Source organism: Streptococcus sp. A11 (genome assembly GCF_043674225.1).
In the GTDB taxonomy this organism is placed as follows: Bacteria; Bacillota; Bacilli; order Lactobacillales; family Streptococcaceae; genus Streptococcus; species Streptococcus suis_V.
The window spans coordinates 1-57671 of sequence record NZ_JBIMJS010000006.1; the positions used below are offsets into that span (position 1 = coordinate 1).

48 protein-coding genes and 1 pseudogene (1 of these 49 running past the window's edge) are annotated in these 57671 nt (G+C 43.8%); 9 read left to right on the top strand and 40 right to left on the bottom strand.

Annotated features, from left to right (window positions below; all coding sequences use genetic code 11):
* Window positions 1-124: 124 nt before the first annotated feature.
* The 26 genes and pseudogenes from ACHBIF_RS04735 to ACHBIF_RS04860 all read right to left on the bottom strand — a co-directional run.
* Window positions 125-1849 (bottom strand): glycoside hydrolase family 3 protein, encoded by a 1725-nt coding sequence (locus ACHBIF_RS04735; RefSeq protein WP_105111694.1) that lies wholly within the window; start codon window positions 1847-1849, stop codon window positions 125-127.
* 10 nt (window positions 1850-1859) lie between these two features.
* A complete protein-coding gene (locus ACHBIF_RS04740; protein ID WP_172009140.1) occupies window positions 1860-3650 on the bottom strand; it encodes a glycoside hydrolase family 3 protein in 1791 nt (596 codons plus the stop codon).
* Between the two features lie 48 nt (window positions 3651-3698).
* Window positions 3699-4499 (bottom strand): HAD family hydrolase, encoded by an 801-nt coding sequence (locus ACHBIF_RS04745; RefSeq protein ID WP_172009139.1) that lies wholly within the window; start codon window positions 4497-4499, stop codon window positions 3699-3701.
* Window positions 4499-5338: an SDR family oxidoreductase gene (locus ACHBIF_RS04750; RefSeq protein WP_024400735.1), complete on the bottom strand. Its 840-nt coding sequence runs from the start codon at window positions 5336-5338 to the stop codon at window positions 4499-4501. Before ACHBIF_RS04750 ends, ACHBIF_RS04745 begins: the two co-directional genes overlap by 1 nt.
* A gap of 1 nt (window position 5339) precedes the next feature.
* Entirely contained in the window at window positions 5340-6440 is a 1101-nt protein-coding gene (locus ACHBIF_RS04755; RefSeq protein WP_172009138.1) for a mannonate dehydratase, read from the bottom strand.
* 13 nt (window positions 6441-6453) lie between these two features.
* Window positions 6454-7854: a glucuronate isomerase gene (uxaC, locus tag ACHBIF_RS04760; RefSeq protein ID WP_172009137.1), complete on the bottom strand. Its 1401-nt coding sequence runs from the start codon at window positions 7852-7854 to the stop codon at window positions 6454-6456.
* Between the two features lies 1 nt (window position 7855).
* Complete coding sequence (locus ACHBIF_RS04765) at window positions 7856-8476, bottom strand: bifunctional 4-hydroxy-2-oxoglutarate aldolase/2-dehydro-3-deoxy-phosphogluconate aldolase (RefSeq protein WP_105111689.1); 621 nt, start codon at window positions 8474-8476, stop codon at window positions 7856-7858.
* Between the two features lie 123 nt (window positions 8477-8599).
* Window positions 8600-9316: a FadR/GntR family transcriptional regulator gene (locus ACHBIF_RS04770; protein WP_105111688.1), complete on the bottom strand. Its 717-nt coding sequence runs from the start codon at window positions 9314-9316 to the stop codon at window positions 8600-8602.
* A 45-nt stretch (window positions 9317-9361) separates the two neighbouring features.
* A complete protein-coding gene (gene uidA / locus ACHBIF_RS04775) occupies window positions 9362-11161 on the bottom strand; it encodes a beta-glucuronidase (protein ID WP_105111687.1) in 1800 nt (599 codons plus the stop codon).
* Between the two features lie 15 nt (window positions 11162-11176).
* A complete protein-coding gene (locus ACHBIF_RS04780) occupies window positions 11177-12205 on the bottom strand; it encodes a sugar kinase (protein ID WP_105111686.1) in 1029 nt (342 codons plus the stop codon).
* A gap of 55 nt (window positions 12206-12260) precedes the next feature.
* Window positions 12261-13814, bottom strand: a complete 1554-nt coding sequence (locus ACHBIF_RS04785) for an MFS transporter (protein WP_105111685.1) — start codon at window positions 13812-13814, stop codon at window positions 12261-12263.
* A gap of 187 nt (window positions 13815-14001) precedes the next feature.
* Window positions 14002-14835, bottom strand: a complete 834-nt coding sequence (locus tag ACHBIF_RS04790) for a DNA/RNA non-specific endonuclease (RefSeq protein WP_105111684.1) — start codon at window positions 14833-14835, stop codon at window positions 14002-14004.
* 28 nt (window positions 14836-14863) lie between these two features.
* Complete coding sequence (locus ACHBIF_RS04795; RefSeq protein WP_105111683.1) at window positions 14864-15055, bottom strand: DNA-directed RNA polymerase subunit beta; 192 nt, start codon at window positions 15053-15055, stop codon at window positions 14864-14866.
* Window positions 15048-16331 carry a UDP-N-acetylglucosamine 1-carboxyvinyltransferase gene (gene murA / locus ACHBIF_RS04800; protein WP_105122207.1) on the bottom strand — a complete coding sequence of 428 codons (1284 nt, stop codon included), beginning with the start codon at window positions 16329-16331 and terminating at the stop codon, window positions 15048-15050. The genes ACHBIF_RS04795 and murA overlap by 8 nt, the downstream gene beginning before the upstream one ends.
* A gap of 14 nt (window positions 16332-16345) precedes the next feature.
* A complete protein-coding gene (locus tag ACHBIF_RS04805) occupies window positions 16346-16576 on the bottom strand; it encodes a DUF1146 family protein (protein ID WP_105111681.1) in 231 nt (76 codons plus the stop codon).
* Window positions 16577-16638: 62 nt separating this feature from the next.
* Window positions 16639-17055: a F0F1 ATP synthase subunit epsilon gene (locus ACHBIF_RS04810; protein WP_105111680.1), complete on the bottom strand. Its 417-nt coding sequence runs from the start codon at window positions 17053-17055 to the stop codon at window positions 16639-16641.
* A gap of 9 nt (window positions 17056-17064) precedes the next feature.
* Window positions 17065-18471 carry a F0F1 ATP synthase subunit beta gene (gene atpD, locus ACHBIF_RS04815; protein ID WP_105111679.1) on the bottom strand — a complete coding sequence of 469 codons (1407 nt, stop codon included), beginning with the start codon at window positions 18469-18471 and terminating at the stop codon, window positions 17065-17067.
* A gap of 98 nt (window positions 18472-18569) precedes the next feature.
* Window positions 18570-19445, bottom strand: coding sequence for a F0F1 ATP synthase subunit gamma (locus ACHBIF_RS04820; RefSeq protein ID WP_105111678.1), 876 nt, complete (start codon window positions 19443-19445; stop codon window positions 18570-18572).
* An 11-nt stretch (window positions 19446-19456) separates the two neighbouring features.
* Window positions 19457-20962 (bottom strand): F0F1 ATP synthase subunit alpha, encoded by a 1506-nt coding sequence (atpA, locus tag ACHBIF_RS04825; RefSeq protein WP_394719020.1) that lies wholly within the window; start codon window positions 20960-20962, stop codon window positions 19457-19459.
* 21 nt (window positions 20963-20983) lie between these two features.
* Window positions 20984-21517, bottom strand: a complete 534-nt coding sequence (locus ACHBIF_RS04830; protein ID WP_105111676.1) for a F0F1 ATP synthase subunit delta — start codon at window positions 21515-21517, stop codon at window positions 20984-20986.
* Complete coding sequence (gene atpF, locus ACHBIF_RS04835; RefSeq protein WP_105111675.1) at window positions 21518-22024, bottom strand: F0F1 ATP synthase subunit B; 507 nt, start codon at window positions 22022-22024, stop codon at window positions 21518-21520.
* Between the two features lie 18 nt (window positions 22025-22042).
* On the bottom strand, window positions 22043-22759 hold the full coding sequence (gene atpB / locus ACHBIF_RS04840) for a F0F1 ATP synthase subunit A (protein WP_105160070.1): 717 nt from the start codon (window positions 22757-22759) through the stop codon (window positions 22043-22045).
* 36 nt (window positions 22760-22795) lie between these two features.
* Entirely contained in the window at window positions 22796-22996 is a 201-nt protein-coding gene (locus tag ACHBIF_RS04845) for a F0F1 ATP synthase subunit C (RefSeq protein WP_105109681.1), read from the bottom strand.
* A gap of 137 nt (window positions 22997-23133) precedes the next feature.
* Window positions 23134-24177 carry a diacylglycerol kinase family lipid kinase gene (locus ACHBIF_RS04850; RefSeq protein WP_105111673.1) on the bottom strand — a complete coding sequence of 348 codons (1044 nt, stop codon included), beginning with the start codon at window positions 24175-24177 and terminating at the stop codon, window positions 23134-23136.
* A 7-nt stretch (window positions 24178-24184) separates the two neighbouring features.
* Window positions 24185-26143 carry an NAD-dependent DNA ligase LigA gene (ligA, locus tag ACHBIF_RS04855; RefSeq protein WP_394719024.1) on the bottom strand — a complete coding sequence of 653 codons (1959 nt, stop codon included), beginning with the start codon at window positions 26141-26143 and terminating at the stop codon, window positions 24185-24187.
* 73 nt (window positions 26144-26216) lie between these two features.
* Window positions 26217-26453, bottom strand: a pseudogene (locus ACHBIF_RS04860) (aldo/keto reductase); the annotation flags it as partial.
* A gap of 115 nt (window positions 26454-26568) precedes the next feature.
* Here ACHBIF_RS04860 and ACHBIF_RS04865 point away from each other — a divergent pair.
* From ACHBIF_RS04865 to ACHBIF_RS04885, 5 genes are all read left to right on the top strand, one after another.
* Window positions 26569-26835, top strand: coding sequence for a hypothetical protein (locus ACHBIF_RS04865; protein WP_394719026.1), 267 nt, complete (start codon window positions 26569-26571; stop codon window positions 26833-26835).
* Window positions 26836-27066: 231 nt separating this feature from the next.
* Window positions 27067-27201: an SPJ_0845 family protein gene (locus ACHBIF_RS04870; protein WP_318830488.1), complete on the top strand. Its 135-nt coding sequence runs from the start codon at window positions 27067-27069 to the stop codon at window positions 27199-27201.
* A gap of 57 nt (window positions 27202-27258) precedes the next feature.
* A complete protein-coding gene (gene zwf, locus ACHBIF_RS04875; RefSeq protein ID WP_394719028.1) occupies window positions 27259-28743 on the top strand; it encodes a glucose-6-phosphate dehydrogenase in 1485 nt (494 codons plus the stop codon).
* A 42-nt stretch (window positions 28744-28785) separates the two neighbouring features.
* Entirely contained in the window at window positions 28786-29463 is a 678-nt protein-coding gene (locus ACHBIF_RS04880; RefSeq protein ID WP_394719030.1) for a DNA alkylation repair protein, read from the top strand.
* A gap of 1 nt (window position 29464) precedes the next feature.
* A complete protein-coding gene (locus ACHBIF_RS04885) occupies window positions 29465-30022 on the top strand; it encodes a GNAT family N-acetyltransferase (protein ID WP_105122200.1) in 558 nt (185 codons plus the stop codon).
* A gap of 27 nt (window positions 30023-30049) precedes the next feature.
* Here ACHBIF_RS04885 and ftsY read toward each other — a convergent pair whose 3' ends face one another.
* The 5 genes from ftsY to rnc are packed head-to-tail and all read right to left on the bottom strand — an operon-like array spanning window position 30050 to window position 37159.
* A complete protein-coding gene (ftsY, locus tag ACHBIF_RS04890) occupies window positions 30050-31327 on the bottom strand; it encodes a signal recognition particle-docking protein FtsY (RefSeq protein WP_394719032.1) in 1278 nt (425 codons plus the stop codon).
* Window position 31328: 1 nt separating this feature from the next.
* Window positions 31329-32141: a Cof-type HAD-IIB family hydrolase gene (locus ACHBIF_RS04895; RefSeq protein WP_394719034.1), complete on the bottom strand. Its 813-nt coding sequence runs from the start codon at window positions 32139-32141 to the stop codon at window positions 31329-31331.
* Window positions 32131-32940 carry a Cof-type HAD-IIB family hydrolase gene (locus ACHBIF_RS04900; protein WP_105111665.1) on the bottom strand — a complete coding sequence of 270 codons (810 nt, stop codon included), beginning with the start codon at window positions 32938-32940 and terminating at the stop codon, window positions 32131-32133. Before ACHBIF_RS04900 ends, ACHBIF_RS04895 begins: the two co-directional genes overlap by 11 nt.
* Window positions 32937-36470, bottom strand: a complete 3534-nt coding sequence (smc, locus tag ACHBIF_RS04905) for a chromosome segregation protein SMC (RefSeq protein WP_394719037.1) — start codon at window positions 36468-36470, stop codon at window positions 32937-32939. Before smc ends, ACHBIF_RS04900 begins: the two co-directional genes overlap by 4 nt.
* A 2-nt stretch (window positions 36471-36472) precedes the next feature.
* Window positions 36473-37159 carry a ribonuclease III gene (gene rnc / locus ACHBIF_RS04910; RefSeq protein WP_394719039.1) on the bottom strand — a complete coding sequence of 229 codons (687 nt, stop codon included), beginning with the start codon at window positions 37157-37159 and terminating at the stop codon, window positions 36473-36475.
* Window positions 37160-37537: 378 nt separating this feature from the next.
* On the opposite strand from rnc, the gene ACHBIF_RS04915 reads away from it, so the two are divergent.
* Complete coding sequence (locus ACHBIF_RS04915; protein WP_269088163.1) at window positions 37538-38227, top strand: IS982 family transposase; 690 nt, start codon at window positions 37538-37540, stop codon at window positions 38225-38227.
* A gap of 22 nt (window positions 38228-38249) precedes the next feature.
* Here the strand turns inward: ACHBIF_RS04915 and ACHBIF_RS04920 are convergent.
* The 4 genes from ACHBIF_RS04920 to ACHBIF_RS04935 all read right to left on the bottom strand — a co-directional run bounded on the left by ACHBIF_RS04920 (window position 38250) and on the right by ACHBIF_RS04935 (window position 48112).
* A protein-coding gene (locus ACHBIF_RS04920) for an IS3 family transposase (protein ID WP_394719041.1) occupies window positions 38250-39595 on the bottom strand; the annotation gives its coding sequence in 2 pieces (ribosomal slippage) (window positions 38250-39154 and window positions 39154-39595; 1347 coding nt in all).
* A gap of 315 nt (window positions 39596-39910) precedes the next feature.
* Window positions 39911-45316 (bottom strand): ZmpA/ZmpB/ZmpC family metallo-endopeptidase, encoded by a 5406-nt coding sequence (locus ACHBIF_RS04925; RefSeq protein WP_105112019.1) that lies wholly within the window; start codon window positions 45314-45316, stop codon window positions 39911-39913.
* A 475-nt stretch (window positions 45317-45791) separates the two neighbouring features.
* The gene (locus ACHBIF_RS04930) at window positions 45792-46832 is read right to left on the bottom strand and encodes an ArsR/SmtB family transcription factor (protein ID WP_394719043.1); all 1041 of its coding nucleotides are present in this window, start codon (window positions 46830-46832) and stop codon (window positions 45792-45794) included.
* A gap of 11 nt (window positions 46833-46843) precedes the next feature.
* The gene (locus ACHBIF_RS04935; RefSeq protein ID WP_394719045.1) at window positions 46844-48112 is read right to left on the bottom strand and encodes an MFS transporter; all 1269 of its coding nucleotides are present in this window, start codon (window positions 48110-48112) and stop codon (window positions 46844-46846) included.
* 271 nt (window positions 48113-48383) lie between these two features.
* On the opposite strand from ACHBIF_RS04935, the gene ACHBIF_RS04940 reads away from it, so the two are divergent.
* The gene (locus ACHBIF_RS04940) at window positions 48384-49871 is read left to right on the top strand and encodes a DUF1846 domain-containing protein (RefSeq protein WP_394719047.1); all 1488 of its coding nucleotides are present in this window, start codon (window positions 48384-48386) and stop codon (window positions 49869-49871) included.
* 86 nt (window positions 49872-49957) lie between these two features.
* Here the strand turns inward: ACHBIF_RS04940 and ptsP are convergent, their stop codons facing one another.
* From ptsP to acnA, 5 genes are all read right to left on the bottom strand, one after another.
* Window positions 49958-51691, bottom strand: coding sequence for a phosphoenolpyruvate--protein phosphotransferase (gene ptsP / locus ACHBIF_RS04945; protein ID WP_394719049.1), 1734 nt, complete (start codon window positions 51689-51691; stop codon window positions 49958-49960).
* A gap of 4 nt (window positions 51692-51695) precedes the next feature.
* Complete coding sequence (locus ACHBIF_RS04950; protein ID WP_002936050.1) at window positions 51696-51959, bottom strand: phosphocarrier protein HPr; 264 nt, start codon at window positions 51957-51959, stop codon at window positions 51696-51698.
* Between the two features lie 155 nt (window positions 51960-52114).
* Window positions 52115-53296 carry an NADP-dependent isocitrate dehydrogenase gene (gene icd / locus ACHBIF_RS04955; RefSeq protein WP_394719053.1) on the bottom strand — a complete coding sequence of 394 codons (1182 nt, stop codon included), beginning with the start codon at window positions 53294-53296 and terminating at the stop codon, window positions 52115-52117.
* Between the two features lie 2 nt (window positions 53297-53298).
* Complete coding sequence (locus ACHBIF_RS04960) at window positions 53299-54417, bottom strand: citrate synthase (protein ID WP_105160054.1); 1119 nt, start codon at window positions 54415-54417, stop codon at window positions 53299-53301.
* The gene (gene acnA / locus ACHBIF_RS04965) at window positions 54414-57179 is read right to left on the bottom strand and encodes an aconitate hydratase AcnA (RefSeq protein WP_394719056.1); all 2766 of its coding nucleotides are present in this window, start codon (window positions 57177-57179) and stop codon (window positions 54414-54416) included. The genes ACHBIF_RS04960 and acnA overlap by 4 nt, the downstream gene beginning before the upstream one ends.
* Before the next feature lie 221 nt (window positions 57180-57400).
* Between acnA and nrdH the strand changes: the two genes are divergently transcribed.
* Window positions 57401-57619 (top strand): glutaredoxin-like protein NrdH, encoded by a 219-nt coding sequence (nrdH, locus tag ACHBIF_RS04970; RefSeq protein ID WP_105101028.1) that lies wholly within the window; start codon window positions 57401-57403, stop codon window positions 57617-57619.
* A gap of 29 nt (window positions 57620-57648) precedes the next feature.
* A protein-coding gene (gene nrdE, locus ACHBIF_RS04975) for a class 1b ribonucleoside-diphosphate reductase subunit alpha (protein WP_394719058.1) crosses the window boundary here: on the top strand, window positions 57649-57671 show its beginning. The gene runs 2137 nt beyond the window's last position; only the first 23 of its 2160 coding nucleotides appear in the window; its start codon is at window positions 57649-57651; its stop codon lies beyond the right edge, outside the window.

Consider the following 57671-nt stretch of genomic DNA (forward strand, 5'->3'; position numbering starts at 1 on the left):
GCTAGCTCCTAGTAAAGCTTAACAAATGGATAACTTCAATTTCACCTTTCTGGTCTCACATCATTGACAAAGGTACATATCCCTAGAAAAACTCCCTCTATCTAGGATAGAAAGGAGTTTAGTTTTATAGTTTTGCTTGCCATTTATTGGCCCAAACATTCTCATTTGGCACACCATAGAAGTCATCTTTTCCTTCTAATTTATCAAGGAGAGATTCAATCGTGTTTTTATTATGATGGTAGGCATTGATAGCAGTTTTGACCATGGTAACATCATGAAGGTGAGTTGTATAGTTTAGTGAAACGAAAATGGTTGGAACTTCATGTACATACCAAGGAACTTCATTGGACATGGCCGTTTTCCACTGGATGCGGTAATTATTCTGCGCTCCATATCCAATGACATTGGCAACAGTCAAGGCTAAATCAACTTCTTCTCGGTATTGCAACGTTTTTCCTTTGATCCGAGTCGTACCATCATTGACAGTCACTTCATAACCACGCGCTTCCAAGGCAGCTTTAAGGTTATCAACCACTTCTGTATTTGCCGCCATAATGCCTTCTTTTTCACCTTCTAGGTAATACAAACGGATTCTGCGATGGGTTTCTGGACTAATTGGAAGATTTTTCTGGGTATCCTTCAACAGCGTAATTGCTTTGTCTGCCGCCTCACGTTGCCAAGCCAAGTGTTCTTCGCAGCGAATAATAGCCAATTCATCGTTTGATTTTAATAAGGTTCCTTCTGCTTGTTTGATATGCAGATTGAGTTTGGCTTTCAGACCTAAAATGCGACGGAGAGCATCATGAAGTCTTTCCTCAGTAATCACTCCCTTGCGGTAGCCATTGAGCATAAATTCAAAATCTTCTTCTAAGTTATTGAAGAATAAGAACATATCACAACCCGCAGCAATGGCTGCAGGTACGTAGTCTTCACGACGCATGGCTGCTGTCATCCCCAACATGTGGCTGGCATCTGTTATAACCAAGCCATTGAATTCCAATTTTTCTTTCAATAAATCTTGAATCAATTCAGGAGCCAGTGTTGCAGGCAAAATATCTTCGTCCATCAAACTTGGATTCAGTTCTTTCTGGTAATATGGCAAGGCTATATGACCTGCCATAATCATCTCAACACCAGCTTCAATATGATGACGATAGACACGACCAAAACTATTGTCCCATTCTTCTGGAGAGAGTTCATTGACACCGAGGACTAGATGCTGATCACGTTCTTCTGTACCATCTCCTGGGAAATGCTTGATACATTGAATAACATCTCTTTCAGCAGTCAATCCTTCTAAATAGGCACTGGTATAGGCAATCACATCATCCGCATTTGTGCCGTAGGCTCTGGTATTGACAATCGTATTGCGCCAGTTCTGTACAATGTCCACGCACGGATCAAAGTTGACATTTACACCTAATGCAGTCTCCTCTCTCGCAGATACGAGACCTGCTAGGTAGGGAATACGAGGATCCCGACTAGCTTCCGATTGAGCACCTGAGGAAATATAGGTTCCGCCTTTCACAGCCCCATCTCCACCTGAGTCACAGTTCGCTGCAACCAAGAGAGGTACTTTTGAATAGCTTTGCAACTCGTTAATCAGTCCTTGTACCTGTTCTGGACTGCCATTCATATAACGAGCACCACCTATGTGATATCGGTTCATCAATTCCTTATTACTCAGATTATTTCCGCTAAAAGCGTCTCCTCCGAAGAAGAATAGATTAACAAACAATTGACCGATTTTTTCTTCATCAGTCAGATGAGCCAAGGTATTTTCTACCCAGGTAAGCTGCTCATCATTCAAACAATAGGGTTTCTTCCGCAAATCAACCAATCTAGGCATTCTTTCCTCCTTATTTTCCGCGCCAAATCTGTGTATCTACCAAGCCACAATAGGCATCTACAGGTGATACTCCTGTAAAGTCTGACTCTCCTGCTAGTTTAGCAACCAAGGCTTCTAATGTGACTGGCAAGCCATCGTAGGCATTGATATAGGTTGCAACCTGTGGCATATCTGCAAGTGCAAATGGGTGCTGAACAGAGACGACAATGGTTGGAATTTCGTGAACATAGAAAGGCTGGTCTGGCGTTCCCTTAGCAGCTGGCCAAATAATCCGCTGAGTTGTCCCTCCTGAGTTGACATCGACTAAATCGATAATCAAATCATAGTTATCTGTGATTTCGGCAATAGGACGCTTGGAAGCATAGACATTCGCAATCGCTGCTGGTCTTTCTTCTTCTGGTAATTTAGCAATCCGTGCCTCCGTATTTTCCCAGATAGATACTTGGTGACCTCGAGCTTCTAATAGTTCTTTCAGCGTATCGGCTGCTCTCTTCTTGCCAGCATTGATCATGGCGCCAAAACCACCCTTATAGCCATCTACTTCTACCAACAAAATCCGTTTGTAGCGTTCTGGATTGACGGGGAAAATTCCTTCTTGTTTGGCTTTTACCAAGGTAATCGCCTTGTCAGCTATTTCTTTTGCAAGCTGTTTCGCCTCATCTCTACCAATCAAAGCCAGTGCTTCTTCTTTTGGCAACATGATTTCCTGACGACGACCTTCAAACTGATGAAGACCGAGTTTAGCTTTCAAGCCCAAGGTACGACGAAGAGCATCATGGAGGCGTTCCTCAGAAAGCAGACCATTTTCCAATCCTTCTTTCATCCATTGCAAATCTTCTTCTGGATCGTTGAAGAAAAGGAAAAGATCACAACCTGCCTCAATAGCTGTAGGCAATAACTCACGACGTGGCATAGAGGCTGTCATACCAATCATGTGACTAGCATCCGTGACAATGGCGCCATTGTAACCTAATTCTCCACGAAGCAATTCATCCAAGAGGGTTTTATTCAGCGAAGCTGGCAACATATCATCCAATTCACGTTCTGGATGCATTTCTTTCTCAACATTTGGCAAATGAATATGCCCCGCCATAATACCTGGGAGACCTGCGTCAGCCATCTCACCATAAATCCGTCCAAATGTTTCCATCCATTCAGATTTGGTCATGGGATTCGAAGCAAAAGAGAGATGATGGTCACGTTCATCAATACCATCGCCTGGGAAATGCTTAGCAAACGGCACAATGCCATGCTCCATAATACCTCGCATGTATTCTTTGGATAATTCAATGACTTGGTCTACATTAGCTCCCCATGTTCGGTTTGCAATGATTGGATTGCGCCAATTACGACTGAGGTCCATAATCGGTGCAAAGGAGGCATTGCAGCCTACTGCAGCTGCTTCAAGTCCTGCAACTTTCCCCATTTCATAAGCATAGTGGGGATCGGTTGTCGCAGCAATCTTGATCTCATCCCCAATTTTCGTTCCGTCCGTAACAGCGCCATTCCCACCAGATTCGGTATTGGCTGCAATCAAGAGAGGAATTTTAGACTTGGTCTGCAAAATATAGTTTTGCTCCCAAATATCTACAGCAGGTCCAGGATTGTAACGAACAGCAGCAATCTTATAATCATTTAATACTCCAGTCAGATATTCTTCTGTCCGCTGGCTCCCCATGTTGACAAAGAGGTGACCGATTTTTTCATCCAAGGTCATCTGAGCAATAGTTTCTTCAATCCAAGAAATAGCCTCTTCATCAAGGCTGTAAGGTTTCTTCCGTAAATCTACTAAATGTGTCATGTTTGCCTCCAAAAAAGCTAGAGGGCATAGCGCCTCTAGCCCTTCTCTCTAGTCGTCTAAATTATTCCAAAATGCCTGTGTCAATTCTATTTCTTTCTCATTTGTGAATGCTTGATGAACAAAGTCATCTGCAATCGTTTCTGTCAAATCCGCCCAAGATTGCATCTCTTGTCCTACTAAAATGGGATAGAAGTGAACATTATTGAGTTCCGCCGCCTTCAAATCACCTGGCGAGTCACCAATCATCATAATCTTATCAGGACAATACCCTTCCTCTATTAACAGTTTGATGACATCTTCTTTCTTGCCACGGTCTTGACAGTACAATTCTGTAACAAAGTCCATCAAACCCTGGTCTGTCCACTCTTCTTCTACCGCTTCCTTATTAGCAGAAGAAACTACGTAGACTTTTCCTAACTGGCTCAATTTTTCCAAGCCCTTGTGAACGCCGATGAAGGCTAAAACTGGTCCACTATACTTCTTAATGGCTTGATTGACTTGAGTGGACCATTCTAAAGCTAATTCCAAGTCTTTTGACGGCTGCTCCTCTATCAATCTTTCCAGAGAAGCATTTGACAAAGAATCTGTAGTAACGACCCAATTTTTCAAGTTATCTATACCAGTCACACCTGCAAATTCTAGAGCTTTAACTAAGCCGACAAAACGGTTAATGCCACGTTCTCGTGAGTAGAGATTAACTCGATTCCATTCAGCTAAAAATGGTTCTTTATCTTCAACACCAAAAACTTCCGCAGCCAAGGGACCGAAAAAGAGTTTATGTTTGTAGGTCATGGTGTCCATGGCGCAGCCATCAGAGTCCACACAAAATACGTAATCCGTTTTCATCATCAAACTCCTGAATAGGCTGAGAAGCCACCGTCAATCGGTAAAACAACACCGTTGACAAAACTTGCCAAATTCTCGTCTGCCAAGAAGAAGACTCCGCCGACTAGCTCTTCCGCTTCACCAAAACGCCCCATTGGTGTATTGGTCAAAATCTTGTTGGCACGTGCGGTCGGTTGACCTGACTCGTCAAATAGCAAGCCACGGTTTTGGTTGGTAACCAGAAATCCAGGCGCAATCGCATTACAACGAATACCAACTTTTGAAAAATGGACTGCTAACCATTGGGTAAAATTACTAATAGCAGCCTTGGCACCTGAGTAGGCTGGAATTTTTGTCAAAGGAGTAAAGGCATTCATGCTGGAAATATTGATAATATTTGCTCCCGAGCGACCAATCATATCCTGTGCAAAGACCTGTGTTGGCAATAAGGTTCCCAAATAGTTCAAATTGAATACAAAGTTGATACCTGCCTCATCCAAGTCGAAGAAAGTTTTGGTCTCAGCTGGCAGTCCAATCTCATGGAATTCATTGTCCGTTGTCGCTTTTGGATTATTGCCTCCTGCACCATTGATTAAAATATCTACAGGGCCAAAATCTGCTAGGACTTGCTGGCGAACTTCTTCCAAATTTTCCTTAGAAAGAACGTTAGATTTATATGCTTTCGCAACGCCTCCTGCTGCTGCAATCTCATCAACGAAGACCTGAGCCGCAGCTTCATTTAAGTCCAAAAGCGCAACCTTTGCGCCTGCCTTAGCAAATTCTTTTGCCAAATAGCCACAAAGCACGCCTCCTGCACCTGTAATAACAACAACCTTATCCTTAAACTCAATAACACGTGACATATTAGCTCTCCTTATTTCCAACTGTTTTGACTGTAATTCCAAAATCTGGTGTCTTGCCTGCTGCTCGCATATTGGCTTCATAGAGACCGTTAAAGTAGGTTGCCCCAAGGGCTCGGTCATACAGACCATAACCAGGTGTCTTGGTCTGGTCTCTCCAGATACGACGACCGTGGTCTGGACGCAAGGCACCAGTCCAGTCATAGTCCACCAATAATTTAACAACAGCGTTCATGTCAATGTCACCAGCCTGTGACAAATGTGCAGTTTCTTGGAAGCCCCAAGCACCTGCCGTCACATTGCGCGTATGCATAAAATTGATACGATTGCGTTTGAGAGCATATTCCGTCATGGCAAGGACATCATTTTTCGGATCAGAAGCATAGGATCCTACACACATGGTAATTCCATTGTGTTCTGAATCATAGAGATTCAAAAATCGTTCAACGGCTTCTTGACCAGTAATAATACGTGGCAATCCGAAAATTCCATACGGAGGGTCATCAGGGTGAATAGCCATTTTGACTCCAGCTTCCTCAGCCGTTGGCAGAATCGCTTTGATGAAATACTCCAAATTCGCCCATAAATCTTCTTCAGAGATATTCTGACGATAATTTTCAATAATCGCCTTCATTTCTTCCTTGGAGTAGGACGAATCCCAACCCGGTAAGTTCAAATCATCCGCCACAGGATCAACACCTGCCAAATCAGATTTAAGGAAAGCTAAAGAAGTTGAACCATCTGGAAGTGGGTGGTGCAAGTCTGAACGGGTCCAGTCAAACACAGGCATGAAATTATAGCATACAACTGGAATACCTGCAGCCCCGACATTACGGATGGAAGTTTTATAGTTTTCAATTAACTCATCACGATTTGGCTTCCCTTGTTTGATGTCTTCATGAACAGGAATGGATTCAATAACAGTAATTTCAAGTCCTGCATCTTCGACCATTTTTTTCAGCTCTAGAATGTTTTCAAGGGGCCAAGCTTGACCAACTGGCACATCATAGACAGCTGTTACGATTCCCTGCATACCAGGGATTGCTTTAATCTCTTCCAGTGTCACAGGATCTTTTTTCCCGTACCATCGAAATGACATTTTCATGATTTACTCTCCTTTATTGTTCAAAAAATTCTTTGGCATTGTAATAGGATATGGCTTCTACAAACTGGCCTAAACGCTTGTAATCTTCAGGCACTTCTTCATCAACAATCCATTGACCAACATAGGTCGCTAAAATGCGTCTGAAATAATCATGCCGTTGATAAGATAAAAAGCTACGCGAATCTGTCAACATACCAACAAAATTAGCAAGCATGCCCTGTTCTGCATAGGCATTCATCTGGTCAATCATGCCCAACTTGGTATCATTGAACCACCAACCAGCACCAAATTGTAGCTGACTACGAAGCCCTTCCTCATTGGACTGGAAATTCGCCAAAGTATTGGCCAGAGCAATGTTGTAACTCGGATTGAGATTGTACCAAATCATTTTTGGAAGGGCATTTTCCCTGACCAAGTTATCTAACAAACGATTCAAATTCACTGTCAGACATGTCTGGTCTCCAATCGAATCCACACCTACATCTGCTCCAAGTTTTTCAAATAGTCCGGTATGGTTGTTCCGTAAAGAACCAAAGTGAACTTGTGTCACAAAGCCATGTTTCTTATACAATCGGCACAATTCTCTAAAGATAGCAGTCTGCCATTTATTGATACTGGATTGGCCAGCCTCTTTACCTGCCAGTCTTGCTAGTAAAATTTCATCCAACTCTTCGAGGGTAGCCTCTTCATAGGAAATAGTCGTAAAACTGATGTCACTTGCTCGGCAACCGTGTTGAGCAAAATAGGAAACGCGCTGACCAAGTGCCTCTACAAAACTTGCAAAGTCTCTTACTGCTACCCCTGTGACTTCTTCCAAGCGTTTCATAAATGGATTGAAATTTCGATGTTCTATAAAAGCTTCATCTGGTCGGAAAGTCGGTGCCACTACAGTATCTATGGTCGAGTCCTCAGCCAAGCACTTATGCCATTCTAGTGTATCTAATGGATGGTCAGTAGTCCCAATAAAGGTCACCCTAGCATCCGCAATCAACTTCCGTGGACTAACTTGATGTTCTTGCAAATAAGTATTGAGCTGATGATAGAGTCGCTCTGCATTTTCTGCGGTCAACAATTCCTCAACACCGAAAACCTGTCGCAATTCCAAATGACTCCAATGATAAAGAGGATTTCCGAAAGCCCGTTCCAAGGTTCTTGCCCAGGCCTTAAACTTATCTAGTTTACTTGCTGAACCTGTGATTTCTTCTTCTGAGATACCATTAGCCCGCATCAAGCGCCACTTATAATGGTCACCCCCCAGCCACAGATCAACAATATCTTCATAAACCTTATCTTCAAAAATTTCCTTAGGATCCAAGTGGCAATGGAAATCATAGATAGGAAGCTCTGCTATTTTCCCGTAAAGCTCCTTAGCAGGCTCATTTTTTAGCATAAAGTTTTTGTCATTAAAACTCATTTCATCCCTCCAAAGCTGCAACAAAACTGCGAGCAATCGTCGTTACACTTTCATAGCCTTCAGCCTGTACTCGACTTGCCAGAGCCGAACCAACTCCAACAGCACAAGCGCCTGCCTTTTTCCAATCTGCAACATTATCAACTGATACACCACCAGAAGGCATCAGATCCACTTCAGGCACAGGGCCGTGAATATCCTTGATAAATCCAGGCCCCAACACGCCACCAGGGAAAAGCTTGATAATAGGACATCCCGCCTGACTAGCTGTGACAATCTCCGTTGCAGTTGCACAGCCTGGGAAGTAGAATACCTCAGCCTCTTGCGCCAAGTCTTGAATTTCTTTATCAAAATGAGGACTAACCAGAAAACTAGCACCTGCATCAATGGCTGCTTGTGCCAACTTAAGATTCATTACTGTTCCCGCCCCAATGACTACGGAAGAATCATCTGAGAACTCCTCTTGTAATTCTTTGATAACTGTCGCTGCATTTGGAGTCGAAAATGTAATTTCAATATTTCGAATACCTCCCAAAATCGCATGGCGAGCGATTTCTTTCGCATCTTCTTCATCTTTTCCTCGAATCACTGCGAAAAAGTAATTTTCTTTTAATTGCTTTAACATCTTGACCTCCAATTAGAAAGCGTTATCATTTTATAGTTATAGTATATAATTCATCAGATGATTTGTCAAGAAAAATGCAAAAAAATACCCAGAAAATTATTCTGGGCAGTCTATTTCGTATTTCTATTTATGATCGTTGAGACCATGCAAAGTCATATCTTTATCGAACCATTCGCTTAAAACAACCTGTCTTACTGATGTAATATGTGCTAACATGCTATCATATGCTGCAACAGGGTGACGTTGCTTGATAGCCATTAAGATATTCCTGTGGGCCTGTAAACTATCCGATTTCATCTGACGATTTGAATAATTTTCATTGATTAGATGAATAGATTGATTAATGACAGGCATGAGACTAGTCATTGCCAGATTCCCACTCATCTCCGCCAACATACAGTGAAATTGCACATCCAATTCCAGATGCTTCGAATCTCCAGCAGCTACCGCCTCTTCAATAGCAAAGACAATTTCTTCTAGTCGAGCAATGTCTTCATCCGAGGCAAATTGAGCGACACGCTCCGCAATTCTCGGTTCAAGCAAATACCGCACTTCAAACAAATCTGTCGTCAGTTTCACACGGTCTCTGACCAACGAAAAACCTAAAGGATCCTCTGAAACTCCTTTTTTGGAACTGATGTAAGTTCCCGACCCTTGCCGCACCTCCAGAATATTTCGAGTAGCCAAACTTCGAACAGCTTCACGAACAGTCGAACGTCCAACTTCTAAATCTTGGGCCAATTCATACTCATTTGGAAGCTTGTCACCAACTTCATATCCTCTTTCCAAAATCAATTCCAATAAGCGTTCTGATGCTTTTTCTACCAAGGGTTTCGCCATGTGCTTGGTCCTCCATTACAACTTTCTATTTGCTACTATTATAGCTCATTTCCTCTTATAATGGTAGTTTGGAATGGCAGTCCAACGTTTCTTGATTTCTCTTACAATTTGCTTGGGTTGTCTATTTCTTGAGAACAATCCTTTGTGATTTCCTTGAATACGAATGAGTCCAACCGTGGTTTCAAAATCCGCAAAATTCCAGACTTGCTCACCGATTAGATTAGGAATTGAATCAAAGACGCGATGGTTCATATCGTAGTAATCCACCTGAAATTCCTCTGTATAAGGAATATCCCACATTGAATGCAAACCTGGAAGAGTATCTGCACCATATTCCGTAATCAAAATTGGCTTGTCTGGATAAAGCCCTTGCCAGGTCTCTAATTCCTGTCTCAAGCCCTTTTCTGCTGCCTTCAAGTCACCATGTTCAACATACCAACCATAGTAACGATTGAGACAGACAACATCGACCAAATCCATAACCTCATCCTTATCAGGCGTTGCTGTCATAATATTGACCAAGGTCACAGGACGCTTAGAAGGATCTCTGTCCCTCATGCGCTGAATCAGAGGTTCAAAATAAGCACGTGCTCCCTTTTCATGCCCTGCCGGTTCATTGGCAACAACCCACATCACTACAGAAGGATGATTCTTATCACGAGCTATCAATTCATCAATCACCATCTCATGAGCCTCCTTGGTTTGCATAACTTCCCAAGTATTTTTTACTTCTTCAGAATCACCTGCCAAATTCAATGCTGCATTGAAAAGCTGGAACAGGCCAACTGCTGGCACTTCATCAAGGACGACAATCCCCAAACGATCTGCCAGCCGCATCATTTCCTCAGAATAGGGATAATGAGATGTCCTAAAGGAATTTGCTCCAATATCTTTAAGCAAATTCAAATCCATCAGATTGGCTGCTTCATTGAAACCACGACCATTAATAAAGGTATCTTCATGTTTACCAAATCCCTTGAAATAGAAAGGTTTTCCATTGATGAAAAATTGCCCATTTTCAACTGCTACACTACGAATACCAAATTGTTCTGAGTAGGTATCTAGCAAGTTTTCTCCGTCAAATAATTCAACTTTAGCAATATAGAGATAGGCATCCAAAACCTCCCAAAGGCGTGGATGTTCAATGACCATTTGTCCATTTTCAAGAACCCCCACTTCCTGTCCCTCTTGATCTAAAATATGAATACAAATTGAATCATAGTAACCAACTGCCTTCACATCAACATTTACTACCGCCTGAGTCAAATCTTGATTTATCTCTGTCCGAATAACAATATCTTCAATCCTATTTTTTGGACGTTTATAGAGATGAACCGTTCGCTGGATACCAGCATAGTTGAAAAAGTCAAAATTTTCCTTAACAGTCTTCACAATTTGGCCATTCTCATCCACTTCTTCACTATAATTCCCTACTGGGAGGGTTGTATAATTTAGTTCATTATTGGCACAAACCGTCAATCGGAATTGGTCAGCATCGTATAAGTTTGATGGAATCAAGCATTCAAAAGGGGTAAAACCACCCTTATGTTCCCCGATTAACTGACCATCTGCATAAACTTTTGCCTGATGTGTCACCGAACCAAAGCGTACAACTAACTCCTCATCATCAGCTACTACTGGAAGAGCTACCATCAGTTCATACCAATTATCACCGACAAAACGACGCTTTGCTTTATCGACAACAACATCATTGAAAGAACTCGGTACAACCATTACTTCATCTGTATCTAACAGAGTATGAACATCATTGTTCCCTTGTTTAAATTTCCATATTCCATTTAAGGAATAGACTGAGCGTGTTTTTGTTTGTATTGGATACAACATACTTTTTCCTTCTTTCTATCGTTTTATTTCACGTGACCCTTTTTTCAATAGCAAATCAATATCCGATTGACTGATGACATTAATGTCCCCTTCAATGGTATGTTTGAATTGAAAACTAGCCATCCCCAAGTCGACTATTTCTTGTGGCGTTTTTTCCTGCAAATAGCCCAAAATAATTCCTGCTGTAAAGGCATCCCCTGTCCCAACTCGGTCCAAAACTTGAATGGATTCTTTTTCCGTTTCATAAAGAATACCATCTTGATACAAGTATGCCTTCAACAAATATTCATTATTGTAGGTCATTTCCCTCTGGGTAAAAGCAAGACCCTGCAAAGAATAGTTCTCTGCTAAAACTTTAACAACCTTCAGCAAGGTATCCTTATCTTCATAAGGACGCTTCAACCCCAATTCATCCTTCACATCTTTTCCAGATTCATTGAAGAGTTGAATAGGCTCTAGGCCAAAGCAGATATCCGCCAATTGCACAAAGGGAGATAGTTTTTCCCTTGCTTCTTCAAAAGAAGACCACAAACTTTCTCGATAATTCAAGTCAAAGGAAACCTTAACACCCTGCTCCTTTGCCATTTCCATCAAACGAAAGGCCAGTCGATAAATATTTGGATTCAAAGCGACCGTTATACCACTGACATGAAACCAATCGACACCGTCAAACATGCCTTCCAAATCATAATCTTCTTCCTTGGATAAGCTAAAGGCAGAATAATCCCGATCATAGGTCACCTGGCTAGGTCTAAGAGAGAAGCCCTTTTGATAATAATAAAGCCCCAGCCTTCCTTTTTTTCGAATCAGATGCTTCTGTCCAATCTGCCGTGCAAAGAGAAAGTGTTCTGCCATTTTCCCAACTTCATTTTCCGAAAGTGCCGTCACCAACTCAACTGAATGCCCCAGCTGAGCCAAGCTGGCTAAAACATTCAACTCCGAACCACCAAACTGACAATCTAAACCGGTAGCCTGTGTTAAGGTCTGATAATGAGGAGGAGATAGCCGCAACAAAACTTCTCCAAATGCTAAGATTTTTTTCATACCGCCTCCTAGATGAAAGACCCAGCTGGACTCCTCCAGCTAGGTCGTTATTGTATTATTTATCGTCGTATTGGTCAACCTTATATTGAGTTACATCTACATAATCCATATCAGATAATGGAACATTTTTCGCAATTGCACGCACACGTTCCTCATCTTTTGCCGCTTTCATAACATGGATTTTCTCTTGAATACGAGCCATTTCTTCACGGTCTAGTTTGTAGAATTTCATCAAGAACAAGGATACGCTCAATACCGCTGCTGGAATCACTGTCAATAGGACAATCAGTGCCATTCTCAAATCTGTTGAGAATGCTGTTTCAACGGTTGGGTACTCTTTGCCAAAACCGATACCTGCTAATACAAATCCAACAACCATTGGGGCAAATGAAGAAGCAATTGAGTCTGTCAATGAGAAGATAGTCCCAATCATACCTGACAAGTAACGACCAGATACTGAAGTTTCATAGTCTGTAATATCCGCACCCATGGTCAATACCAAACCAGATGGAGCACTAGATGCGTAGCGAGCAATGATATAAACAACAAAGAAGCCGATTGTGTAAAGATTCCAATTTGTCAAATCCAACATACCTGGTTTAGCTAAAAAGAGCATCGCTGCCAAAGTCACAAGACCAGCAATCCCAAGTTGAAGCGCTGTAATATAGGCAAATCGTAAACCTTTACGACGAGCCAATTGCGCAGCACCAACTGTTACAAGAATACCTGGCAAAATCAACAGCATAGACATTTTTCCAGAAAGAGCATAGTCACCGAAGATAATACCATACAGCATAACCCCGATAACGGAATCTCCAAACAGTTGAGCAACAAATTTTACAAAAGCTGCAGAGATTGAAAGAACCTGCAAAGGTTTGTTTCCTTTGATAACTTTCCAGTAGTCTTTCAACTTCGTTTCTTGTGTCTTCTCACCAAGACCAAAGTATTTCTTATTGTCTTTCTCCCAAATACCGATAATAGCAAGAATACCCAGAACAGCTGAAATCACTACTACACCGAGGAACAATTCTTGGAAGAAACTTGGGGTGAAACCACCATGTTTCGGAACCAAGGTTCCTGATACAACAACCTGACTACCAGTCATCAACACAGTTGTCGCAATACCATCAATAATGTTAAAGATCGGACGTTGTTTTGGATCATTGGTAAGCGCAACTTGCCCTGCTTTAGTAATCGTTTGTTGCAACGAATAACCAATTTTATGAATAATTAAAACAACTAGGAACAATGGTAGACGCAAATTTTCGCTAATTCCACTTAAGCCTAACATCATAAAGAGTGAGGAAGCTGTGATAATATTCCCTAAAACCAAAATAGGACGATATTTACCAAACTTTGTATCCGTTTTATCAATGATAACTCCGATTGTAGGATCGATGAAACCATCAAAGATACGAATATAGCCCATCATCTGACTGACAAACAGGGCTGCTAAACCAAGTACCCCTGTCGATAAATAAGTCACAAAAGTGAAGGCAACTAAGTAGATATTGGTCGACGAATTATTCATTGCAAACAATATAATCTGCCATAATTTAGCCTTGTTATAAGTAACGTCTTCGACACGTTGCTCAACATGTTTTTCCATTGGAAATTCCTCCTAAATGTTTTCTACGACAAAGTCGTAAGCGTTTTCTTTAACTATATTCTAATATTCATCAGATGATTTGTCAACTGTTTTTGTAAAAATTTTAAAATTATGCACAAAAAAAGACGATTCTCTACGAAAATCATCTGATATATTTGATTTATCAAGAAGGAATTCATCTGATTATTTACTCATTCACCGTGATCTCACCACTATGGTAGTTGATACTGAGTCCACTCTGGACATTTGGCACAAAGACGTTGAATTCCAGGCTACCGTCTGACGATTTAGCCTCCAGGTGACTTCCTAGAGCAATCAGGTCATCATCATCCGCATAGATCAGTGTGACACGGTAGCGGACACGTTTGTTCTTGTCCAAGGCCCGGCGGACTTTTGTTTCATAGTAGTTTTGCCCAGTAGAATAATCCTCATAAGCCTGATTGGACCAGGCCGTTTGAGTGGCAATATTCTTGGGATTGCTGGTTGAGGCGTCAAATCCATCTAAGCCACCAATCAAGGCATAGCCCAGCAAGTGCCCACGGTCCACCGCATGGTCGTATTCTCCTGGCAAATCATGAACCTGATGCCAACCAGCCGGCGTCCAGGAGGTTCGCCCTTGGCCTGTCTGATCACGGTCCTTGTACTGACGCGTAGATTTAGCCATGAGGGCATTAGCGACAGTTGGAATCTCCTCGCCCTGCACCCGCTTGGTCTTATTATCCGCATAAGGCATACTGGAAACTGACGCATCCAAGTTGGTTTTATTATTATTAATAATGAAGGCACCGGCCCCATTCCATTGGATAGAGCCACCCAGTTGTTTCTTGGCCTCATCCGTCAATACACTGGACGCCAACTCCTTGTCGGGTGTTGATTGACTTGCACTGGACTGATTGACATAGTAGGACAAATCCTGACTTGTAGATGACGGCTGATTAAAAAAGTAACCTCCGCCGACCACCAAAATAGTCACCAGCAGGCTCAGCAAACTAGTCGCCTGTTTTTTCGTTTTATTATTCATCATTTCTCCAAAAAGAAAGTAGGCTACCCTACTTCCCTGTAAATTTATTAATCAATTCCTGCCATTTTTCAGGCGAAAGGACAGACCAAATATTGTCACCATCACCAATGACGCCATAGCCAATCATCAAGCCCACTGCAAACAGAAGGAACATGGCCAAGATGACCAGCAAGACAATCAATAATTGTTTTTTGATATACCCAAACTGTTCTTTATCCATTTTCTACTTCTCCACTCACGCGCTCAATATCTGCTCCCAATCTAGCTAATTTCTCATGGAAACGATAGTAGCCCCTGTCCAGATGACTGAGACGGCCAACAATAGTTTCACCTTCAGCAACAAGTCCAGCTAGAATCAGAGCAGCACTGGCCCGCAAATCAGTCGACATAACTTCAGCACCTTGAATTGGCTGACCACCAGTGATAATCGCTGTATCTCGCAAGATTTCTGAAACAACGTCCATCCGGCGCATTTCTTCCAGGTGCTGGAAACGATTTTCAAAAACAGTCTCAATCATGGTTGACTCACCTTTGGCAACGGCCATCAAAGCCGTAAATTGAGCCTGCATGTCCGTAGGAAATCCTGGATGTGGCATGGTTTTGACCGTCACAGGCTTGAGTTGTTCAATCTGCGAACGCACACGAATACCTGCATCCTCTTCTGTCACTTCCACACCCATTTCAAGCATTTTAGAAATAAGGGGTCGATTGTGCTCCCAGACGGCGTCTTTGACCAGGACATCACCACCAGTCATAGCAGCAGCCACCATAAAGGTACCTGCCTCAATACGGTCCTGAACAACAGGATGCTCTGCACCAGTCAATTCCTCCACACCGTGAATGGTCACCGTTTCCGTACCAGCTCCCTTGACCTTAGCCCCCATCTTATTGAGGAAGTTAGCCAAGTCAACGATTTCTGGCTCTCTCGCAGCATTTTCCAAGACAGTCGTTCCATTGGCTAGAGTAGCAGCCATCATCAGGTTTTGAGTAGCGCCGACACTTGGGAAATCAAGGTAAATCGTTGTCCCCTGCAAACGCTCAGCTGTCGCCTCGATATAACCAGCTCGTTGCTTGATTTTTGCGCCCATGGCCTGCAAACCCTTGAGATGCAAGTCAATCGGCCGGCTACCAATGGTGCAGCCACCAGGCATAGACACCTTAGCATAGCCATTTCGCGCTAAAATTGGGCCCAAAATAACAATCGAAGCCCGCATCTGACTGACGTATTTGTAAGGGGTTTCTGAGCTCAACTTACCGGTCGCATCAATATCGACCGTCTTAGTCTCCTCATCAAACTTAACACGAACACCGAGACCACGAACCACATTATTCATGGTATAAACATCAGACAAAATCGGTACCTGGGTAAAACGAGATTGACCATTTTTTGCTAAAACAGTAGCAGCCAAGAGTGGCAAGACTGCATTTTTAGCCCCTTCGATTTCAACCTGACCCTTGAGAGCAGCTTTCTGACCTCGAACAATAATTTTATCCATGAAATTCCTCTACTTTATGCAAAATTCGTACTGAAAGACCGACCTATGATTACTAACTCCAGGAAGAAGGTCGATACCAGGTAGCCCAGGGCAATTGCAAGAAATAAAATCAGCAAGTTAATTTTTGGCTGATTGTCTCCTGTCACCTTGAGCCAACGTGCCCAATCAACGGTTGTCACCAGAAGATGATGGGCCAAATAGATAAAAAGTATATGACTTAATAATTGTAAAATTGATGTCACCATGTTTCCATTATACCACGAAAAAAGGAAAGAGACCGAACTTAAGTCCAGTCTCCTAGTTATTATTAGTGTTTCCCTACACGGATACGGTTGATAGCCCGTTGGAGGGCAACGGTCGCCCGTTTCTCCAAGTCAGCATTTTGGGTCGTCTGCGCTTCTTGCAATTCACGCTCGGCCCGCAATTTAGCCCGTTCAGCCCGACTAATATCAATGTCCCGCTCCCGCTCAGCAGAATCCGAAACGACCGTAATCTGGTTTTTATTTACCTCGATAATACCACCGTTGACAGCAATCCAGTCAACGTGGTTTTCATCGTCAATACGACGAACCTTGATTTCATCAATTTCCAGTACAGCAATCAGTTCTTCGTGGCCAGGGTAGATACCCATTTCTCCTTCAGGAGTTTTAACCAGAATAAAAGCTGCATGGTGGTCATACTTGATACCATCAGGTGTCACGATTTGAACAGTCATTTGTTCCATAAGCCACCTCTAAAATCTCATTTTAGCAGCCTTGGCAACGACATCTTCAATGGAACCAACATTTCGGAAGGCGTCTTCTGGCAAATGGTCATGTTTACCATCCAAGATTTCCTTGAAGCCCTTGACAGTCTCCTCAACCGGTACATAAGAACCTGGCATACCAGTAAACTGCTCGGCAACGTTGAAGTTTTGTGATAGGAAGAATTGGATACGACGAGCGCGACCAACCAAGGTCTTCTCCTCATCTGACAATTCATCCATACCGAGAATGGCAATGATATCTTGCAATTCCTGGTAACGTTGTAGGACACGTTTGACTTCCATTGCTACCTGATAGTGCTCTTCTCCTACAACTTCAGGAGCCAGGGCACGAGATGACGATGCCAACGGATCAACGGCTGGATAGATACCCAATTGGGTCAATTTACGCTCCAAGTTAGTTGTCGAATCCAAGTGGGCAAAGGCTGTTGCTGGAGCCGGATCCGTATAGTCATCAGCTGGTACGTAAATCGCCTGGATAGAAGTAACCGAACCTTTCTTCGTTGACGTAATCCGTTCCTGCAATTGACCCATTTCTGTCGCCAAAGTTGGTTGGTAACCAACGGCAGACGGCATCCGACCGAGAAGGGCCGAAACTTCTGAACCTGCCTGCGTGAAACGGAAAATGTTGTCGATGAACAAGAGAACATCCTGACCTTCAACATCACGGAAGTATTCCGCAATAGTCAAACCAGTCAGAGCGACACGCATCCGTGCACCAGGTGGCTCATTCATCTGACCAAAGACCATGGCTGTTTTTTCAATAACGCCAGACTCTTTCATTTCCCAGTAAAGGTCATTTCCCTCACGGGTCCGTTCGCCAACTCCGGTAAATACAGAGATACCACCGTGTTCCTGGGCGATGTTGTGAATCAATTCTTGGATAAGAACTGTCTTACCAACCCCGGCACCACCGAAGAGACCGACCTTACCACCTTTCAAATAAGGGGCCAAGAGGTCAATAACCTTGATACCTGTCTCCAAGATTTCATTGGATGTAGACAATTCATCAAAGGTTGGTGCCTTCTTATGAATCGGTTCACGTTCTGCATCTTCTGCAAAAGGCTCATCCAAATCAATGGTATCACCAAGAACGTTGAAAACACGACCCAAGGTTTCCTTACCAACTGGCACAGAAATGGGACGCCCGGTGTCCAAGACTTCCATACCACGAGTCAAACCATCTGTCGACTCCATAGCGATAGTCCGAACAACACCATCCCCCAACTCCAAAGCAACTTCAAGCACAACTTTCTGTTTGGAGTCATCATTTTTATATACAACCAGTGCGTTGTTAATCTCAGGTAGCTTGTCCTCAGCTGCAAACGCAACGTCTACAACGGGTCCGACAACCTGAGTAATTTTGCCTGAACTCATCTTATTTCCTCTATTTCTATTCTTTACCCAAATCAATCAAACACAAACTAGGTTCCTATCTAGTCGTCTACTGAAATTTGATTTGTCCGAGTAAACTACTAAAGGGCTGATGCGCCTGCTACAATCTCTGTAATTTCTTGCGTGATTGCAGCCTGACGAGCCCTGTTGTATTGAATGGTCAAATCATTGATGACATTTTTTGCATTGTCTGTCGCAGTTTGCATAGCTGTCATACCAGCCGCATTCTCAGCCGTCTTAGCATCCAAAATAGCACCATAAATGGTTGATTCTGCATACTGGGTCAAGAGCTGTTCCAAAATCACTTCACGATTTGGCTCTAACTCAAAGGTAGCTGTGTAACCATCTGTTTCATGATAGTCCAAATCTTCTACTGGCAACATCTGCTGCACACGAACCTGACTGGTCAAACTATTGACATGGTGGTTGTAACAAACATACAATTCATCAAACAGTTCATTTTTGTACATTTCAACAGACTTGGAAATGATTTTTTGAACTTCTTCAAAGCTAGGATTATCAGCAATTCCCCGCAATTCAAAGACAGGATTGATACCACGCGCACGGAAAAAATCCGCACCCATACTGCCGATAGCAATAATGGCATACTCATCCGGTGAGTCATGGTCTTGATCAATCATGCCCATAACAGCCTTCAGGATACTAGAATTATAAGATCCTTTGAGGCCGCTATCGGATGTAATGACGATATAGCCTGATTTTTGAATCGGACGGCGGAGCAACATAGGATGGCTAGTATCAGATGCAACCAATTCACCATGCAACAAGTCCGTTGTAATCTGACGAACCTTGCTAGCGTAAATCTGGAAGGATTGGGCTAGTTGCTCTGACTTAGCTAATTTTGAGGCCGAAACCATCTGCATGGCACCTGTGATTTGACTGGTTTTCTTAGTTGATGTAATTTTTGACTTGATTTCATTGAGAGAACCTGCCATATTTCACTCCTTTACTTAAAGACAGACTGGTCTTTGAAGGCTTGAATGGCCGCATTCAACTCATCTGTATCTGGAAGATCCTTGGTTGACCGAATAACTTCCAAGAGGTTATCGTAATGCAAATCAAAATAAGCATACAATTCTTCTTCAAAGGTCAAAATATCATCAATCGGCACTGAATCCAAATAACCATTAGTCAAGGCGTACAAAATCAAGACTTGTTTTTCAACAGGTAATGGTTTGTGCAATGGTTGTTTGAGAACCTCGACTGTACGACGACCACGGTTGAGTTTAGCCTGCGTAGCCGCATCCAAATCTGAACCAAATTGCGTAAAGGCCTCTAATTCACGGTAAGAAGCAAGGTCGATACGGAGAGTACCAGCCACCTTCTTCATCGCCTTGATTTGAGCCGAACCGCCGACACGCGATACAGAAGAACCTGCATCAATGGCCGGACGAATACCTGAGTTGAACAAGTCATCCTTGAGGAAAATTTGTCCATCGGTAATAGAAATCACGTTGGTTGCGATATAGGCTGAAATGTCTCCTGCCTGTGTCTCGATAAATGGCAGAGCTGTAATCGATCCTCCACCCAACTCATCAGATACCTTAGCCGAGCGCTCTAGTAAGCGACTGTGCAAGTAGAATACATCCCCTGGATAGGCCTCACGACCTGGAGGACGACGGAGCAAGAGAGACAATTCACGGTAGGCTACCGCTTGTTTTGACAAATCATCATAGACAATCAAAACGTGCTTGCCTTCGTACATAAATTCTTCCGCCATAGCAACACCTGCATAAGGGGCCAAGAACAAGAGCGGAGAAGGTTGCGATGCAGAAGCTGTTACAACAATTGTGTAGTCCAAAGCACCGTACTGACGAAGGGTTTCTACCTGTGTACGAACCGTTGATTCCTTCTGACCAATGGCCACGTAGATACAAACCATATCTTGGCCTTTTTGGTTGAGAATGGCGTCAATGGCTACAGACGTTTTACCCGTCTGGCGGTCACCGATAATCAACTCCCGCTGGCCACGACCGATTGGTACCAAGGCATCAATGGCTTTCAAACCTGTTTGCAAAGGCTCTGTAACAGATTTACGTTGCATAACACCGGGAGCTGGGTATTCAACTGGACGTGTCTTTGTTGTACGGATTTCTCCTAAGCCATCAACTGGTTGACCGAGCGGATTGATAACCCGACCAATCAAGCCTGAACCAACTGGTACTTCCATGATTTTACCAGTCCGACGGACCACTGAGCCTTCACGGATGTCTGTAAAATCTCCGAGAATGATGATACCAACGTCATTGGTCTCCAAGTTTTGAGCCATACCAATAGTATCGTTTTCAAAAATCAGAAGCTCGCCACTCATGGCATTATCTAGACCCTGAGCACGAGCAATTCCGTCACCGATATAGGTCACTACACCTGTCTCAGTATAGTCAAAATCAGGCTGAAAGCCCTCTATTTGTTGTTTTAGTAAAGCGCTAATTTCTTGTGCATTAATCACCAAAAGAACACCACTTTCTATTTTCTAAAGTTTTTTCTTAACGTCATTCAACTGACTGCGTACACTGGCATCAATGACCTTGTGGTTGACCGTCACAATAAAGCCTCCCATCAAAGTCCTATTCAGCTCTTCAACAATACTACGAACACGAAGAGAAAAACGTGTTTCTATCAGTCGACGAAGACGCTCTTTTTGTTCTTCTGTCAGCGGATAAACTGAAACCACATGGGCCTCAAATTCATTTTTAAACTTACTAATTTGTAGCTGAGCACGTTCCAGTGTTTCCAAGAGCAAATCAGCATGCCCATCTCGAATCACATCTTCGATAAGGTCATTGATTTGCCAAAAACTGGACTGACGCACAGTCCGAACAAATTCAGCCTTCTCTTCTTTAGAAACAGTCGCTGACAACAAGAGACGATTGAGCTTACTATCATGAATAATGGAAATCAAGGCTGAAATTTGGTCATACATTTCCCAAATCTCTTCATGATCACTAACTTTTTCAGCAAATGATAGAGCATACTTTTGCACCAGGGCATTTTCTCTAGCGTTCATCTACTTGTCTCCTAGTTTATCCAAATAACGATCAATCAATTGACTATGGGCCTGCTGGTCCAAATCTTCCAAGATAATCTTTCCAGCCAAATCAACTGCCAACTCCGCTACCTGTACATGCAGGTTTTCTTGAGCTTCGCGTCTTTCTGCCTCGATTTCAAGCTGAGCCTTTTGTTTCAAACCTTGAATTTCAACATCAGCTTGTTCCAACAAGCGCTTCTTCTCTAATTTTGCACGTTCAACAGCATCTTGAATGATTTTTTGACCTTCGATACGGCCTTGAACCAACTCATCTTCTCTCTGTTGTACAAGCTTAGAAGCCTGCGTTAATTTTTCTTCCGCACTATCAATATCATTGGCAATCTTAGTAGCACGTTCTTCAAAAATTCCAGTAATCTTGTCCCACGCAAATAGGCGAATTAAGACGAGTAGGACAGCAAAAGATGCTGTTACCAGAATAAAGTTCCCCAAAACTGTACTTGATTGCATTGCAATAAGTGTTACCATCTTTTCATATTCCCTTTCTTACTCTGCCTCACCACTAATTTTCTTGTTCAAATACATAGACACCAGCATGACAAATACATAGGATTGCAAGCAGGAGATGAACACAGAAAAAGCTGTCCAAATGACGTTTAAGCCAAATGCGATAGGATAAACGAAGGCGCCTTTTTGAGATAATTGCAAGAGGAGAGAAACCAATACTTCCCCCGCATAGATATTCCCATATAAACGGAGTGCAAGAGAAGCCAGATTGGTCACTTCTTCCAAAATATTCATTGGAGTCATAGCCCATGGCGTTACAAATGCTTTCAAATACTCCTTAAATCCGCGACGACGAATACCTTCGACATGACAAAATACCGTTGCAATGGTAGCAAGACCAAAGTCGTAGGCCATATTGGCTGTTGGAGAGGTCCATAGATTGTGTCCTTGAGCGGTTTCAATCTTTGTCATCAAACCAAGGTTATTGGCAACCAAAAGAAATGTGAAGGCTGTAAAGAAGAAAAGTGCATAGCGTTTTGCATTTTCATCACCCAAATTTCCCTTAGTAAAATTGATAACTAGTTCATACACGTACTCCAAAACATTCTGTTTTCCTTTTGGCTTCAGTTCCATTCGACGACTGGCCCAAAAAACAAGTAAGAAAATAACGGAAATGGTTATAATAGAAACCAATACCATGGTCAGGTCAAAGGTTATGGGACCAAGGGTAAGGGTTGGACTTAAATGTTCTTCCAATGGAGGTTCCCCCCTTTTCTATTTCTCTATTTTCTACTATTTCAAGACAAACATCATAGCCAAGGTTACGAAGAACGTTCCCTCGATAAAGGCAACACCCAAGAATACACCAGCCATTAACTTGCTTTGCATTTCTGGTTGACGTGCAGTCGAACTAAGGTAAGAAGCTACCAACAGTCCCTCACCAATACTTACACCAAGACAGGCTAAACCTAAAGCCAATGCGCCTAAATTCATAACGAATTCTCCTTTTAAAATTTTAATACCATGTAAGGATACTCCTAAAACATCTATTTGTCAAGAAAATACCGTCATTGGAAGCGTTTAATTCGCTTTAATTAATCAAAAAGAAAAGACACTTTTGTCCTTTCTTCCTATTTAATTGACACTTCAAAATGATTTGTTTCCTCAATAAATCGCTGTGCCATTTTTTCACGATTGATTTGTTCAGTATCCAGGGTAATAGCATGGTCTGAAACCAAGTCCGTATCCGCAAAGAATTCGATATGATTGGCCAGATTGTATAAATGGACCGGAGCATCTCCACCAAACTCTCCATCTAGGTTGAGCAAGAGGCGACTGGAATTGTCCAAGTGCTTGATAGATAAGCTCCTGGTCTTGATATACTCGACCAAATTGCTATCTACATGCTTGCCACCGTCCAAGACCTGACGAATCAGATGTAGAATTTCAAAGAGATTGCCTGTTTTCACCATGAGTAGGGTAAAATTGCCGTCATCTAGCTTGGCATCCGGTACAATTTGCTCAAAGCCTCCGATAGAATTGGTCAGGGCCACAAAAATCATGGAGACAGACCCTTCAAAAATCCCCTTGTCATGTTGGACACGAACCGGTGTAAACTGGACCTGCGGCAATAACTCTGCCCCTTTGACCACATAGGCCAGGTAACCAAACATGGTCTTGAGCTGGCTAGGCACACTGTAAGTCAATTCAGTCAAGGTGCCCAGGGCAGCAATATTGATAAAGTAATGCTCCTGGGAATAGCCGTTCTTCACGTTCTTAGCCAGACCAATATCCATTAAAATGGTCTGATTTTTTCCAATCAACTTGGCTGCCTCAACTGGATTCCCCCGTGGAACCTTTAGGGCACGGGCATAGTCATTGGTCGTTCCCGTTGGAATAATCGCCATACGAGGTCGTTTTTCAAGCGGAGCAATGCCATTGACTACTTCGTTAATAGTGCCGTCACCACCAGCAGCAATGACCAAGTCAAATCCAGCCAGGGCTGCCCGTCTAGCCTCGTTTTTAGCTGAATCTTTTTCTGGAGTAGTCTGAAAGGCAGAGGTTTCATAACCAAATCCTTCCAAAACATTCAGCACTTCTGCTACATTTTTCTTCATGATTTCTTGTCCCGAGGTCGGGTTATAAATCAATCTTGCACGTTTTTGTTCTTCCATGATTTCCTTAGAGGCTCTCTAACCAGACCTCGTCTCTTATTTCAATTCCTAATTCTTGGGCCTTGGCCAACTTACTTCCAGCATCTGCGCCAGCGACGACTAGATTGGTTCTCTTGGAAACAGAGCCAGCTACATTAGCACCCAAAGCCTCCAGTTTGGCCTTTGCCTCACTGCGTTTCATCCGCTCCAACTTACCTGTCAAGACAACCGTCATGCCAGATAAAGCTGCATCCGTCGCTACTTGTTGACCTAAATAGGCTAGATTGACACCGGCTTCTTTCAGTTCGCTCAGCAATTTCTGCGCACCTTCGCTAGAGAAATAAGTTACCAGCGATTGGGCGATGACCTGTCCCAAACCTTCTAGGCCAGAAATAGTTTCTAAGTCAGCCTGTGCCAGATTTTCCAAATCACCCAAGGCCGTCAGCAAAATCTTACTAGCCTTGCTACCAACGTGGCGAATACCCAAGCCGAACAGCAAGCGCTCCGCTGAATTGTCTTTCGATGCCTGAATAGCTTGATAGAGTTTTTCAGCTGATTTTTCTTTGAAACCTTCCAAGGTCAGCAAATCTTCAACTGTCAGCTTGTAGATGTCTGCCACATCATGTACCAGACCAGACTGGTAGAGTTTTTCTACAATCGAAGTCCCCAAGCCGGCAATATTCATGGCATCTCGGCTGGCAAAATGCTCTAGCTTGCTCATGAGCTGGCTTGGGCAAAGGGGATTGATACAGCGTAGGGCCACCTCGTCCTCATAATGCTGCAGGTCACCTGAACAGCTTGGACAAGCAGTTGGTATTGGCATCGGTTCTTGGTCATTTCGGTATTTGTCCACGACTTTGAGGACTGCTGGAATGATGTCACCAGCCTTGTAGACGATAACCGTATCGCCGATTCTGATATCTTTTTCAGCAATATAGTCGACATTGTGGAGTGTGGCGCGGCTAACAGTGGTTCCTGCCAATTGAACTGGGCTGAGGTTGGCTGTCGGTGTTACCACACCAGTCCGGCCGACTGTCCAGTCGACAGACAGGATTTCCGCCTCTTTTTCCTCTGCTGGGAACTTATAAGCCACCGCCCATCGGGGCGCTTTGACAGTGAAGCCCAATTCTTCCTGGACAGCTAGTTCATTAACTTTGATAACGATACCGTCTATCTCATAGGGCAAACTGTCTCGCTGCTCTGCCATTTTTTCAATAAAAGCCCAAACAGCGTCCATATCAGCCGCCAACTGATAGTCGTGGTTGGTCACAAAGCCAAGTCTGTCCAGCTTGTCAAGGACCTCCGACTGGCTGGTCGCCTCTGTCGGACTGGCCTCCTGGTAGAGGAAAGTCGCGAGTCTACGCTGGGCAACGACACCTGTATCCAGCTGGCGGAGAGTTCCTGCAGCAGCATTGCGAGGATTGGCAAACTCAGCCTCACCATCCTCCTGCCTCTGGGCATTGACCCGTTCAAAGGAAGTCTTAGGCATGTAGCACTCGCCCCGAACAGTCATGTCGATAGGCTCTGGCAGGGTCAGCGGAATATCCGCCACACGCTTGAGGTTTTCCGTGATATTTTCACCGACACTGCCGTCTCCACGGGTAGCACCGACCACCAGCTGGCCAGCCTCGTAGGTCAGGGAAATGGATAGACCATCAATTTTCAACTCACAAATATAGCTGGCACCTGGAAATTCCTTGCGGACACGCTGGTCAAAGGCGTCCAACTCCTCACGAGAAAAAGCATCCTGCAAGCTAAAAAGGGGATAAACGTGGCTGTATTTTTCAAAACCGTCCAGGATTTTTCCGCCGACACGGTGGGTCGGACTGTCTGGCAAGACCAGTTCTGGGCGGGAACTTTCTAATTCCACCAATTCACGATAAAGCTTGTCATATTCAGCATCGGACACGCTTGGTTTATCAAGTTGATAATATTCTTTGGCATACTGATTGAGTAGACCCACTAATTCTGTCATTCTTGTCTTCATAAGACCTATTATACCATGAACTAGGATTTACATTGTAGAAAAAAGGCCGATTTAAACCGACCTCAAGTACTATTTATATCCCTCTGCTTTCGACAAAGTCTTTGAACAATTTTACCGCCTCAACAGTTCTGTGATCCATAAATAAACTTGTATCAGTGTCCATTTCCTGAATGGATGCTATGTCGTCTTCTGTCAAGGCAAAATCGAAAATGGCGAAGTTTTCTGCCATGCGTTCTTTTTTGACAGACTTGCAGTTTGAAGCAATTCCTCTTTGAAATAGCCATCGAAGAATGACCTGAGCAACTGATTTTTGATATTTTTGACCAGTCCCTCTCTGACTTGCCTACTCTGCCGTTTTCTAGAGAGGAGCTAGCCATAGCTGTACCAAAAGTTATGAACTAGCCAAGCGGTCAGCAGTAACTTTCGTGGAGATAAATGGCTACAATTTCCTGCTCAAGACCAATCTGGGCTTTTGGAGACAACTTTGCTATGACAAGATGCCCCAGTCTAAATTTTTCGTCCAGGAAAATGACTTTGCCTTTCAGAAGCTTGTCACCAATTCTTCCCTACCCCACTTCACGACCAACCTGGTGAAAACCGATAAGGAACGGTGGTCATTCCTCTTACTGACGACGAGGCGGGCGTCACCTACCACTTTTATTGCCAAAATCCAGACCTTTACCAGTCATTAAAGTAAGCTCTGAATCAGGATGACTATTCATTATTTTGATATTTTTTGGTAAAAAAAGTATAATGAGGACAAAGTCGTTCAGTTTGCTTTTAGTATTTGCTTCAATAGTCCTGTGAGCTGTACAAGGTTTGAAATAAGACTTGCGACAGCATGTATTATTCGCAGAATACGGCAAGATGACTTAATGACGCAAAAGAAGATAAAATGAGCGACAAAAAGATGGAGGTGCCGTATGGCCATAACATACAAACGACAAGATGATTTGGATAAGATGCTGGAAGAATTTGCATCCTTTGATCAGCTGGAAAAAGTCGAATTCCCAGAGCCTGAAACTGATTCCGAAGAAGAAAATAATAAGAAAAAGTGAATTTTCTGACAATTTATGCTATAATGTACTTTATACTGAACAGATTGGAAATTATCTATGTCATCACACGTATTATTTACTATTTTTGGTGCAAGTGGCGACCTCGCCAAACGCAAACTCTATCCATCACTTTTCCGCCTCTACAAGGCTGGACACTTGGCTGAAAATTTCGCCGTTATCGGCACTGCTCGCCGTCCTTGGACCAAGGAATATTTTGAATCAATTGTCATCGAATCCTTGGAAGATTTACCAGATACACCACGTCAAGCTCACGAATTTGCCAGCCATTTCTACTATCAAAGCCATGATGTCAACGATACGGAGCATTATGTTGCCCTGCGCAAATTGCAGGAAGATTTGGGTCAGCAATACGACACTCAGGATAACAAGGTCTTTTTTCTATCTATGGCGCCAGAATTTTTCGGAACCATTGCTAAACATCTTAAATCTGAGCAAATTATCAACGGTAAAGGTTTTGAGCGCTTGATTATCGAAAAACCATTCGGTACCAGCCTTGAAACAGCAACCAAGCTCAATGAAGAACTGGCTGATGCCTTCGACGAAGACCAGATTTACCGCATCGACCACTATCTAGGCAAGGAAATGGTGCAAAATATCTTTGCCGTGCGCTTTGCCAATATTATTTTTGAGCATGTCTGGAACCGCCGACACATTGACAATGTGCAGATTACTTTTGCAGAATCTATCGGCGTTGAAGACCGTGGGGGCTACTACGACCATTCAGGTGCCTTGAAAGATATGGTTCAAAACCATGTTCTTCAAGTTCTTTCCTTGCTAGCAATGGACAAACCCGCTAGTTTTAAGGAACAAGACGTTCGTACTGAGAAAATCAAGGTTTTCCAAAACTTGCGTCAGCAAACGGACGAAGAACTCAAACGCAACTTCATTCGCGGACAATATACTGCGGGTAGCATCGACGGTAAGGACTACATTTCTTATCTCGACGAGCCAAATATTGCTGAAAACTCGCAAACTGAAACCTTTGCAGGCGGTGTGTTCTTTGTTGATACAGACCGTTTCCGCGACGTGCCATTCTTCTTCCGCACAGGGAAACGCCTGACTGAAAAAGGCACCCGTGTGACCATTACCTTCAAGCATACGGAAGATATTTTCGGCGAGCCATCTGAGGCCAATGTATTGACCATCTACATCCAGCCGACCGAAGGATTTGCCTTAACCATCAATGGTAAGGAAGTTGGCTCAAGCTTTGCGCTTACACCTGCCAAACTCAATTTCCGCCACAATGCGACAGCGCTGGGCAATTCGCCAGAGGCCTACGAAAAACTCTTCTTTGATGTCTTGAATGGCGATTCGACCAACTTCAGCCACTGGAAAGAAGTCAAGGCCAGCTGGACTTTGATTGACCGTGTGGTCGAACTTTGGAAAACCAACCAAGTTCCCCTTCACACCTATTCTGCCGGTTCTATGGGACCTGATGCTGCTTTCGACTTGCTCGACAGCTACAGCAGAAAATGGGTCTGGACACCGGATGTTTGGTATCGTGAGCGTGGCTTGTTGTAAGATAAGAAAAACTGGAGCAATCCAGTTTTTTTAGGAGATGTTATGAACACAATTATTCAAGAAATTTTAGAAAAGTTAGAAGACTCTAGCCACGCTGGGACCCTCAAGCGCTATGCTAAAACTCAGGAAATCCAGCCCTACTACGGCGTTCCCATGGGTGCCATTTCTGGTATTGCTAAGAATTACAAAAATCAACTCGAACTCTTTACTTCCCTCTGGCAGACAAAGGTTTTGGAGGCCCAATATTTAGCCATTCAGATTGCCAAGACTAAGCCAAATCAATTGGAAACAGCAGGGCTTGAAACCTGTTTGGATGCAGCTGTTTCTGTCAATGTACTGGATAAATTGGCCTCTATTATCTTGAGCAAACGGAAAGACAGCGAGGTATGGGAAGAATTATTGTTGAACAAGGAAGAGCCTGTTTTTCAACGTCTAGGCTGGTTTTTACGGGCCAAATATTTTGCAAGTAAGTCAGCTGAAAAAGCTGAAATCGAAGAAACATTGGACTACATTCAAACACATTTGCAAACTGCACCTGAGCTAGTTCAATGGACCATGAATCAGTGTTTGGTGGAAATCGCAGTTGCCTATCCTGATTATCTGAAACAAAGTCTTGCAATCGGTCAGGAATTGGCAGTCTATGCGGATATGAAGGTACCAAAAGGCTGTACTTCTGCCTATGCACCAGACTGGATTGAGGCATTATTGAGGAGGAAATGAGATGCAACATAAAGGAACTCAGGTATTAGAAACCCAACGCCTAGTCTTACGCCCTTTTCAAGCAAGCGATGTTGAGCCTGTTTTCCAAAACTGGACTTCAGATGAAAAGGTTACCACCTATCTGACCTGGCCAACTCATCAGACACTCCAAGATACTGAAGACTACATCCAGTTCTGTATCCAATCCTATTCACAGGAAAAAACATACAGATGGGCTATTGAACACAAAGAAAGTCAGCAACCCATTGGAGATATTTCCGTCGTCAGTCTAGATGAACGAGTACAGGCTGCTGAATTGGGCTGGGTGTTAGGCAGTAAATGGTGGGGACAAAATTATATGCCAGAAGCCCTTGAAGCAGTCACTCGCTTTCTGCTGGAAGAAGTTGGTTGTTTACGGATTACAGCTGTTCACGATAATGAAAATCGTCCTTCTGGTCGTGTCATGGAAAAAGTCGGCATGACCTACGAAGGCACTCTCCGACAAGCCGCTCGAAACAATCGTGGTATTGTGGATATTGCCATTTACTCCCTACTGCATACCGATAGAAAAAGTCGCTAGTTTTTCAACTAACGACTTTTTTCAATATTACACCAATCCTCCTAAGAGTCCACGCATGAACTCTTCAGACTTGAATTCTCCGATGTCATCGATTTTTTCACCGAAACCAATCAATTTCACTGGAATATCTAGTTCCTGACGGATAGCAAGGACCACACCACCTTTGGCTGTTCCGTCCAACTTGGTCAATACTAGACCGGTTAGCGGTGTGATTTTTGAAAACTCCTTGGCTTGACTGAGGGCATTCTGCCCTGTTGAGGCGTCTAGTGCCAAGAGGGTCTCATGCGGTGCATCCGGCAAACTGCGCTTGATAATGCGACCAATTTTTTCCAACTCGGCCATGAGGTTTTCTTTATTTTGCAAGCGACCTGCTGTGTCAATCATGAGAATATCCACGCCTTCTGCCACGGCACGTTTTACCCCATCAAAAACAACGCTGGCTGGGTCTGACTTTTCAGGACCAGTGACCACAGGCACATCCACCCGACGTCCCCATTCGACCAGCTGGGCCACCGCACCCGCACGGAAGGTATCCGCCGCAACCAGCATAACCTTCTTGCCAGCCTGCTTGTACTTGTAGGCCAACTTACCGATAGACGTCGTCTTCCCAACACCGTTGACACCGACAAAGAGCATGACCGTTAGGTCGTCTTGGATGTTGATTTGCTCGCTGAACTGGCCATCTTTTTCGTAAATATCCACCAATTTTTCAATGATGACCCGACGGAGTTCTTCCGTCTTTTTAGCCTTCTGTAGCTTGGCTTCATAGCGGAGCTCCTCTGTCAGTGTAGAAGCAACTTGTACACCTACATCTGACAAAATCAGCATTTCTTCTAACTCTTCGAAAAATTCTTCGTCTACCGAACGGAAATTGGCAAAGAATTCGTTAAGCCTTGCACCAAAGCCTGTACGAGTTTTTTTCAAGGTCCGTTGGTACTTATCCTGCTCACTTTCTTGCTCTACTGGAGCAACTTCCTCAACAGGCTCTTCCTTGGCCTTGGTTTGAATAGCAGGGTCAAAACCTTGTTCCTGCGCTTCCTTAACACGAGCCGCAGCAGCTTTCTTGGCAGCATAATACTGAGCCATCATGTCTAAGGTCCGTTGTTTCTGAGCTGCTTGCTCTGCTGAGAGGTCTGCATTCTCCGCAGGAGCCTCTGCAACAGCAGTTTCTTGTGCAACTGATTCAGTTTCAGATACTTCAGTGTCCTTTTCAGAAACCAACTGCTCTACTTCAAGTTCTTCAACAACTTCTTCTCTAGGCTCCTCTTGTTTTTCTTGTCCAAATAATCGATCAAATAATCCCATACTAGTCCTCATTCAATACATAGTGCTCGATGGCCCAAGCAACGCCATCTTCATCATTGGTTTTTGGTAAAACGACATTTGCTGCTGATTTGATTTCTTCAGTTGCATTTGCCATGGCAACCCCTAAACCAGCCCATTCAATCATAGATAAGTCATTCCCTTCATCACCACAGGCCATGACTTCTGATTGATGAATTCCCAAATGACCAATCAACTTAGCCAAGCCATTTGCCTTGTGAACCCCTTTAGGACTCCACTCAAGTAAGATATCGCGTGATTTGAAAATCTCGAAACAATCGTACAATTCCGCAGGAATTTTTGGAATTTGACCATCTAGAAATGCTGCATCTACTGCCGACACAGCCTTATTGTAAACGAAGTCCTCTGGCAATTCGTCATCAGTCACAGGGATTTTATTCAAAAGTGGATTGGCAGTCAGATAGAGAGATTCATTGGCTGCCGGAAGAGAATAGACATCCCCACCATAGAGAACATCCAAAGGCAGGTCCAACTGATTTGTCACCTGACGAATGGCACGAACATCGTCGATGCTAAAGCCTGTTTTATCCAAAATGCGGCCTGTATTTTCCTGTACCAAACCACCGTTGAAGGTAATGGAGTACTGACCTTCGCCCAGCAAATCCAACTCCTCCAAAAACGTTCCTATGGCTTGCAGGGGGCGCCCTGTTGTCAGAACGACGTACACACCCTTGTCACGCGCTGCTCGCAGGGCTTTTTTATTTACCTCTGAAATCCTCTTATCAGACGTCAACAAGGTTCCGTCTAAATCGAGTGCAACTAACTTAATTGCCATATACTACCTCCTCCAAATAGGTCAAAACTGCATCGTCATTGCAGTGACCGATAATCTTATCTGCGACTGCCTTGACTTCAGGGCGAGCATTCTCCGTCGCAATGGCCAGGCCAGCAAATTCCAGCATTTCCAGGTCATTTTGATTGTCCCCGAAAGCTGTTACATCCTCTGCCGTCAATCTAAGATGCTGACAAAGATGACCGAGACCGACCGCCTTATGCACACCTGATAGGATAATGTCAATAGAGGTAAATCCTGTCGTTACCGCTGAAAGATTGCCAAAATGCTGGTTGATCCAATCCTGGGCCTGCTGGCGTTTTTCCTCCGCAACATAGATGTTGAGCTTGATGACCTCTTCCGTCACCTGTTCAAAAGAAGCTATCAGACGAATATCTTGATAATAGCCCGACAAATCACGCAAAAGATCGTCCTCAACAGCTTCCAGCATATAAGAACCCGACAAACTAGACAGGGTGACATGGTGAGCTTCCACAATGCCACTGGCCACCAGCTCCTCAATCAGCCTCAAATAAACCGAGCTCGGAATGGGATTATCCATAAAAATCAGCTCATCCTGATAGGACACAACCGCCCCATTTTCCGCCACAAAGGCGATACGATGTTCAAATCCTGCAAAAACTTGCTTCAAGCTGGGGTAGGACCGACCGCTAGCAGCCACAAAAAGATAATCCCTATCCTCAAAAGCATCCAATAGCCGGCCAAACCGCTCCTTATCAAAGCTATGGTCCTCTCGCAAAAAAGTCCCATCCATATCACTGGCAAATACTTTCTTTATCATAGTTTCTCCACATCTTTCAATTTGACAGACACAATCTTGGACACGCCCGACTCCTGCATGGTCACACCATACATGGCATCCGCCGCCGCCATGGTCCCCTTACGGTGGGTCACGACGATAAACTGACTCTCCTTATCAAAGCGATTGAGATAATCCCCGAAACGCTTGACATTGGCCTCATCCAAAGCCGCTTCTACCTCGTCCAGAATAACAAACGGGATGGTCTTGACACGGATAATGGAAAATAGCAGAGCGAGAGCCGAGAGGGCCTTTTCGCCACCAGACATAAGGTTGAGCGACTGGATTTTCTTCCCCGGAGGCTGGACAGAAATTTCCACCCCCGCAGTCAAAATATCATTGTCCGTCAGTATCAAATCCGCAGAACCTCCGCCAAACATCTGTCTGAAAGTCTGCTTGAAACTACCGCGAATTGCCTCAAAGGTAGCCTTAAAGCGTTCCTTGACCTCGTCATCCATCTCATGAATGGTCTCCAGCAGTAAATCACGCGCCGACAAAATATCTGCCCGTTGCTCATTAAGGAAAATCAAGCGACTGTTGACTTCATCATACTGCTCAATAGCATCCAGATTGATAGGTCCTAGCGCTCGAATAGCTCGTTCCAAATCCTTGAGCACCTGCTCAGCCAGTGGCAAATCTTCAACAAGTCTTGCCTGAGACTGGGCCGCCTCAAAGGTCAGTTTGAATTGCTCGGTCAGATTGGTCAATAAATGACGCAATCTGTCACCGACTTGCTCCACATCGGCCTCCAACTTGGCCTGCTTGCGAATGAGGTCGTCATTCTTGGTACGCGCCTGTTGCAAACGCCCTTCCAAATCCTCAAATTGCCCCTCAATATCTTCTAATTCAAACTTGAGGCGGATGAGAATCTGATTGGTATCAGTCTGCTTGGTCGTCGCGGCCTGCAATTGTTCCTCCAGAACATCCAGACTGGTATCTTCCAGTGCAACCAATTTTTGGTCAATGACACCCTGCAACATCAGGATTTCCTTTTCAATCGCCACTTGTTCGTCCTGCAAACGGCGGAGATCCGTCTGTTCAAAGCGCAGTTGACTGGTCCATTCCGTCTGTTCCAAGGTCAACTGACTCTTCTGATTGCGCAGGCGCTCCAAACTTTCTTGGATGCTGTCGCGATCGTCCCGCACCTGTTGGATTTGCTCTTCTAATTGTGCTTTTTTCTGGTTTAAACTATCAACCAGTGTAATTTCCTTGTCCGCCTGCTCCTGCAATTCTGAGAGGATTTCTGGACTGACTTGGCTGATTTGCAAGTCATAGCGCGCTCTTACCTGCCCCAAGTGTTGCTCGGCTTGTTCCAGATGAATCTGAGCAGATTGTTGAGCCAGACGCGCCTCCTCACCTTGAGATTTAATTTCTTCAAGCGTTGATCTTGTCTGGTTCAATTCTTCTTTTCGGCTGGCAACCAGGCTTTCCTGCTCCTTCTGCTTACGAGACAGCTCTGCTATTTCGCCCACAAGGGCATCCAATTCCGGCTTGATAAAGGTCGTATTGTTGTTGCGGTTGCTACCTCCGGCAAAGGCACCACCGGGACGGATTTCAGAACCATCCATAGTGACTATCCGCACCTGAAACTTTGTCGCTCGCGCCGCTTGATTGGCTTGGTCAATGGTCTCAAAAATGGCAATGGTGCCCAGTAGATTTTGGAAAATATTTTCCAAATGCGCTTGGTAGGTCACCAAATCACTGGCCATGCCCAAAAAACCGGGTATCGCCTGCAAGATTGCCAACTGCTGATTCGCCAAACTACGAGGCTTAATGGTCGTCAAGGGCAGGAAGGTCGCCCGACCCTGACGCTTGTCTTTCAGATAAGCAATCGCCCGCTTGGCAGTCGACTCATCCGCTACAATGACGTTCTGGCCGGCACCACCCAAGGCGATTTCCAGTGCCGTCTGATAGCGTGTATCAAAGGTCAATTGCTCGCTGACCGCACCAATAATGCCACCGATAGTCGGCGCTGCCTGCAAGACCGCCTTGACACCTGCATAAAAGTTCGTATGATTTTTTAAAATGGCCTCTAAACTTGACTGGCGCGCCTGCTTAGACTTAATTGCATCCAAGAGGTCGAACATAGCCGACTGTTGCTCCTTGTAAGCTTGCTCCGCTTGGCTCACCTGCATTTCTGCCTGACGGTAATCAGTCAAGAGGTCTCGCAAATGCTGTTCTGTCTCGGCTAATCTGGTCTGACCGGCTGCCTGCTCTTTCTCTGCTGTCTCTTTTTCAGCCTGCAAGCGGGTCAATTCCTCCGACTTACTTTCTGATAGGCTGATTTGATTGGCAATGTCCTGCTGCAATTTGGTCAAGCGGTTGGACGCCTCCGCCTCCGCCTGCATGAGGGCTACATATTGCTCCCGCAGATGGTCCAAGACTTGGTCTGGATCTTCTGAATAATAAGAAATTTCCTTGTCCACGGCCGCAATCTCTGCCTTTAAGGCAGACAATTTTTCTTCCAACTCTATCATGGCCGCGGTCTTTTTCGCCACTTCTTCTCTTACCGTAGCCAATTTGTCCTGCATGCTCTGCAGGCGGACTTCTGCCTCTTGGCGACTGATTTCATTCTGGCTGGACTCCAACTTATGGACTTCGATTTTTCGTTCCAAATCACTGATTAACTTGGTTAAGTCCAAGAGGACAGCCTGTTCCCGCTCCATTTGCTGGGTCAAAGCATGACGGTGCGATTTCAGGCGCTGATTTTCCTCTTCCAGCTGGTCGCGCTGTTGGTAATAGGTGGTCAAATCCGCCTTGACCTGTACCAATTCTGCTTCCTTAGCGGTTAATCTTTCCTTGCTCCCTTTGAGCTGGGCCACCAAGACATCCAAATAGAGCTCCTTGCGCTCTGCATCCAATTCCAAAAATTTCTTGGCCGTCTGCGCTTGTTTTTCCAAAGGCTTGACCTGATTGTCCAACTCATAGATAATATCGTCCAAACGATCCAAATTTCCCTGAGCCTGGGCTAACTTGCTCTCGGTTTCTTTCTTTCTGGTCTTGTACTTGAGGACGCCAGCTGCCTCCTCAAAAATAGCTCTGCGTTCTTCCGGCTTGGAATTAAAAATCGCCTCAACCCGACCTTGGGAAATAATCGAAAATGAATCCCGTCCCAGACCAGTATCCATGAAAAGGTCATGCACATCCCGCAGGCGAACTTTTTTCCCGTCAATCAGATACTCGCTGTCGCCCGACCGATAAATCTGGCGCTCCACCTTGATTTCTTTTTCCTTCCCAGCAATAAAGCCAGAAGAATTATCCAGCGTCACCGTCACCGATGCGTAATTGAGCGGCTTCCGATTTTCTGTCCCTGCAAATATGACATCCGGCATCTTGCCACCGCGTAGGCTCTTGGCAGATGACTCACCCAGTGCCCAACGCAGACTTTCTGTAATATTGGACTTGCCTGAGCCATTGGGACCGACAACGGCCGTCACTCCACGGTCAAAAACCACCTTGGTCTTATCCGCAAAGGACTTAAAGCCCTGCATTTCAATTGATTTCAGATACATACTTATCCTCTAGCCTCCACAGCATTTTTTGCGGCGGCTTGTTCAGCTAATTTCTTGGATCGACCAGCACCACGACCGACGACACGACCGTCTGCTGATACTTCGACTTCAAAGGTCTTGTCATGAGCAGGTCCAGACTCCGCAACGACTTGGTAGGAAATCACAATCTCTCCGTTGACCTGCAAGAGTTCTTGCAAGGTTGTCTTGTAGTCTGTCACCCGCTCGAAATTCCCCACTTCTAGGCGCGGTATCATCACCTTGTGCAGAAATTCCTCTACGGTCTTTTCGCCCTTATCCAATAGCAGAGCTCCTAAGAAAGCCTCGAAAGCATCCCCAAGAATGGTGTCACGATTGCGTCCACCAGACTTTTCTTCCCCCTTGCCCAATCGTAGAAATTTATCAAAGCCACAGGCCCGTGAAAATCCTGCCAAAGACTCTTCCCGAACAAAGGTCGAACGCATCTTGGACATCTCGCCCTCCGGACAATCTGGATATTTCTTGTACAAATACTTAGAAATAATGAGTTGAAGAACAGCGTCTCCTAAAAATTCCAGGCGTTCATTGTGTGAAATTTTTAGAAGACGATGCTCATTGGCATAAGATGTGTGGGTAAATGCTGTTTCCAAGAGGCTCAAATCTGAAAAATCAATCTCGTAATCTGCCAGTAATGTTGCGTGTAACTCTCGCATGATGTGCTCCTTTCCGGCCTCCTGACCACAGAAAGCCTATTCTATATTATACCATAGATTCCACATGTAGCGGGAAAGCAACCTTGGAACCAAGGAATAAAAAGACCTTGTACTCTCTCAGTACAAAGTCCTACTAAATACCCGTTGTGCTAGTTAATTCTAGCCAAATAAAAAAACTTTGCGTATCATAAACTCAAAACAACCACGAAATGAGGGAATGATATGCAAAGCCAACATTATTATCTCGCAAATCCCAATTAAACACATGTTATTTTTTCAAAAATCTTTACCCAAGTTCTCGCTTTATATGAGCGATTTGTTCCCCAGGAGGTTCGAAATCGGCGAAACATCCACCTACAAAAACAGTCTGATGTCGTTATTATCGCTAATTATCTTTGGGCAATTCAAGAGGGCTGCCGGACGGCAAGTGCTATTTACCGTGCGATTCGTCATAATCTCTTCCCTGACAAGTTCCCAGAATACTCTCGATTTTTCCGTATCTGTCAAAATCTTGCTCAAAGTATTCAACGTATGCGCTATTTTATGGTCTTAGATCTTTGTCAAACCTGCTCGTTCGGCTTGATTGACAGCTTTCCTTGTGCCCTATGTCACCCCATTCACAACATGAGAGCTACATTGTTGTCAGAGGTGGCAGACATTGGCCATAATGCAACTAAGAAAATCCATTATTATGGCTTGAAATTTTCAGTTCTTGTCAGCAATAGTGGGTTTCCTATTGATTATGTTGTCACACCCGCATCTATTTATGATGGCGATGTTGCTTTGGAGCTACTTGAAAATAGCCCATTTCCAATCGTTTATGGAGATAAAGGATATGTGGATAGACAGACAAAGGCAGCGTTAGCAGACTGTGATATCCAGTTAATTTCTCAACTCAGAAAAAACATGATGGATTATTCATGGCTAGAAAATTACAAAATAAGTCGATTGAGGAAACCAGTGGAGACCGTATTTTCTAGCTTAGAGCAGTTTGGAATGGAGGCTTTACGTTGCCGAAACATTCAGGCGCTCAAAGTTAAGACAGAAGCTATATTACTTGTGTACTGACCCAAAATAGTTGGACAAATAATTATTGAAAGGATTTAGTTCTGTATTGGACAGGACTAAGTCCTTTTAATTTTGCTTTGATTCGTTTGTTGTTGTAGTAAAAAATATAATCTGTAATAGCTTCCTCAAGCTCGTCAAGTGATTGATAAGATGTCTCGAGTCCATAAAACATTTCAGATTTGAGAATGCCAAAGAAAGACTCCATCATCCCATTATCTGGGCTATTCCCTTTGTGGGACATGGATGGTCGAATGCCTTTGGTTTCCAAAAAGTAATGGTAAGACTGGTGCTGGTATTGCCAACCTTGATCGCTGTGGAGAATAGTCCCACTGTATAAATCTGCTGGAAAAGCCTTCGCAAGCATGGTTTGAACCTGTTTCAAGTCAGGTGACCGAGACAGGGTAAAATCAATAATCTCACTATTATAGCCGTCAAGAACAGGCGATAAGTAGAGTTTCCCTTCAGGCAAAGCAAACTCCGTCACATCGGTATAACATTTTTCATAAGGCTTAGATCCCTCAAACTGACGTTTAATCAGATTATCAGCCTTCTTACCCACCTCACCTTTGTAAGAAGCATACTTGCGCTTACGACGAATACGAGCCGCTAAGCCCATGACTGTCATCAAGCGCTGCACCTTTTTGTGGTTGATGAAGAAACCTCGATTTCTGAGTTCTAAATAAATCCGACGATAGCCGTAATTCCCTTTATGGTCATCATAAATGGCTTGAATTTCAGCCTTAATTGCTTTGTTCTTGTCGGGTTTATCCAGTTGCTTGACTTGATAATAATAAGTTGAGCGAGGCATTTTAGCTGTCGCAAGTAGGAGGTCTAGTCGGAATCCTCCTTGGACCATATCTCTAATTGTTTCTGCTGTTCGCGCACTAGTGCTTCGTCCCTCAAGCGAAGTTCTCTCAACTTTTTTAGGAAGGCCACCTCAGTTCGAAGACGTTCATTTTCCTCTTGAAGGCGCTCTAATTCCGTCATCTCTTCCCAGGTTTTCTTGCGTTTGCGTCCCATCTTGCTCGGTCTCCCTCTTGGTTTTTCAAGAATAGTATACCCGTTTTTCTTGTATTGTGCTATCCAATTGGGAAGCATTCCTCGATTTGGCAAGGCATAATCAAGGGAAACCGAGAGTTGAGAACACCCATGAATCAAGACCTTATCCATTATTTCTTGCTTTAATTCAGGTGAATAGTACCTATTTTTACCTTTTTCAACGATTTCCACGCCATATCGATCCATGAGTTTTATCATGTATGTGAGATTGGCAATAGTGACTTTGTATATCTGGCTAAGGTTGACCCACGACACGCCACTCTTTCTAAGCTCATATATTTCTAGTTTATCTTCATAACTTAATTTCATAAGAAAAACACCCCAATCGTTAGATTTTGTGTCTAACTTTTGGGGTGCAGTTCACTTATCTATTCTCTTTTGCTTAAAAGCAGTCATACTGAATTTGGTATTAGCTTAAAATATTCCCTTGCTTACGCTTGATTAACTAGCACAACGGGTATATATACTCTATTTTGCATACTTATTGATTGGACAAGTCAATTGTTTTTGAGCAAGGCTAGTCCCCCTTAAAAAAGAAAAAGAAAACGAACAAATCATCGGCTCTTGTAATTCCAGATGTTTGTCCGTTTCTGATACTAATTCTTAAGCAAAATCCATTCCGCTTTATTCAGCTTTTTTGCGACCAATCCAGAAACTAAAGCCTAGGGAGGCAAGTAAGAATCCTAAAAGACTTAGATTGTTTCTCTCCCCTGTTTCAGGTAAACGATTGGAAGTTGACATGTTTGAATTGCTACTTGTCAAGGTGGCACTTAACTGGCCTGCCTGCTTCTTAGATACAGCTACCAACGGTAACACAGCTGGCTTGGTCTCCGTATTTTTCTGCCGTTGCTGTAACAATGAGACGGCTGGCATTGCCGGAGTATAAACTTCACTTCTTGTTACTGTTAGAGGCAAGGTACCACTTGGAATAAAATGAGTAACCCCCTTGCCTTTTGCAGTCACCAACGGTTCTAAAATGCCTTCCGGTAATTCATGACGAACTCCACCTCCATTTGCCGTTTCAAGTGGTGGAAGAATACCGACTGGCAATTCATGACGAACTCCACCTCCATTTGCTGTTTCAAGAGGTGGGAGAATTCCGACCGGCAATTCATGAGTAACTCCCTTGCCTTTGGCAGTAACCAACGGTTCTAAAACACCTGCTGGCAATTCATGACGAACTCCACCTCCATTTGACGTTTCAAGAGGTGGGAGAATTCCGACTGGCAATTCATGGGTAACTCCCTTGCCTTTGGCAGTAACCAACGGTTCTAAAACACCTTCTGGCAAGCTATGTTTGACAACTTCTCCATTTTTTATTGTGAGAATATGAAGGGGAACTACAAGCTCTTCATGGCTGAGGTCATCATAGACCACACGAACAGTCATGGAGTGGTCGCCACTAGACTGTGGAAGTGGAGTGACTACTACAACATCAAATTGACCTACTTCTGCTGGTAGACTGATTTGCTTCACAATTTCATCTGTTGTTTCCTCACTATTGCTTGCCGGTAGGACACGGGCTTCCCCATTAACGTGTGGCTGGTAGCGATCCGCTTTAGGAAGAACTCCTGCTGGCAAGCTGTGTTTGACAACTTCTCCATTTTCTATTGTGAGAATATGAAGAGGTATTACAAGCTCTTCTACGCTGCGATCATCATAGACCACACGAATAGTCATAGAGTGGTCGCCACTAGACTGTGGAATTGGAGTGACTACTATAACATCAAATCGACCTACTTCAGCTGGTAGACTGATTTGCTTCAAAATTTCAGCTGTTGTTTCCTCACTACTGCTTGCCGGTAGGACACGGGCTTCTCCATTAACGTGAGGCTGGTAGCGACTTGCTTTTGATAGAACCAAGACTACTGGAATCTCAATCGTTTTACTACTAGTGATAGCTGTCAACGCTGTTCTGTCAAAGTTTGGATCCAACTGATAGGTTCCCTCTGTCGCACTAGGCAACTCGTTCTCCACACCAGTAATGGACTGCCCATTATCAACTTGCACCTGCTTCTCTTTTACCAACTTACCTGACTGTGTGAAGTGCAAAGTTACTGTATGAGTTTGAACAGGCTGTTTTAGCTCTACCAAGCGATAAACAATTTCATCTTTAACCAGGCCAAAACGATTATAGCCTTTCTCCAAGGTAATACGAGCTGTAGGAGATAACAGTCCCTCAACCCTTACATATTCCTTGTCTATATTCTTGGTCAGATCTTGTTCAAAGCCTCTGACAAGAACTTGAACATTATCTTGAATATCTCCTGTTACCTGCAAGCTAGAGCTAACTGGGATAATCAGTTTTCCATCTCCAATCAGTTCACCGACTTCAAGATTCTGATTCATAGCCAGATTGAGAAGGCTATCTGTTCCCAACTCAAGTCGTGTGGTGATGCTAGAAACCTTATCAGACAGGGTAATATCTGCACGTTCACTCAGAGTCAATTCCTGAACATCCACTAATTCTACTCCAAATATACGAGCCGCCTTCAGAGTAACATGGTTGTCTGAACTATTTGTCGCCACAACCTTCTTGATATTGCTAGAACTACTCTCCAAGGTAACCCGATCAATAGTTGGAGATCCATCTACACCACCTAAGTCAATCCCTTGATCAACCATGGCAAATTCTGAGTCTATGATAATCTCAACCGGAATCAAACTAGTCCCTTGGGCATGGCCCGCAAAAATTTTCTGGAAGCGAGTGTCTGAGGAACCACCAATAATCGAGATCCGAGAATGGCTTCCTGAAGGGGTGTCAGTTGGAGAACCTGCAATCAAGGTAGGACGAAGATCGACTTGGGCCTGACTGATGGTCGTTGACACGTTATTAAAGGTCAGATGGTTACCATCCGCATAAATCTTCGGTTGCTGACCACCATCAGGGATCATCTCGAGCTTGAGATTACTTAGGGTCACATCTTTTGTCGTTAGCAAATTAAGACCACGAAGATTTAATTTATACCCACGACCATCAATTGTCACCGCCTTATCAATGACAAAATTCGTTGAAAAATTTTGTCCATCACGATGGATGATATCACTAACCAATTTAATAGTATCACCATCTTTAGCTTGGGAAATAGCATAGGACAAACTTTGATATGGATGAGTTTCTGTTCCCTGTCCCTCTTTAGATGTTTCAGCACCTTTGGTGACATAGAGCTCACGCGCCTTCGGTTGACTGTAAATACTTGTACGGAAGTCATCTGTATCCTTCAAATAAGCCTGGAAGATGCTCTTTTTCAATTCTTGAACAGCTGAAACTCTAGTTGACAAGGCTACCCTGTTGGTTGCATTACGTTTCATCTGTTGCAAATCTTTGACAATGGCCGCATCCATCAAACTCTGAATAGCAGCGAAATCGCTGGCTACACTAGTGGATTTTAGCTCAGTAACCTTGGCGATGCGACGGTCAAACATAGCCTTCTTAAAGGTTGCTAGGTCTCCTCCATATTCTGGCATAATGGCATTCAAAGCTGCCTGATCATTGGCATATTGGCCAGAAACATAGGCTACCATTCCTTTTTCATAACCATATTCTCCCAGAATATCATAGGCATTTCTTCTAAAGCTAATGTCACCTACTGTTCCTGCATTGTTTTGCAGACCTGCATAGATAGGCTCAAAGAGAGGAATGGTGTAGTAAGAATTGGTCCGAGCTGTTCCTGTGGTATTGAGACCGTCAAACTTGTAGCGACCTGAAATCAATTGCTTATCTACAAAATCATGGACAGATTGCAAACCTGCTGCTAAATCTCTCGAAATTGGTTGAGCTTGATCTGTCTGACCACCATTAGCACTTGCGACAAGGCTCAGCTGATTAAGTAGGACTGCCCTATCTTCAGGTATCTGACCCAAGATAGACTGAGCTTCTGCGTAGTCTAAAGTGTACAAGACGTCCAAAATACCCTGCATATAGGTCTTAAGGTCATCACTTGTTTGGAAACGGTCTGGACTAGCATTTTGTGTCCGATTGTCCCCCATACGATAGGCTGTATTGATAATAAAGCTTGGGTCTTGATAGGGTGTTTTAGCAACATCCATAGACTCAAACATTCCTCTGGCAAAAACTTCTTGTAACTGGCCAGATCGTCTATCATAGCCATTTAACCAAACGTTCTTATCCAGCATATGGGTCAATTCATGGGTATAAACAGACTGACCAGCCTCAGACAGGGATTTTTTCAAGAAGAGGTTTATGGAAGTATTTCCATTGGCCTGACCATCAGCTTGTAAAAAGTTGGCATAAAGGTTGAGCGGTCTGATAAATTTCTCGACCCCTTCTAAAACTCCTGAACTATATTTTGGTGAATAAAGTTCTTGAACGCGCTGAGTAGCTGTCCCTAGTTTCTGCGGACTATCAACCACAATAATGGCTTCATGATTGGCTAGAATATCCCTGTTCTGACTGATGCGATGCCAGAATTTCAAAAAGCTTTCCTGGTCATCAGCATAGGATTGTAAGTTAGCTTTAAATGTTGCCAAACCGGTCTGGTCACCTGGTCGGACATAGGATTCCGTTAAACCGTAGTTGACTGTGTTTGAAGTGCTAATGACATATACGAGATCACTAGGTAGGGTCAGGAGAGGAATGAAATGGTTGTTCAGACGTGCATTGCTCTTTAATTTCTGATAGAGCGAGGAATTTCCATAAGGAGATTGGGACTCTGCCAGATGAGCCTTGCTAGTCTCCTTAAACCATTGCTCCCCTGTTTTGCCTGGCTCAAAAAGGCTAACGCCCTTCTCCACAAAGGAGAAAATATCAGCTCGATTTGTAATTGGAGCTAGTTTGGCTTGGTAAGTAGTCGCTGACTGTCCTAAGCCCAAATCACGATAGGTCAAGGTATTCAAGATAGTAAGAGTTCCAAGGGGACTCCCGCCACCACCAAAAACCTGAGGGTGATACAAGATCAGATCCTGAGCCTGATGGGGACCAAATTCAAAGGAATATTGACGATCCAGATAGGAAAGACCTGCTAAAATCTTCTCCTTATTACGACGGATATCCTCTACATTGACCTGACTTGATTTCTCAAAAATACCTGTCAGAGTCGTTTCAATCTTAGCTTTTACTCGCTCAAAACTCTCTCTCATATCCAGCATATCCATATAGGCTATCTGCTTGAGAGACTGTAGCTGGTCAGCTGACAGAGCATTTCCCCCATTTTCCTTCCGAATGGCTGTCTCTAGAGCAGTTTTTTCAAGAAAACTTTCCTGATGAGATAAGTGTGGATAGAGCGATTCGTAGGTCACAGCCGCAAAGTCATCTTTCAGCGAAGCGACCTGTTGAGCAACTATTTCACTGGTCTGGCTTGTAATTGGCTGAGTCGTCGCAGGGACTATCTGACTACTACCATCCGAATAAACCACTTGAAACTGCTGAACTGTTTTTCCATTGACAGAGGTCATAAGCTCCCCTTGGTCATCTAGTGGCAATTTAGCAACTTCATTGGCAGCTACACTACGAGCCATGGGCACTGAACGAAGGACAGGTTGAACTACTCGTTCTTCTGCTGCTTGGGCAGTCTGAGCAGATTCTACTGCTGCTGTTTCTGCTACCAGATCTGTTGTAGCTGGCTCTACTGGGGTTTCAACAACTGTTTGAGGACTTTTTGTCCCTACACTAGGTTCACTTGCATTCTCTTCCGACAGGGATTGAACTGAGTTTGACTTTTCTTGATTGAGTGTTGTTGGTTGATTTTCTTGGATAACTGGGGTCTGTGAGACGATTGAATCAGTTTGAGTAGGTTGTACTACTGGAGACAAAGTCTCTGTGAGAACTGGTTCTGTCAACTGAGTTCCCACCATCTCTGAAACCTGATTACTTGTTTGCTCATGACCTGGCTCATCTGTTACTGCCTGACTCATTTGCTGGCTACTAACAGGAGTTTGGCTTACCTCTTGGGCAGCCGCAACCTGCCCTCCAGCAACACTAAAGCTAATTGCTAAGGCAACAGATACGACACCGATGGAAAACTTACGGATTCCAAAATGGTGCTTTTTTTGTAAAAAATGTAAATTCATTAAAATATAGTCTCCTTTTTGAGCCAAATAAAAAATCCACTATAATTATATAAGTAAAAAGTATGAAATGCAAAGAATACGCCGTCAATTTTATCGCACAAAAAAAATTTCCCAACAATAGGCGTTAGGAAACTTATAAAAATAATTTTATTGTAGTAAACAGTTCGAACTTCATTCCCTCACCGTCTCCACCGTCCATTCTTTCCAACCTCGGAAGCGGATTGCCCCTTGCTGATTGGTGCGATACCAAACAAATTTTAAGTGAATTAAAATGGTTCTAGTGAAAATTTTTGTTTTTTCACTGTCCACTATAAGGGGAGTATATCACCTTGATATGCATAGGGTTGGGGAGGTTTTTGTCGTTTCAAACTGCAAAAGATGGGATTATACCATAGATTCCACATGGAGCGGGAAAGCAACCTTGGAACCAAGGCATAAAAAGACCTTGTACTCTCTCAGTACAAAGTCCTACTAACTATAATTCAAAATCACTCTTCAGCTTGTCTATCATCTGCCGCAGCAAATCTTGATTGACACTGTATTTGACATCGCTATTTTTTGTATTGAAGAGAAGCAGGTCACCGTTAATTAGCTTTTGGGTGTGGAAGGATACGGCTGCTCCTGTGATATTGAGGCGTTCTGCGATATCCTTGCTCTTAGCATGAGGTTTGGTCAGCTCCACCAAGACCTGATAGCGCGTGCTATCGCTGATGACTTTAAGAGCCCTTGTCAAATCATCCAGATCCAGCTCGTCATTTGACAGCATCATCTGATCAATTCGACAGGATGCTAAAAGAGCGACTTTCATATAGTCAAATTGTTCATTGCCATAATAAGCAAACCAATAATTCCAGGGACTGAGAACGAAGAATTGAGCATTTTCAACACCCAGAGTATCTAAGCTGGTCATGGCTAACTGCTTGGATTCTCTGTAGAGTTTTTCAATGTCAAAATCTCTAGCAAAGGCTTCCCGCTCTGCTCTTGCCCCTTCAAAATATGGCTGATAGATTGGGAGTAGCTTGTTCAGGAGATGGACAGACCGCTCAACTGTTTCTAAAGGATTGCGAAGGGCCAGTGACCAGTACCACTTATCTGCCGGCTTTTTATCCGTTTTTTCCAAAAGTTCCATGAGGCTGAGGTTCTTCTCACGATGTCCGTCATTTTCAGACGCTAGCATGGTCCGCATGGCATCTTCTATTTCTTCTTGAGATAGCTTTAAAATCAATTGACAAGCTTCCTCAACGGTCTTTGGATCCTGCCCATCATTCAAGAGATAGAAATAAAGACTATGCAAAATGTTAAAAATATGTCCCCAGATAAAGACTTGATTGACTTCCTGACGAAAATCTGCCAACTTTTCTTCAATCTCATCACGAATGTCCAAGGCATCTTTGAGAATGTCTTTTTCCTTCTGTGACAAATCCGCCTCAAACGGTTCCTCACGTTCTCTAACAATTAAAGGAATAAAGAATTTTTCAACAATTTCGCTTCTATAATCTCGGTAATCTAATTTCATACGCATACTTTCTAAGCTTGAACTACTTCGTTATTTGATTTACGACCTGTAAGAATAGTATAGCTTACTAGTCCCACAGAAAGCAAGAGGAAGATGAGAGAAATACTTGTCGCAGAAAGCACCGTCACCATTAGGGCGACCAAGGCTTGACCACCTACCATACCAATCTGGCAGAAACTGTCAATCCCACCACCGACAGTCGCCAATTTATCTTCTGGCAATTCATTGACAACCAAGGCATTCATTTTGGGATTGAAAATGCCCAAAGTAACTGCCGTTACAAAGATCACTGCCAGTACCACATAGATGTTGTGAAGAAAGAAACCTGAGAAAAGTAAAACAGGCATCAATGTAGAGAACTTGAGGAGGTTTATTAGACTGACATTTTTAAAGAATGCCATACCCAGACTAGAGCCCAAAATGCTACCGACTGAGAAGAGAATAGAAACCAAAGCAACGGTTGTTCCTGCATTGACAATCACAAAGTCTGAGAACTCCTTCATATTGAGAATAACTAATGGTGAAAGTGCGGTAAAAATGGCATTCAGGCTGGCAATAGTAATAATTGACGCTTTGAGAACAGGAATATTCTGCACGGCTTGGTAGGAATCTTTGATACTCTGTCCAATTCCTTTGACAATACCAGCTTCAGTTTCCACTTGCTCAGCTTGCTGGATAGGATTTTCCTTCAGTAGCTTGGCAAGAGCTGGACGGAGGGTTGCCATGATGGCAAGACTGACCAAGAAGGTTCCTGCATTGAAGAAGGCGAGATTCTGGTAAGACATAAAGCCGATGAGAATGGCACCGCTAGCTTGGAAGGCGATTTGCAGAAGTGATCTCACTGTCATCTTGAAGGCCATTGCGGTTTCGCGGTCTTCCGCTGCCACAACCCGCAAGCTGACAGGCAGATACAGACCATTTTCATACTGCCCAACCAAGTCAGATAGGAAATTGATGACGCAGACCACCGCTACAACCCAGAGGGCTGGTACAAATCCCATCAAGAAGCCAACAAAGGCATAGAGAACGACACGAACCAGCAGGGTTGCAAGAATGGTATCCAGTTTATTTTTAGTCTTGTCCGCCCAAATCCCGATAAAGAGACCAGCCAAAATCGGCAAGGTTTCAGATGCGGTAATCATAGCCAAGGCAAACTTGGTATCTGGTAGAAGCAAGACATAGTTCATCAGGGCTAGGTAGTAGAGTGTGTCACCAAAGTTGGAAATCAAATCCGCTACAAAGCTGGACAGGAACAATTTATTGTTGACTAGTTTTTTCATAAACATCTCCTTAAACAGATATTAAACATTTGTTTAATATTATTTTACACTTTATTTGAATAAAGTCAATACTTAATTTTGTAAAAATTAAATATTCTTTAAGCGATTGTTTAATTTTTCTTCTATCCGACTTTTTCTTGACAAGATGAGCACAGTTTGTTATAGTATTGTTCGGGCACCTCTTTTGAGAGGTCGGAGAAAAGGCTCCCTAGTTTTAGGGAGCTATTTTTGTTTTTCCCAGAGAACATTACACATTTGGAGGACTAATTGGATGAAGAACATCGCATTTGATTCAAATAAGTATTTGAACCTACAACGTGATCATATTTTAGATCGTATTGCCCAGTTTGAAGGCAAGCTCTATATGGAATTTGGCGGAAAAATGTTGGAAGATTTCCACGCAGCCCGTGTTTTACCAGGCTATGAACCAGATAATAAAATCAAACTCCTCCAAGAGTTGAAAGACCAAGTAGAAATTGTCATTGCCATCAATGCCAGCAATATCGAACATTCTAAGGCACGTGGCGACTTGGGTATCTCTTATGACCAAGAAGTCTTCCGTTTGATTGATACTTTCAATGATATTGATATTTATGTCGGTTCTGTCGTCATTACCCAATACCGCAACCAGCCAGCCGCAGACGCCTTCCGCAAGCAGTTGGAAAAACATGGTATCAAGTCCTATCTTCACTACCCAATCAAGGGCTACCCGTCTGATATTGACCACATCATCTCACCAGAAGGCATGGGCAAAAATGACTATATCGAAACTAGTCGCAATCTCGTCGTTGTCACCGCACCTGGACCTGGTTCAGGTAAATTGGCGACTTGTATCTCCCAACTTTACCACGACCAACTGCATGGCGTAACATCTGGCTATGCTAAGTTTGAAACCTTCCCAGTGTGGAACTTGCCACTCCACCACCCAGTCAACTTGGCATATGAAGCAGCAACTGCTGACCTGGATGACCTCAACATGATTGACCCTTTCCACTTACAAACCTATGGAAAAACAGCCGTCAATTACAACCGTGACATCGAGGTCTTCCCTGTCCTCAACCGTACCTTTGAACGTATTTTGAACAAATCACCATACGCCTCACCAACGGACATGGGCGTTAACATGGTGGGCTATTCCATCGTGGACGAAGAAGCTGCGATCGAAGCATCCAAGCAAGAAATCATCCGCCGCTACTACCAGACCTTGGTTGATTTCAAAGCTGAGCGGGTTGGTGAACAAGCAGTCAAAAAGATTGAGCTCCTCATGAATGAAGTTGGCGTGACACCTGCTGACCGTAAGGTTGTTATCGCTGCGCGCGAAAAAGCAGAGCTGACAGCCAGCCCTGCCCTAGCTATTCAGTTGCCAACTGGAGAGATTGTAACAGGTAAGACATCCGACCTCCTCAAGCCAACTGCAACTGTCCTTCTAAATGCCATCAAGCAAATTGCTAAAATCGATGATGAAACACTTCTCATCGAACCAAACTACATCCGACCAATCCAAGAATTGAAGGCAGATTATCTGGATAAAACCAATACACGACTCGATGCAAGTGAGATTCTTAACGCCCTTGCCATCACTGCACAAGACAGCCCTGTCGCTACACAAGCAATGAAAGAATTGGGCCAATTAAATGGTAGCGAAGCCCACTCAACCGTTATCCTATCTGATGAAGACAAGAGTGTTCTCCGCAAATTAGGCATCAATCTTACCTTTGATCCTATCTATCAGCACAATAAGTTTTATCAGAAAAACTAAAGACAAAAATAGACTTGCCCCGGCAAGTCTATTTTTGTTATAGAAAAAACAAGAATAATTCTACCCTTGTTTTCTCATCTTATCTATTAGTTGAAATCAACATACTCTTTTTGAAGTTCAAGAACTTCTTCTGCCGTTGCACATTCTGTCAAGGCACGGTGAGCATATTCTTCCATCTTAGCTGTGTCAAGTGTCTTCATGAGGCTACGTGTGCGAAGTACAGAAGTTGCGCTCATAGAGAACTCATCCAAGCCCATTCCGACAAGAAGTGGAACAGCTTGTTGGTCACCAGCCATCTCACCACACATACCAGCCCATTTGCCTTCTGCGTGCGCAGCCTTGATAACGTTGTTGATCAAGCGAAGGATAGATGGGTTGTAAGGTTGGTAAAGGTATGAAACTTGCTCGTTCATACGGTCTGCTGCCATTGTGTATTGGATAAGGTCGTTAGTACCGATAGAGAAGAAATCAACTTCTTTCGCAAATTGGTCCGCAAGCATAGCCGCAGCTGGGATTTCAATCATGATACCCACTTGAATATCATCTGCAACTGCAATGCCTTCCGCAAGCAATTTCGCTTTTTCTTCTTCAAGAATAGCTTTTGCAGCACGGAATTCTGTTACCAAGGCAACCATCGGGAACATGATACGAAGTTTACCATGAACAGATGAACGAAGAAGGGCGCGCAACTGAGTACGGAACATTTGGTTACCAGTCTCAGAAATTGAGATACGAAGGGCACGGAAACCAAGGAATGGGTTCATTTCGTGTGGAAGGTCGAAGTAAGGGAGTTCCTTATCACCACCGATGTCCATTGTACGAACCACAACTGGCTTGCCATTCATGCCTTCAAGAACAGCCTTGTAAGCTTCGTATTGCTCATCTTCTGTTGGGAAGTCTTGTGAGTCCATGTACAAGAATTCTGTACGATAAAGACCAACTGCTTCAGCACCGTTATCGTTTACACCTTCAACGTCTTTTGGTGTACCGATGTTTGCGGCCAATTCAAAGTGTTTGCCATCTGCTGTCACTGTTTGAGCATCTTTCAAGAGAGCCCACTCAGCTTTTTGTTTAGCATAGGCTTCACCAGCCGCTTTAAATGCTAGAATCACTTCCTCAGATGGGTTGATAACAACTTCACCTGTGATACCGTTAACAGCGAGGACATCGCCATCTTTCACGATTTCAGTAATATTATTTGTACCCAATACAGCTGCAATTTCAAGTGTACGAGCCATGATAGCTGAGTGACTTGTACGTCCACCGATGTTTGTAACGAAAGCTTTAACGAACTGTTTGTTCAATTGAGCCGTATCAGAAGGTGTCAAGTCATGAGCAATCACAATAGACTCTTCATCAATTGTTGCTGGGTTTGGCAAACGAACACCGAGCAAGTGTGCCAAGACACGTTTTGCAACGTCGCGGATATCTGCTGCACGCTCTTGCATGTATGGGTTATCTTCCATACCTTCAAAGATAGCGATGAACATATCCGTTACTTCTTTCAAACCTGTTTCAGCATTTGTTTTCTTAGCACGGATTGTTTCCTTAATCTGACCAATCATTTCTGGGTCAGCAAGTACCATCAAGTGTGCATCAAATACGGCTGCGGCTTCTTCACCTAGGCTAGCTACTGCATTCTCACGAATAACAGAAAGCTCGTTTTGAGACGCTTCAAGAGCTGCATCCAAACGAGCTTCTTCTGCATTTGTATCTTCAACTGTAACAGTTTCAAAAGATAAATCGGGTTGAACCAGTAGATATGCCTTAGCAACGGCAACACCATCAGATGCTGCAATTCCTTTAAGCATTTCTGTCATGTTCTTATGCCAATCCTTCTTTTTCCATTGTTTCTGTGATTGCTGCGATTGCGTCGTCAGCATCTGCACCTTCAGCAGAGATTGTTACGTCAGCACCTTGGCCAACACCAAGAGACATAACACCCATGATGGACTTAAGGTTTACAGATTTTTCTTTGTAATTCAAAGTGATGTCTGAAGCGAATTTGCTAGCTGTTTGAACGAGCAAAGTTGCTGGACGTGCGTGGATACCTGTTTCTGCCACGATGTGGAAGTCTTTTGAAGCCATATTTGGATTCTCCTTTTTGTTTTACAAAATTTGGGCTATTATGATAACCCTTACAAGGAGGATTATACCACTTTTTGAAATCATTTTCAAGATTTTTTTGCATTTCTTTCATTTTTCTAAGAAAAAGACCTGCCTGGTCGCAAGTCCTTTCTATCTTAAAAATATTGAATAAGAGCCGTAACAAATTGACTAGTAGATAGGGGTTCTACTCCCAAATCCTTTGCAAAGTCAACAGTTACCTGTTTATTTTCAAAAGCTTTTTCGAGTCCAGAAACAATAATCTCTGCTGCTTCTTTCCAATTCATATAATCCAACATCATACAAGCAGACAATAGAACGGAACTTGGATTAGCCTTGTTTTGGCCAGCAATATCTGGCGCTGTTCCATGAGTAGCTTCAAAAATGGCATGTCCTGTTTGGTAATTGATATTTGCACCTGGTGAGATGCCGATTCCACCAACCTGGGCCGCTAGAGCATCTGAAGCGTAGTCTCCGTTGAGATTGGTGAGGGCCACCACATCGAACTTTTCTGGAGCAAGTAAGATTTGCTGAAGGAAATTGTCCGCAATAATATCGTTGACTACCAAATCACCCGACTCAAGAAGATCCGCATATTCTTGTTGAGCCAGTTCATAGCCCCATTTACGGAAACCACCTTCCGTGAACTTTTGAATGTTGCCCTTGTGGACCAGGGTTACATTTTTTAGGCCATTTTCCAAGGCGTAATCAATAGCAGAGCGAACCAAGCGCTTGCTGCCTTCCTCAGAAATCGGCTTGATACCGATACTCGATGTCTCAGGGAAACGAATTTTACTAACTCCCATCTGGTCCTTCAAGAAAGCAAGCACCTGTGCTACTTCAGCAGTTCCAGCATCCCATTCGATACCTGCATAAATATCTTCTGTATTTTCACGGAAAATCGTAATATTGGTTTTTTCAGGCTCTTTGAGTGGACTAGGCACTCCCTTAAAATAGCGGACTGGCCGCACACAGGCAAAGAGGTCCAGTTCCTGGCGCAAGGCCACATTCAGTGATCGATGGCCCTTACCAACAGGCGTTCCCAGCGGTCCTTTAATAGCCACGAGGTGGTCCTTAATGGTGGCTAAGGTCTCGTCTGGTAAGGAAGTTCCTGTTGTTTCATAGGCCTTTTCACCGGCCAATACTTCCTTCCAGACAATCTGACGCTGGCCATCATAAGCCTTTTCAACTGCCGCATCAATCGCAGACTGAGCCGCTGACCAAATATCCTTACCGACACCGTCCCCCTCGATATAGGGAATAATGGGTTGGTCAGGAACCAGCAACTTTCCATTTTCAAATCTAATTTTTTCTGCCATACTTATCTCTTTCCGATTGGGATATAGGTCAAATTCCGTCCACCTAGATAGGACGAACGAGGACGGATGAGCTTATTGTTCTTGCGTTGTTCCTGTACATGGGCAATCCAGCCGGCCATACGGCTCATGGCAAAAATCAAGGTGAAAATATCACTGTCAATGCCCAAAACATGGTATACCGTCGCCGAATAGAAATCCACATTGGGAATCAAGCCTTTTTTGTGCTTGATAAAGTCCTCTACTTCTTCGGACAAGCGATAGAAGGCCTCATCATCCGTTCCCATTGTCAAATCACGCGCCATTTCCTTCAAATATTCTTGACGAGGATCCACCGTTTGATAAACCCGGTGACCAAAGCCCATAATTTTTTCTTTTGAGTCCAATTTTTGCTGCAAGTAACCTTCTGTATCACCAGATTCACGGATTGCCAGCAACATATCGAAAACCCGCTCATTAGCTCCGCCATGTAGAGAACCCTTGAGCGTTCCAATAGCTGTCGTCACGCAAGAATAAATATCTGTCAGGGTGGAGGCGGTCACGCGCGCCGCAAAGGTCGAGGCGTTGAGTTCATGGTCAGCATGGAGGACCAGTGCCTTGCTAAAGGCCTTGACTTGCAAATCTGTCGGCTCCTTCCCATTGAGCATATAGAGGAAATTAGCCGCAAAGCCCAGATCCTCACGAGGCTCAATCGGCACCAAGCCCTTCCGCAGACGAGCAAAGGTTGCAATGATTGTCGGAACCTTAGCCATAATCTGAATCGACTGGTCATAGAGGGCCTCCAGCGAACTTTCCTCAGCCCGAACATTGTAAACACCTAAGAGTGACACCGTTGACCGCAAGACACTCATCGGGTGCAGGTGTCTGCGTGACTGGATGAGAATGCACTGCTCCACCGCATCAGAAATGGCATACTCAGCCCGCAAGGCTTTTTCAAAATAATTGAGCTCAATCTGCGTCGGGAGGTGCAAGTTCCAAAGCAGGTAAATGACCTCTTCAAAAGACGCATTATTGTCCATTAACTCTGAAATATCATAACCAGCATAGGAAAGGCGGTCATTTTCAATCGCACTAATGCGCGTATCGCAGGCAATGGCATCTTTCAATCCATTTGTTTCTGTCATAGTTGACCTCCTAGTTTCTTTCTCACCACCATTGGCAAAATGCCTCCGTGACGGTAATAACGAATATCAGCCTCCGCATCAAAGCGAGCCAGAGCCTGAAATTCCTTGGTTTCATTTTCCGAAATAGCCCGAACAGCTACCATCTGACCGACCGTCACATCCTCCGGCAAATCGATAGAGTAGGTTTCCAAACCAGTCAAGCCCAGACTGTCTGCTGTCTGCCCCTCAAGGAATTGCAAGGGTAGGACACCCATCATGACTAGATTAGAGCGGTGAATGCGTTCAAAGGATTCTGCCAATACAGCCTTGACACCCAAAAGATTGGCCCCCTTGGCTGCCCAGTCACGACTAGAACCCATCCCATAGTCCTTACCAGCAATTACCAGGCTACCAATTCCAGCCTCCTGATACTTCATAGCAACATCATAAATCGGCAGAATTTCGCCATCATACTTGGTAAAACCACCAATTTTTCCATCTGCCAACTCATTTTTAATCCGGATATTGGCAAATGTTCCTCGCATCATGACCTGGTGGTTCCCACGGCGACTACCATAGGAGTTGAAGTCAAAGTATGAAATCCCATTATCCTCTAGGTAGCGAGCAGCGGGACTGAGTCGCGCAATGTTCCCCGCTGGTGAAATGTGGTCGGTAGTGACAGAGTCTCCAAATTTGGCCAGGACTGCTAGATTGTCCAAAGGCTTGATAGATAAATCTGCCTGCATATTATCAAAATATGGCGGGTTTTGAATGTAGGTTGACTTGTCATTCCAGGCATAATTTTTATCCGACGTCGTTTCAATGGCATTCCAAGCTTGACTATCTGTAAAGACCTGTTGGTATTCTTCCTTATAAAGGTCACGGGTCACATACTGCTCGATATAGGCATCTACTTCCTCACGACTTGGCATGATGTCTGAGAGATAGACAGGTTGACCATTTTGGTCTTGACCAAGCGGCTCTGTCGTCAAGTCAACATTCATGTTTCCTGCAATGGCATAGGCCACTACAAGGGGCGGACTTGCAAGGAAATTAGCTTTGACGAGCGGATTGATACGGCCCTCAAAGTTGCGGTTTCCAGATAAGACTGCCGAAACCAGCAAATCTTCTTCCTTAATGGCTTCTGCAACTTCTACTGGCAAATCACCGGAATTCCCGATACAAGTGGTACAACCATAGCCGACCAAGTTAAATCCAAGCGCATCCAGATAGGTTTGGAGGCCTGAATTTTTCAAGTAACCTGTAACAACTTTTGAACCAGGTGCCAGAGAAGTCTTGACCGTTTTATTGACTGTCAGGCCTTTTTCAACCGCATTCTTAGCCAGTAATCCTGCCGCTAAAAGTACGTAGGGGTTAGATGTATTTGTACAAGAGGTAATAGCTGCAATGGCTACATGACCTGTCTGAATCGTCTCATCTCCGTCCGCATAATGCACCGTCGCTGTCTTCTCTAGCTCTGCCTTGTCCAAACCAAAACCACGAACACCAACTTCACGAGTGATGCTGGCAGCAAATTCCTCCTTGGCATCGGTCAATTCAATCAAATCTTGCGGCCGTTTTGGTCCAGAAATAGACGGCACCACCGTTGACAAATCCAACTCCAAAACCTTGGTGTAGGTTGGGAAATTGACCTCATCGTAGAACAGATGATTGACCTTGGCATAAGCCTCCGTCAAGGCGATATGGTCCTCTGAACGGTTGGTCAGGCGCATGTAGTTTAAGGTCTCAGCATCGATCGGGAAGTAACCACAAGTCGCGCCATACTCAGGTGCCATGTTGGAAACCGTCGCCCGGTCAGCCAGTGCCAATGAAGACAGACCCGGTCCAAAAAATTCAACAAACTTGCCGACAACATTTTCCTGGCGGAGCAATTGTGTCACCCGTAGAGCCAAATCTGTCGCTGTCGCAACCTTGGGCAGACTGCCTGTCAAATGAACACCAATCACTTCTGGAATTGGGAAATAAGACGCCTCTCCCAACATAGCTGCCTCGGCCTCAATACCTCCGACACCCCAGCCCAGAACACCGATACCGTTGATCATGGTCGTATGGCTGTCCGTACCGAACATAGAATCTGGATAAAGTAGGCCATCCTGCTCGATGACAACATCACTGAGGAACTCAATATTGACCTGGTGGATAATCCCTGTTGCAGGTGGCACAGCCCGATAATTCTCAAAAGAGTTTTCCGCCCATTTTAAGAATTCATAACGCTCGTTATTGCGCTCAAATTCTAGCTCAATATTTTTTTCCAGAGCCTGGTCCGTACCGAAGTAATCGACCTGCACAGAGTGGTCAACCACCAAATCAACTGGAATTTCGGGGTTAATCAAATCAGGACTGCCACCCGCCTTAACCACCGCATCACGCATGGATGCAAGGTCAACCACAACTGGAACCCCTGTAAAATCCTGCAAAATAACACGACTAGGCTTAAAAGGAACCTCACCCTGTGGAGCTGCAGCCTGGTAGGTCACCAAATCTTTAATGTGACTTTTGGTCACATCTACACCATCTTCCTTACGAAGTAAGCTTTCTAACAGAATACGAATCGTATAAGGGAGTGCCTGAATATTCACACCATGTTCTTGGGCAACCTCTCCCAAATCATAGTAAGAGAATAATTGTTGTTTGTGTTCAAAATTCGATTTGTTCTTTTGAGTCATGTCTGCTACCTCTATGTATTCATTATGTATATTATACTGGAAGTTGCTTTTTTTATTCAAACACAACTTAACCATGAATGTCATATTTTGTGACATATGGTGATTTCGCATAGAAAACAGCTCTACTACGGCTTAAACAAAGCTTGTAGACCTCATTTTCAGAAAACACTACATGTAGTATTTTCTTGTTCGTTATTCGTCTATATTTTGTGATTTGTTTAAGCTAACCCCTTGACTTTAACCCCAAAATCTTGTATTCTAGATTGGTAAATTTGAAGGGAATTATGCAATTTCCTTGTAAACAAAGGAGAAATCGAATGGTTACTATCTATTCAAAAAATGATTGTGTACAGTGCAAGATGTCTAAGAAATTCCTAGACCAACACGGTGTGGAATACAAGGAAATCAACCTGGATGAGCAGCCAGAATTTATTGACCACGTCAAAGGACTTGGTTTCTCAGCAGCGCCAGTGATCGAAACCGAAAACGACGTTTTCTCTGGTTTCCAACCTGCAAAATTAAAAGCCTTAGTATAAGAACCCTGTTATAGAAAGAGATTGCGACTATGAGTTTGAAAGATTTGGGCGA

Coding starts and splice junctions, on each gene's coding strand:
- ACHBIF_RS04735 (WP_105111694.1), bottom strand. CDS start 1,849: ATGCCTAGATTGGTTGATTTGCGGAAGAAACCCTATTGTTTGAATGAT.
- ACHBIF_RS04740 (WP_172009140.1), bottom strand. CDS start 3,650: ATGACACATTTAGTAGATTTACGGAAGAAACCTTACAGCCTTGATGAA.
- ACHBIF_RS04745 (WP_172009139.1), bottom strand. CDS start 4,499: ATGATGAAAACGGATTACGTATTTTGTGTGGACTCTGATGGCTGCGCC.
- ACHBIF_RS04750 (WP_024400735.1), bottom strand. CDS start 5,338: ATGTCACGTGTTATTGAGTTTAAGGATAAGGTTGTTGTTATTACAGGT.
- ACHBIF_RS04755 (WP_172009138.1), bottom strand. CDS start 6,440: ATGAAAATGTCATTTCGATGGTACGGGAAAAAAGATCCTGTGACACTG.
- uxaC (WP_172009137.1), bottom strand. CDS start 7,854: ATGAGTTTTAATGACAAAAACTTTATGCTAAAAAATGAGCCTGCTAAG.
- ACHBIF_RS04765 (WP_105111689.1), bottom strand. CDS start 8,476: ATGTTAAAGCAATTAAAAGAAAATTACTTTTTCGCAGTGATTCGAGGA.
- ACHBIF_RS04770 (WP_105111688.1), bottom strand. CDS start 9,316: ATGGCGAAACCCTTGGTAGAAAAAGCATCAGAACGCTTATTGGAATTG.
- uidA (WP_105111687.1), bottom strand. CDS start 11,161: ATGTTGTATCCAATACAAACAAAAACACGCTCAGTCTATTCCTTAAAT.
- ACHBIF_RS04780 (WP_105111686.1), bottom strand. CDS start 12,205: ATGAAAAAAATCTTAGCATTTGGAGAAGTTTTGTTGCGGCTATCTCCT.
- ACHBIF_RS04785 (WP_105111685.1), bottom strand. CDS start 13,814: ATGGAAAAACATGTTGAGCAACGTGTCGAAGACGTTACTTATAACAAG.
- ACHBIF_RS04790 (WP_105111684.1), bottom strand. CDS start 14,835: ATGAATAATAAAACGAAAAAACAGGCGACTAGTTTGCTGAGCCTGCTG.
- ACHBIF_RS04795 (WP_105111683.1), bottom strand. CDS start 15,055: ATGGATAAAGAACAGTTTGGGTATATCAAAAAACAATTATTGATTGTC.
- murA (WP_105122207.1), bottom strand. CDS start 16,331: ATGGATAAAATTATTGTTCGAGGTCAGAAAGCTGCTCTCAAGGGTCAG.
- ACHBIF_RS04805 (WP_105111681.1), bottom strand. CDS start 16,576: ATGGTGACATCAATTTTACAATTATTAAGTCATATACTTTTTATCTAT.
- ACHBIF_RS04810 (WP_105111680.1), bottom strand. CDS start 17,055: ATGGAACAAATGACTGTTCAAATCGTGACACCTGATGGTATCAAGTAT.
- atpD (WP_105111679.1), bottom strand. CDS start 18,471: ATGAGTTCAGGCAAAATTACTCAGGTTGTCGGACCCGTTGTAGACGTT.
- ACHBIF_RS04820 (WP_105111678.1), bottom strand. CDS start 19,445: ATGGCAGGTTCTCTCAATGAAATCAAGTCAAAAATTACATCAACTAAG.
- ACHBIF_RS04830 (WP_105111676.1), bottom strand. CDS start 21,517: ATGAACGCTAGAGAAAATGCCCTGGTGCAAAAGTATGCTCTATCATTT.
- atpF (WP_105111675.1), bottom strand. CDS start 22,024: ATGGTAACACTTATTGCAATGCAATCAAGTACAGTTTTGGGGAACTTT.
- ACHBIF_RS04845 (WP_105109681.1), bottom strand. CDS start 22,996: ATGAATTTAGGCGCATTGGCTTTAGGTTTAGCCTGTCTTGGTGTAAGT.
- ACHBIF_RS04850 (WP_105111673.1), bottom strand. CDS start 24,177: ATGGAAGAACAAAAACGTGCAAGATTGATTTATAACCCGACCTCGGGA.
- ligA (WP_394719024.1), bottom strand. CDS start 26,143: ATGAAGACAAGAATGACAGAATTAGTGGGTCTACTCAATCAGTATGCC.
- ACHBIF_RS04870 (WP_318830488.1), top strand. CDS start 27,067: ATGGCCATAACATACAAACGACAAGATGATTTGGATAAGATGCTGGAA.
- zwf (WP_394719028.1), top strand. CDS start 27,259: ATGTCATCACACGTATTATTTACTATTTTTGGTGCAAGTGGCGACCTC.
- ACHBIF_RS04880 (WP_394719030.1), top strand. CDS start 28,786: ATGAACACAATTATTCAAGAAATTTTAGAAAAGTTAGAAGACTCTAGC.
- ACHBIF_RS04885 (WP_105122200.1), top strand. CDS start 29,465: ATGCAACATAAAGGAACTCAGGTATTAGAAACCCAACGCCTAGTCTTA.
- ftsY (WP_394719032.1), bottom strand. CDS start 31,327: ATGGGATTATTTGATCGATTATTTGGACAAGAAAAACAAGAGGAGCCT.
- ACHBIF_RS04895 (WP_394719034.1), bottom strand. CDS start 32,141: ATGGCAATTAAGTTAGTTGCACTCGATTTAGACGGAACCTTGTTGACG.
- ACHBIF_RS04900 (WP_105111665.1), bottom strand. CDS start 32,940: ATGATAAAGAAAGTATTTGCCAGTGATATGGATGGGACTTTTTTGCGA.
- smc (WP_394719037.1), bottom strand. CDS start 36,470: ATGTATCTGAAATCAATTGAAATGCAGGGCTTTAAGTCCTTTGCGGAT.
- rnc (WP_394719039.1), bottom strand. CDS start 37,159: ATGCGAGAGTTACACGCAACATTACTGGCAGATTACGAGATTGATTTT.
- ACHBIF_RS04925 (WP_105112019.1), bottom strand. CDS start 45,316: ATGAATTTACATTTTTTACAAAAAAAGCACCATTTTGGAATCCGTAAG.
- ACHBIF_RS04930 (WP_394719043.1), bottom strand. CDS start 46,832: ATGAAATTAGATTACCGAGATTATAGAAGCGAAATTGTTGAAAAATTC.
- ACHBIF_RS04935 (WP_394719045.1), bottom strand. CDS start 48,112: ATGAAAAAACTAGTCAACAATAAATTGTTCCTGTCCAGCTTTGTAGCG.
- ACHBIF_RS04940 (WP_394719047.1), top strand. CDS start 48,384: ATGAAGAACATCGCATTTGATTCAAATAAGTATTTGAACCTACAACGT.
- ptsP (WP_394719049.1), bottom strand. CDS start 51,691: ATGACAGAAATGCTTAAAGGAATTGCAGCATCTGATGGTGTTGCCGTT.
- ACHBIF_RS04950 (WP_002936050.1), bottom strand. CDS start 51,959: ATGGCTTCAAAAGACTTCCACATCGTGGCAGAAACAGGTATCCACGCA.
- icd (WP_394719053.1), bottom strand. CDS start 53,296: ATGGCAGAAAAAATTAGATTTGAAAATGGAAAGTTGCTGGTTCCTGAC.
- ACHBIF_RS04960 (WP_105160054.1), bottom strand. CDS start 54,417: ATGACAGAAACAAATGGATTGAAAGATGCCATTGCCTGCGATACGCGC.
- acnA (WP_394719056.1), bottom strand. CDS start 57,179: ATGTCACAAAATATGACATTCATGGTTAAGTTGTGTTTGAATAAAAAA.
- nrdH (WP_105101028.1), top strand. CDS start 57,401: ATGGTTACTATCTATTCAAAAAATGATTGTGTACAGTGCAAGATGTCT.